General features: G+C 61.4%; 31 protein-coding genes and 2 rRNA genes (2 of these 33 running past the window's edge). 14 read left to right on the top strand and 19 right to left on the bottom strand.

From position 1 onward, the window contains the following. The 3 genes from pvdO to ACA060_RS19585 form a co-directional block, all read left to right on the top strand. A protein-coding gene (gene pvdO, locus ACA060_RS19575; protein WP_497312625.1) for a dihydropyoverdine dehydrogenase crosses the window boundary here: on the top strand, positions 1-105 show its 3' portion. Its footprint begins 774 nt before the window's first position; 105 of the gene's 879 nt are visible here — the last part of the coding sequence; the start codon falls outside the window, past its left edge; the stop codon is at positions 103-105. Positions 106-320: 215 nt separating this feature from the next. Further along, positions 321-1,970, top strand: a complete 1,650-nt coding sequence (locus tag ACA060_RS19580) for a cyclic peptide export ABC transporter (RefSeq protein WP_109633416.1) — start codon at positions 321-323, stop codon at positions 1,968-1,970. 232 nt (positions 1,971-2,202) lie between these two features. After that, positions 2,203-4,668, top strand: a complete 2,466-nt coding sequence (locus tag ACA060_RS19585; protein ID WP_497312627.1) for a TonB-dependent siderophore receptor — start codon at positions 2,203-2,205, stop codon at positions 4,666-4,668. Positions 4,669-4,917: 249 nt separating this feature from the next. Here ACA060_RS19585 and ACA060_RS19590 read toward each other — a convergent pair whose 3' ends face one another. The 4 genes from ACA060_RS19590 to ACA060_RS19605 form a co-directional block, all read right to left on the bottom strand. After that, positions 4,918-5,874, bottom strand: a complete 957-nt coding sequence (locus ACA060_RS19590) for an alpha/beta hydrolase (protein ID WP_497312629.1) — start codon at positions 5,872-5,874, stop codon at positions 4,918-4,920. A 171-nt stretch (positions 5,875-6,045) separates the two neighbouring features. After that, entirely contained in the window at positions 6,046-17,805 is an 11,760-nt protein-coding gene (locus ACA060_RS19595) for a non-ribosomal peptide synthase/polyketide synthase (RefSeq protein ID WP_497312631.1), read from the bottom strand. Beyond that, positions 17,805-28,778: an amino acid adenylation domain-containing protein gene (locus ACA060_RS19600; RefSeq protein ID WP_497312633.1), complete on the bottom strand. Its 10,974-nt coding sequence runs from the start codon at positions 28,776-28,778 to the stop codon at positions 17,805-17,807. The genes ACA060_RS19595 and ACA060_RS19600 overlap by 1 nt, the downstream gene beginning before the upstream one ends. A 254-nt stretch (positions 28,779-29,032) precedes the next feature. Beyond that, complete coding sequence (locus tag ACA060_RS19605; RefSeq protein WP_497312635.1) at positions 29,033-29,767, bottom strand: thioesterase II family protein; 735 nt, start codon at positions 29,765-29,767, stop codon at positions 29,033-29,035. Between the two features lie 321 nt (positions 29,768-30,088). On the opposite strand from ACA060_RS19605, the gene idi reads away from it, so the two are divergent. The 6 genes from idi to ACA060_RS19635 all read left to right on the top strand — a co-directional run bounded on the left by idi (position 30,089) and on the right by ACA060_RS19635 (position 35,938). Beyond that, positions 30,089-30,649, top strand: coding sequence for an isopentenyl-diphosphate Delta-isomerase (gene idi, locus ACA060_RS19610; protein ID WP_497312637.1), 561 nt, complete (start codon positions 30,089-30,091; stop codon positions 30,647-30,649). Between the two features lie 72 nt (positions 30,650-30,721). Continuing rightward, positions 30,722-31,639 carry a terpene synthase family protein gene (locus tag ACA060_RS19615; protein WP_497312639.1) on the top strand — a complete coding sequence of 306 codons (918 nt, stop codon included), beginning with the start codon at positions 30,722-30,724 and terminating at the stop codon, positions 31,637-31,639. 157 nt (positions 31,640-31,796) lie between these two features. After that, entirely contained in the window at positions 31,797-32,585 is a 789-nt protein-coding gene (locus tag ACA060_RS19620; protein ID WP_497312641.1) for an SDR family oxidoreductase, read from the top strand. Beyond that, on the top strand, positions 32,578-34,404 hold the full coding sequence (locus ACA060_RS19625) for a glycoside hydrolase family 15 protein (RefSeq protein WP_497312643.1): 1,827 nt from the start codon (positions 32,578-32,580) through the stop codon (positions 34,402-34,404). The genes ACA060_RS19620 and ACA060_RS19625 overlap by 8 nt, the downstream gene beginning before the upstream one ends. Before the next feature lie 181 nt (positions 34,405-34,585). Continuing rightward, entirely contained in the window at positions 34,586-34,975 is a 390-nt protein-coding gene (locus ACA060_RS19630) for a hypothetical protein (protein WP_497312645.1), read from the top strand. A 60-nt stretch (positions 34,976-35,035) separates the two neighbouring features. Beyond that, positions 35,036-35,938, top strand: coding sequence for an alpha/beta fold hydrolase (locus ACA060_RS19635; protein WP_497312647.1), 903 nt, complete (start codon positions 35,036-35,038; stop codon positions 35,936-35,938). On the opposite strand, the gene ACA060_RS19640 is transcribed toward ACA060_RS19635, so the two are convergent. After that, the gene (locus ACA060_RS19640; protein WP_109633435.1) at positions 35,907-36,890 is read right to left on the bottom strand and encodes a GlxA family transcriptional regulator; all 984 of its coding nucleotides are present in this window, start codon (positions 36,888-36,890) and stop codon (positions 35,907-35,909) included. The genes ACA060_RS19635 and ACA060_RS19640 overlap by 32 nt on opposite strands. A gap of 89 nt (positions 36,891-36,979) precedes the next feature. Here ACA060_RS19640 and inhA point away from each other — a divergent pair, with 89 nt between their 5' ends. Continuing rightward, positions 36,980-37,657: an isonitrile hydratase gene (gene inhA / locus ACA060_RS19645; protein ID WP_497312649.1), complete on the top strand. Its 678-nt coding sequence runs from the start codon at positions 36,980-36,982 to the stop codon at positions 37,655-37,657. 469 nt (positions 37,658-38,126) lie between these two features. Here the strand turns inward: inhA and ACA060_RS19650 are convergent, their stop codons facing one another. Together ACA060_RS19650 and ACA060_RS19655 are read right to left on the bottom strand one after the other, a co-directional pair. Further along, the gene (locus tag ACA060_RS19650; protein WP_497312651.1) at positions 38,127-38,927 is read right to left on the bottom strand and encodes an aminoglycoside phosphotransferase family protein; all 801 of its coding nucleotides are present in this window, start codon (positions 38,925-38,927) and stop codon (positions 38,127-38,129) included. A 7-nt stretch (positions 38,928-38,934) separates the two neighbouring features. Next, complete coding sequence (locus ACA060_RS19655) at positions 38,935-39,423, bottom strand: SRPBCC family protein (protein WP_497312653.1); 489 nt, start codon at positions 39,421-39,423, stop codon at positions 38,935-38,937. A 272-nt stretch (positions 39,424-39,695) separates the two neighbouring features. On the opposite strand from ACA060_RS19655, the gene ACA060_RS19660 reads away from it, so the two are divergent. Beyond that, positions 39,696-40,097, top strand: a complete 402-nt coding sequence (locus ACA060_RS19660; RefSeq protein WP_497312655.1) for a lysozyme inhibitor LprI family protein — start codon at positions 39,696-39,698, stop codon at positions 40,095-40,097. Between the two features lie 139 nt (positions 40,098-40,236). Here ACA060_RS19660 and peaD read toward each other — a convergent pair whose 3' ends face one another. From peaD to peaA, 4 genes are all read right to left on the bottom strand, one after another. Further along, positions 40,237-41,355, bottom strand: a complete 1,119-nt coding sequence (peaD, locus tag ACA060_RS19665) for a quinohemoprotein amine dehydrogenase subunit beta (protein WP_497312657.1) — start codon at positions 41,353-41,355, stop codon at positions 40,237-40,239. A gap of 25 nt (positions 41,356-41,380) precedes the next feature. Next, positions 41,381-41,704 carry a quinohemoprotein amine dehydrogenase subunit gamma gene (gene qhpC / locus ACA060_RS19670; RefSeq protein ID WP_008027961.1) on the bottom strand — a complete coding sequence of 108 codons (324 nt, stop codon included), beginning with the start codon at positions 41,702-41,704 and terminating at the stop codon, positions 41,381-41,383. Between the two features lies 1 nt (position 41,705). Then, a complete protein-coding gene (gene peaB, locus ACA060_RS19675; protein WP_497312659.1) occupies positions 41,706-43,136 on the bottom strand; it encodes a quinohemoprotein amine dehydrogenase maturation protein in 1,431 nt (476 codons plus the stop codon). A gap of 81 nt (positions 43,137-43,217) precedes the next feature. Then, positions 43,218-44,798 carry a quinohemoprotein amine dehydrogenase subunit alpha gene (peaA, locus tag ACA060_RS19680; RefSeq protein WP_497312661.1) on the bottom strand — a complete coding sequence of 527 codons (1,581 nt, stop codon included), beginning with the start codon at positions 44,796-44,798 and terminating at the stop codon, positions 43,218-43,220. Positions 44,799-45,143: 345 nt separating this feature from the next. On the opposite strand from peaA, the gene ACA060_RS19685 reads away from it, so the two are divergent. Then, entirely contained in the window at positions 45,144-45,500 is a 357-nt protein-coding gene (locus ACA060_RS19685; RefSeq protein ID WP_497312663.1) for a hypothetical protein, read from the top strand. A gap of 45 nt (positions 45,501-45,545) precedes the next feature. Here ACA060_RS19685 and ACA060_RS19690 read toward each other — a convergent pair whose 3' ends face one another. Continuing rightward, positions 45,546-45,800 (bottom strand): DUF1652 domain-containing protein, encoded by a 255-nt coding sequence (locus ACA060_RS19690; RefSeq protein WP_109633453.1) that lies wholly within the window; start codon positions 45,798-45,800, stop codon positions 45,546-45,548. Positions 45,801-46,073: 273 nt separating this feature from the next. Between ACA060_RS19690 and ACA060_RS19695 the strand changes: the two genes are divergently transcribed. Continuing rightward, positions 46,074-47,564, top strand: a complete 1,491-nt coding sequence (locus tag ACA060_RS19695) for an aldehyde dehydrogenase family protein (protein ID WP_497312665.1) — start codon at positions 46,074-46,076, stop codon at positions 47,562-47,564. A gap of 140 nt (positions 47,565-47,704) precedes the next feature. Here the strand turns inward: ACA060_RS19695 and qhpG are convergent, their stop codons facing one another. From qhpG to mrdA, 5 genes are all read right to left on the bottom strand, one after another. Continuing rightward, complete coding sequence (qhpG, locus tag ACA060_RS19700; RefSeq protein ID WP_497312667.1) at positions 47,705-48,994, bottom strand: flavin-dependent monooxygenase QhpG; 1,290 nt, start codon at positions 48,992-48,994, stop codon at positions 47,705-47,707. Next, a complete protein-coding gene (gene qhpE / locus ACA060_RS19705) occupies positions 48,991-49,668 on the bottom strand; it encodes a subtilisin-like serine protease QhpE (RefSeq protein ID WP_497312669.1) in 678 nt (225 codons plus the stop codon). The genes qhpG and qhpE overlap by 4 nt, the downstream gene beginning before the upstream one ends. Then, positions 49,658-51,376 carry an ABC transporter ATP-binding protein gene (locus tag ACA060_RS19710; protein WP_497312671.1) on the bottom strand — a complete coding sequence of 573 codons (1,719 nt, stop codon included), beginning with the start codon at positions 51,374-51,376 and terminating at the stop codon, positions 49,658-49,660. Before ACA060_RS19710 ends, qhpE begins: the two co-directional genes overlap by 11 nt. Next, positions 51,376-53,280, bottom strand: a complete 1,905-nt coding sequence (locus ACA060_RS19715; RefSeq protein WP_497312673.1) for a sigma-54-dependent Fis family transcriptional regulator — start codon at positions 53,278-53,280, stop codon at positions 51,376-51,378. Before ACA060_RS19715 ends, ACA060_RS19710 begins: the two co-directional genes overlap by 1 nt. 248 nt (positions 53,281-53,528) lie before the next feature. After that, the gene (gene mrdA / locus ACA060_RS19720) at positions 53,529-55,421 is read right to left on the bottom strand and encodes a penicillin-binding protein 2 (protein WP_497312675.1); all 1,893 of its coding nucleotides are present in this window, start codon (positions 55,419-55,421) and stop codon (positions 53,529-53,531) included. A 275-nt stretch (positions 55,422-55,696) separates the two neighbouring features. Here mrdA and ACA060_RS19725 point away from each other — a divergent pair, with 275 nt between their 5' ends. Beyond that, positions 55,697-56,620, top strand: a complete 924-nt coding sequence (locus ACA060_RS19725) for a TIGR03571 family LLM class oxidoreductase (RefSeq protein WP_497312677.1) — start codon at positions 55,697-55,699, stop codon at positions 56,618-56,620. Positions 56,621-56,731: 111 nt separating this feature from the next. Here ACA060_RS19725 and rrf read toward each other — a convergent pair. Continuing rightward, positions 56,732-56,847 (bottom strand): 5S ribosomal RNA (rrf, locus tag ACA060_RS19730). A gap of 173 nt (positions 56,848-57,020) precedes the next feature. Then, positions 57,021-57,671, bottom strand: a 23S ribosomal RNA gene (locus tag ACA060_RS19735); it runs 2,241 nt beyond the window's last position.

The following is a 57,671-nucleotide window of genomic DNA, read 5'->3' on the forward strand; positions in this document are numbered from 1 at the left end:
GACTGGGGCGAAGCGCCGGTGTTCTCCCGCTCGGGCAACCGTAACAGCCAGTACCCGCAAGAGCGTGGCGACTGGATGGGGTTCCGTATTGTGCGCGACCTGTAAGCCATAACCCCAATCCTGTGGGAGCTAGCCTGCTCGCGATAGCGGACTGACAGTCGACATATCTATCGACTGTGATGCAGTCATCGCTAGCAGGCTAGCTCCCACAGGGTCATGTGTTTGAGTCGCGATCACCGCCAGTCGGCAACCTTGTAAATTAACCCCTCGATCAGACGTTCTACTGGGTATCTGCCTTTATACCCAAGGAACTGTCTTCCATGACCCAGCCTCCCCGTGGCGCCATCGGCGAGTTGTTCGCCCTGTTGAAACCGTTTCGACTCATCGTCGCCGCGTCCATTTTCCTGGGCATGGTCGGCGGCTTGAGCGTCACGGTACTGCTGGCGACCATCAACAACGCCCTGCATTCGGACACCGGCCTGACCCAGGGCGTTGTTGCCTTGTTCGCCGGCTTGTGCCTGCTGGCGCTGCTGAGTTCGATCTGCTCGGACATCGGCACCAACTACGTCGGCCAGCACATCATCGCCAAACTGCGTAAACAGCTCGGTGAAAAAGTCCTCTCGGCACCGATCGAACAGATCGAACGCTATCGCAGCCACCGCCTGATTCCGGTGCTGACCCACGACGTCGACACCATCAGCGACTTCGCCTTCGCCTTCGCGCCGCTGGCGATTTCCGTGACCGTGACCCTGGGTTGCATGGGTTACCTGGCCATTCTTTCATGGCCGATGTTCCTGATCATGGTCGCCGCGATTCTGATCGGCACAGCGATCCAGGCCTACGCCCAGAGCAAAGGTGTGCAGGGCTTCATGGCCGCCCGTGACGCTGAAGACGAACTGCAGAAGCACTACAACGCGATTGCCGAAGGCGCCAAGGAACTGCGGATTCACCGTCCACGTCGCCAGCGCATGTTTGTCTCGGGCATCAAGGCCACGGCCGAATTCATCTGCAACACACAAGTGCGTTCGATCAACACCTTCGTCATCGCCAAGACCTTCGGCTCGATGCTGTTCTTCGTGGTCATTGGTCTGGCCCTGGCGCTGCAAACCTTCTGGCCAAGCGCCGACAAGACTGTGATGAGCGGCTTTGTGCTGGTGCTGCTGTACATGAAAGGCCCGCTGGAACATTTGATCAGCACGCTGCCGATTGTCAGCCGCGCGCAGATTGCCTTCCGCCGGATCGCCGAGTTGTCCGAACAGTTTTCCACCCCTGAACCACACTTGTTGCTCAGCGATCAGGGCAACGTCAAGCAAGCCGTGCACGAACTGAAACTGGCCGATGTGCGTTTCGCCTTCCCGGCTGCCGAAGGTGCCGCGCCGTTCCAGCTCGGCCCGGTCAACCTGACGATCAAGCAAGGCGACATCACCTTTATTGTCGGCGAGAACGGTTGCGGCAAGACCACGCTGATCAAGTTGCTGCTGGGCTTGTACACGCCGCAGCAGGGTGAGATCCGGGTCAACGGCGAGGCGATTGATGCGAAGAACCGTGATGACTACCGCCAATTGTTCACCACGATCTTCGCTGACTATTACCTCTTTGATGACGTGATCCAGGGCGACACGCACATCCCCGAAGACGCCAACAAATACCTGCAACGCCTGGAAATCGCGCACAAGGTCAGCGTCAAGGACGGCAATTTCACCACCACCGATCTTTCCACCGGCCAGCGCAAACGCCTGGCACTGGTCAATGCCTGGCTCGAGGAGCGCCCGGTGCTGGTGTTCGATGAATGGGCGGCCGACCAGGACCCGACCTTCCGCCGGATTTTCTATACCGAGCTGCTGCCGGACCTCAAGCGCCTGGGCAAAACCATCATCGTGATCTCCCACGATGACCGCTATTTCGACGTGGCCGACCAGTTGGTGCGCATGGAAAGCGGCCGGGTCGTCACCGAGCTGGCACCGGCCTAAACACCTTTGACTTGTGGGAGCGGGCTTGCTCGCGAAGACGGCGTGTCAGTCGCTGGCGATGTTGCCTGACACACCGCTTTCGCGAGCAAGCCCGCTCCCACAGGTTTTACTTTTTTGCCCTGTGAAAATTTATTTGACGGGTTTCTTTCCGGTTTTTGGTTTGTGCCGCGTCTAATAATAATTCTTATTAACAAAAACTCTGCACAATACTTTTCAGGAGCACAGGTAAGTAATGCGACCTCAACCACGCCGCACACCTATCGCGCTGGCCGTACAGCGCCCGACATTGCATCGCACCCTGTTCACCAGCGTACTGCTGACCGCCACCTTGCTGGGGAGCTCGATGGCCAATGCTGCACCTGTAAAAGTGAATATCGCCGTGCAGCCGCTTTCCAACGCGCTGACCGAGCTGGGCATGCAGACCAACCTGCAGATCCTCTACAGCCCGGATCAGGTGGCGGGCATCAAGTCCCGTGCGGTGTCCGGTTCGCTGGAGCCGTCCGAGGCCCTGAGCGCCCTGCTCAAAGGCACCGGCATTTCGTTCCAGATCAACGGCAACAGCGTCACCCTGGTCTCCGGCGGCGGTTCGGGCCTGCAACTGGGCGCGACCACGATTTCCGGCCAGGCCCTGGGCCTGACCACTGAAGACACCAACTCCTACACCACCGGCGCCACCACCACCGCGACCAAGCTGCCGCTGACCCTGCGCGAAACACCGCAATCGGTGACCGTGGTGACCCGTCAGCAAATGGACGATCGCGGCGTACAGAGCGTCGGCGATGCACTGCGCAACACCCCCGGCATCACGTCGCAGAAATACGACAGTGACCGTACCGAATTTTCCGCCCGGGGCCAGGCCATCACCAACTTTCAGTACGATGGCGTCAACACCATCTACGACGGTGTCTACGGTGAAAACCCGAACAACAGCGACGACTCGGCCAGCCTCGACCACATCGAAGTCATCAAGGGCGCTACCGGCCTGATGACCGGCACGGGCGATCCGTCCGCCACGGTCAACCTGATCCGCAAGAAGCCGACCAAGGACTTCAAGGCCTCGGTCAGCGCCACCGCCGGCCGCTGGGACAAATACCGCGCTGAGGGCGACATTTCCGGTTCACTGACCGATTCCGGCAACGTCCGCGGTCGCTTCGTGACCACGTATCAGGATGCCAACTCGTACCTGGATCACTACAGCCAGAAGAAAGACCTGTTCTACGGCGTCCTCGAAGCCGACCTGACCGACGACACCCTGCTGACCTTCGGCATCGACAAGTCCAGCGCCACCCCGCGCGGTTCGTCGTGGACCGGTAACCCGACCTACTTCGCCGATGGCGGCCGTACCGAGTTCCCGCGTCACTTCAACCCGGCTGCCGACTGGAGCCGTCGAGACTTCGACAGCACCACCTACTTCGCCTCGCTGGAACAAGCGCTGGCCAATGACTGGAAACTCAAAGTCAGCCTGGACCAGAAAACCACCGATCACGACACCCAACTGGCCTCGGCCAGCGGCGGCAACCCGGACCGCGCCACCGGTGAAGGCATGTTCCTTTACTGGGGTCGCTGGGAAGGCCATCGCGTGCAGAACACCGCTGACGTGAACGTCTCCGGCCCGTTCAGCCTGGGCGGTCGCGAGCACGAACTGGTCGCCGGTGTCATGACGTCCCACTCGCGCCAGACCGGCGCGACTTACGACACCAGCGCGTTCTCCCAAGTTCCAGGCAGCATCTATGACTGGAACGGCGAACTGCCGAAACAGGAATTCCCGAAGAACGGCAAATACGAGCGCACCCAGAGCCAGAACGGCGTTTACCTGGCCACGCGCCTGCGCCCCACCGACGACCTGTCGTTCATCCTCGGCACCCGCCTGAGCACCTTCAAGTACAACGAAGACTACAGCTACAACCCGGGCGCCGGTCAGACCGACACCCACGCCAGCTACAAGGAACACGGCGTCGTCACGCCGTACGCCGGTGTGGTGTACGACCTGAACGACACGTACTCCGCATACGCCAGCTACACCAATATCTACCAACCGCAAATCTACAAGGACGCCAACGGTTCGACGCTGCAGCCGGTTGAAGGCAACGCTTACGAGACCGGTCTGAAAGCGGCCTACTTCGAAGGCAAGCTGAACGCCAGCCTGGCCTTCTTCCGCATCGAGCAGGACAACGTCGCTGAATCGATCGGCACCAACCCGGTCACCAACGAAGGCATCTACAAAGCCATCGACGGCGCGACCACCAAGGGCGTGGAACTGGAACTGGCCGGTGAACTGGCCGAGGGCTGGAACCTGTCCGCCGGCTACACCTACGCCCGGACCCGTGACCAGGACGAGCAACGGATCTTCGGCTACCCGCTGTCCACCACCCGTCCTGAACACGTCGTTCGTACCTTCACCACCTACCGTCTGCCGGGCGTGATGAACAAGTTCACCGTCGGTGGCGGCGTGAGCTGGCAGAGCGCGTTCTACGGCAAGATCTACAGCGCCAGCGCGGGCGACTACACCCAGATCAAGCAAGGTGGCTACACCCTCGTGGACCTGATGACCCGTTACCAGTTCGACGACCACCTGAGCTTCACCGTCAATGCCAACAACGTCTTCGACAAGAACTACCTGACGGGCCTGGGCAACTTCGATACCACGTTCTACGGCGAGCCGCGTAACGTGCAGGTCACCGCGAAGTATGATTTCTGAGTCGTGAGCTGAAATGAAAAATGCCCGTGTCGTGAGATGCGGGCATTTTTTTTGGGCCAGGGATTTGTGGTGAATGTGGGTCCGCCATCGCGGGCAAGCCCGCTCCCACAGTTTTTTGCGGCGTTCACAAATCCCTGTGGGAGCGGGCTTGCCCGCGATGGCAATTGCCGGAACAACAAACTGCCCTGAGCCGGACACAAAAAAACCACCACCCCTGATCCAGGCATGGCGGTTTTTTTTCACTTCAACTCAAACCCGCGAACGCACCCACCCCGCCACTTCTGCATGAATCCCTTCCACTTCGCTCAACAACCCCGCCATGCGCATGAAGTCATGGGTCATCCCCGGCTGCTCCAGCAACGTCACCTCATTGCCCGCCGCTCGCAACAGCTCGGCATACGCCAGCCCTTCGTCACGCAGCGGATCATGCCCGGCCAGGTACACCAGCGCCGGCGCCACGCCCGAAAGATCTGCCGCCAGCAATGGCGAGCAACGCCAATCCGCCAGGTCCTCTGACGTACGCCCGTAATGCGCGTAGAACCAGTCCAGCGTCGGCGTCTCCAGCAAATACCCTTCGGCGAAATCACGATGGGAGGCACGCTTGGTGGTCGCGTCGGTCACGGGGTACAACAGCACTTGCGCCTTGGGTTTGAGCGCCAGTTCCTGAGGCTCACGCACCGCCATGATCGACAGCACCGTGGCCAGTGTCGCGCCCACGCTGTCGCCGACCAGCGCGACCCGATTCGCATCCAGCCCCCGCACCGCGCTTTCGCGCACCAGCCAGTTGCCGGCATCGCAGGCGTCTTGCACCGGAGTCGGGAAACGCCACTCCGGGGCCAGTCGATAATCCACGGTCAGTAACGCAAACCCGCCCTGCGAGGCCAGTCGCCGGCACAGTGCATCATGGGAATCGAGGCTGCCGACCACATAGCCGCCGCCATGGAAATACAACACCACCGGCTGCAAGCCGTCGACAGTTTGCCCCGCGCGATAAAGCCGCGCCGACAGGCTGTGGCCGTCCCTTGCGGCGATGGTGAAATCCTCGCAGGCCACGTTGTCCAGTGGCACGTCGAGAAACCCGGAGGAGGCTTCAAAATCGATCCGCGCCTGTTGGGGCGACTGTTCATGCATCGCACGACTTTTGCCGGTCATCCGGCCGAACTCGGCGAGTTCGAGAAATGCTTCAAGTTCTGGCAACACGGCCATGGGACGAATCCTTCTACACAAATAGGTCAATACAGAATCTTGAAACCAGCGAAAAACCCTGTGGCGAGGGAGCTTGCTCCCGTTGGACTGCGCAGCAGTCCCCTTCTTATTAGGGATAAGGGGGGCCGCTTCGCAGCCCAGCGGGAGCAAGCTCCCTCGCCACAATTGTTTCTATGCTGTGACCATGCGGTGTTCCAGCAAGTCTTCAAGCTCATCAAGCAACTCATCCCCGCGCAGCAGCTCGTAATGCCCCCCGGCCAACAAACGATCAACGCCATGCCTGCCGACCTGAGCCTCGAACACCCGACGTTCATCCTCGCGCTCGGCCACCCACCAGCGATAGGCCGAAGCCTGGATTGCCGGCAGTTGTCGATGCGCCAGCGCCAGTTGCTTGAGGCGTGAGCCGGTGGCGAAGATCTGCGTGAGTTCCCCCGCGCCCAATGCGGCTTGTTCATTGGAACCGTGCAACGCCGCTTCGATGACGGCGGTGGAACCCTCGCGCTCGTCCAGTCCAGCGGCTTTCAGCGCGATCAATGCCTGAGCCTCATCCGCTGGCAAACCGAGCACAAACTTCAGGAAATCACCGAGGTCCTCGCGCCAGTCCCCAGCTTCCGCGGTGCCGGCCACATAGCTGTCGACCAACCCGGCAAACGCCACGGTTTCACCCTGGGTTTCCAGTTCATGGGCGACCAATTGCGTCAACGCACCGCCCAACGACCAACCCAGCAAGTAATACGGTCCCTTGACCTGCTGACTGCGAATCCGTGCCGCATAGGCTTGGGCCATGGCCAGCAGCGATTCGTCCTGCCAGTGCGGGTCAAGCAACATGCGGCATTGCACGCCATACACCGTGCGCCGGCCTTCCAGTCGGCGAGCCAGCGGTTCGTAGTCGAATACTGTGCCGAAACCGGCGTGCAGGCAGAACAGCGCCGGCACATTCGGGATCCGCGCATTCAGCGCCAGCAGCGGATCCGGCGCAGACGTCGGCTCGGCCGCTTGATAACCACTCAGTTCGGCAATGCACGGCTTCTGCATCAGATCCCGCAGCTTCAATTCAAAGCCCAGTTGCGGCTGGCTGCGCACCCGCGAGATGACTTTCAGCACCTGCAACGAGTCGCCGCCCAGCTCGAAGAAGTTGTCGTCGATGCCGACTTGCGGCACGCCCAGCACTTCTTGCCAGATCGACGTCAGCGCGGTTTCCAGATCGTTGCGCGGCGCACGATAACCGCCCAGCGCCCATTCAGGCGCCGGCAATGCGCGACGATCGAGCTTGCCGTTGGCCGACAGCGGGAAACGCTCCAGCACCAGGATCCGTGCCGGCACCATGTAGTCCGGCAGTTGCGCTTGCAGTTCAGACTTCAAACGCCGATCCAGCCCAACAGCAGCGGCCACCACGTAACCGACCAATTGCTTGCCGGTCGGCGTGTCGTGCACCACCACGGCAGCATCCTGCACGCCGGCGCACTCACGCAGACGCGCTTCGATTTCGCCCAGTTCGATGCGGAAACCACGGATCTTCACTTGCTGGTCGAGACGCCCCAGGTAGTCGATCAACCCGCACTCGCGCTGGCGCACCAGGTCGCCGGTGCGGTACATGCGGCCGCCGGCCTCGAACGGATCCGGGATGAACCGCTCGGCGCTCATGCCGGGACGCTGGTGGTAACCGCGCGCCAGGCATTCGCCGCCCAAATACAGTTCGCCACTGACACCGACCGGCAACGGATTGAGGTCGGCATCCAACACATACAAGCCACGCCCAGCCACACCGCGCCCAATCGGCGCATACGCCGCGTCGCAGGTTTCGCTGACCTCGGCACGCCACAGCAGCGGCGTGACCACGGTTTCGGTCGGGCCGTAACCGTTGACCAGACGCTGCGGACGCAAGGCGCGTTTGACCTGTTCGAAGCTGGCCTCCGGGACCGCATCGCCGCCAAAGCAATACACCTCGACCGCCGGCGGATTGCCCAAGCGTTCGGCCACTTCGGCCATCTGTTGCAAGTACGCCGGCGGGAAGCAGGCGACGGTGACGCCATGACGCTGCATCACTTCCAGGGTTTGTTCCGGGGTCCACAGGCTGTCATCGCGGATCACCAGGCTGCCACCGGCCAACATCACACTCAGCCAGCGCTCCTGCGCACCGTCGAAGGCGAACGACATGAAGTGCAATTCGCGGCTGCGCGGTGCCAGTTCGTAAAGCTCGATGATGCCGCGGCAATGCCGGGCAATCGGCCCCCGCGCCACTGCTACGCCTTTCGGTTGGCCGGTGGAACCAGAGGTGTAAATCAGGTACGCCAGGTGCCCCGGCAACGGATGGGAAACCGGGCACGCCACGTTGTCGGCAACGCTCAATTGATCCAGCAACAGGCGTGGCGGGCTGTCGGCCAAGGTCAGTCGATCACCCAGATTGCTATCGCAGAGCAACAGGCTGGCCGCCGAATCGCTCAACATGTAGGCCAGTCGCTCGGCCGGGTACGCCAGGTCCAATGGCAGATAAGCCGCCCCCGCCTTGAGCACCGCGAGGAACGCCACGATGGTGCGTTCGGAGCGCGGCAACGCCACCGCCACCAGGCTTTCCGGGCCGATACCGCGACCGATCAACTGCTGCGCCAGCCCATTGGCCTGCGCCTCAAGCTCGGCATAACTGACTTGCCGATCCTCACAGATCAAAGCGATTTTCTGCGGCTGCGTTTGCACATGCCGATTGAAGGCGTGCAGCAAATCGGTGTCGTCTTCAGAAGCGTGCGGCAGGCTGATAAGCGCCTCAGGCAAACCAATGTTGCCGAGCAAACACGCAGCATCCTCCGGCAACGCACGCAACAACCCTTCCAGCTGCGCACGAATCCGCTCGACTTCTACGTCACTGAAGCGATCACGCAGGAACAGGTATTCGACCTCCAGGCCTTCTTCGTTGGCGCTGACCATCAAGTCCATCGGGAAGTTGGTGACACCGCCACTGCCGACTTCGGCAAAGCGCAGTTCACCTTCCTCGCCCCCTTTCAAGGCACGGTCCACCGGATGGTTTTCGAACACGATGATGCTGTCGAACAAGCCCTGGCCACCCTGCCCGGCCCAGCGCTGGATGTCCGACAACGGCGTGTGTTCGTAGTCGCGGACCATCAGGTTGTAATCCTGCAAGTCGCGCAGCCATTCGCCCAACGGCTGCTGCGGATCGAGGGTCTGGATCACCGGCAAAGTGTTGATGAACAGGCCGAGCATGTCCTGAGCACCCGCCAAACCGGTCGGACGCCCCGCCACCGTCGCGCCGAACGCAACGCTGCGCTGGCCGCTGTGACGTTGCAGCAACAACAGCCACGCGCCTTGCACCAGCGTGTTGAGGGTTACGCGCTGACGCTTGGCGAAGGTGTGCAATTTGCGCGTCGCTTCGGCGTCGAGGTTGCTGTACATCACGCCGTGGCCGGAACCTGTCGCACCGGAAGCCTTGGCCAGAATGGTCGGTTCTTCGAGCAGCGCCAGGCGCTCACGCCAGAAGCCTTCGGCTTGCGCACCGTCCTGGCGTTGCAGCCAGGCGATGTAGTCGGCGTAGCGACCGGTCAGGGTCGGCAGGCTGTCGTTGTGGTACAGGCGCAGCATGTCGCCGAGCAGACGCGAAGCGCTCCAGCCGTCGAGCAACAGGTGATGGTAAATCCAGATCATCTGGTAGCGGTCATCACCCAGGCGTACCAGAATGAAACGCATCAACGGCGGGCAACTCAGATCAAAGCCCTTGGCCTGTTCCGCAGCCGCCAGTTCGCTCAGCGCCTGCTCGGTGTCGGAGCGATCGCGCCAGTCGAGTTCTTCGATCGGCAGCTCGACGTCGGCGAACACCGCTTGCAGCGGATCGGCCAAGCCATCGCGCCAGCGGAATGCAGCGCGCAGCACTTCATGACGCTCTACCAAGGTCTGCCAAGCGGCGCGGAAACGCGGCACCTGCAAACCGTCCACCGCCACGCTCAACTGGTTGACGTAGGGGTTGAGCTCCGGTGAATCAAGGCAGTGGAACAACATGCCTTGCTGCATCGGCGACAGCGGATACAAGTCTTGCAGCCCCTCGCGGGCAGCGATGTCGATGTGCGGCACCAGCGAGAACGCCTCGACTTTTGGCGCTTCGATCAATGTTGCTTCACGGCTGCCGGCCACGGCGGCGAGTGCCCGAATGGTCTGCTGTTCAAACAGTTGCTTCGGACTGAACACCAGCCCGCGCTGCCCGGCACGGCTGACCGCTTGCAGCGAGATGATCGAATCACCGCCCAGCTCGAAGAAATTCTCGGTGACACCCACCGATTCCAGCCCCAGCAGCTCTTGCCAGATCTCCACCAGCAAGGCTTCGGCCGGTATTGCAGCGGCCACGTGATCGTGGTTCTGCCGCGTGGCTTCCGGTGCTGGCAGGCCTTGGCGATCAAGCTTGCCGTTCGGCGTCAGCGGCAGCGCGGCCAGGCACATCAAGTGTGCCGGCAGCATGTGCGCCGGCAAACGGCTGCGCAGGTGGGCCGTCAGCGCTTCACGCAAATCCTGTTCATCGGCGAGCGGATCTCGCGGCACCACGTAGCCGACCAACTGCCGGCTCACCGGGCCTTCGCGGTCGATCACAAAGGCTTCACGCACGCCTTCGTGTTCGAGCAGGCAGGCTTCGATTTCGCCGAGTTCGATACGGAACCCGCGAATCTTCACTTGCTGGTCGATACGGCCGAGGTATTCGACAACACCGTCGGCACGGAACCGCGCGAGGTCGCCACTGCGGTACAGACGCGCACCCGGCACGAACGGATCAGGCACAAAGCGTTCAGCGGTCAGGTCTGGACGTTGGTGATAACCCCGGGCGACGCCCTCGCCGCCCAGGTACAACTCACCCGCCACGCCCACCGGCAACGGCTGCAAGCCGCCATCCAGAATATAGGCACTGCGGTTGCCCACCGGCCGGCCAATCGGCATGAACGCCGAATCGAACTCGGTATCCGGATAGGCCAGCCAGATCAGCGGCGTGATCACCGTTTCGGTCGGGCCATAGCCGTTGATCAGGCGCTTGGGTTGCAGCACCTGCTGGACTTCATCGAACGCGTGCTTGGCCATGCCTTCACCGCACGGGGTGTAGGAACGGATCGGCAAATCACGCCCCGCTTCGCCCATGAATTCGGCGATCTGCCCCAGATAGGTCGGGGTGAAGCAGGCGATGGTGATGCCGTGCTTTTCGATCTCGGCGCAGGTGCGCTCCACGCTCCACAACTCGTCGTCGCGCGGCATCACCGCCGAACCGAACACCAGCGGCGTCAGCCAGCGCTCGTGGGCGCCGTCGAAGCTGATCGAGGCGAATTGCAGCTCGCGATCATCCGGGGTCATGCCGTACAACTCGCCGATCGACAGGCAATGCATGGCCAGCGGACCGTGGGCCACGCTGACGCCTTTCGGCCGGCCGGTGGAGCCCGAGGTGTAAATCAGGTACGCGAGGTTTTCGCCGCAAGTCAGGTTGACCGGGTTGGTTTGCGCCATGAACTCCAGCGGCTCGCGGTCGATTTCCAGCACCGGCAGGCCTTGCGGCAACGGCAGTTTTTCCCGCAGCCATGATTGGCTGATCATCAGCGAAATGCCGCTGTCTTCCATCAGGTAACGCAGGCGTTCCGTCGGGTACGCCGGGTCCAGTGGCACGTAAGCGCCGCCGGCCTTGAGGATCGCCAGCAAGCCGACGATCATTTCCGGCGAACGCTGCATGGCCAGGCCGACCCGCACTTCCGGACCGATGCCGAGTGCGCGAAGACGATGGGCCAATTGGTTGGCGCGACGGTTGAGCTGGTCGAAGCTCAACTCCAGATCGTTGAAGATCAGCGCGGTGGCGTCCGGGCGGATGTCCGCTTGGACCTCGATCAACTGATGCACGCAGAGCGGGTTTTGCGCTGCCATGAACGCCGGGTTCCACTCCACCAACTGTTGTGCGCGTTCCGGCGCGGTCAGCAGGTCCAGCTCACTCAATGCCGTCTGTGGCGCGGCAACCATCGCCGCCAGCAACGCGGCCAGATGCTCGCTCATGCGAACAATCGCCTCGTTGCTGAAATGCGCGCACTGGTAGCTCCAGTTCAGGCTCAACTGACTTTCGGCGGTGGCCGCCAGGGTCAGCGGGAAGTTGGTGCGTTCGTGGTTCTGCGGAATCGAGAAGCTCAACCCGGCTGGCGCGCCCTGTTGCAGCGCTTCGGCCACCGGGAAGTTTTCGAACACCAGCAGGCTGTCGAACAGCGGTTCACCGGCACGCCCGGCCCAGCGCTGAATGTCACCCAATGCGGTGAATTCATGTTCACGCAGTTCCAGGTTCTGTGCCTGCAAACGGCTCAGCCATTGACCGACGCTTTCAACCGCGTCCGGGCTGCTGATCACCGGCAAGGTGTTGATGAACAGGCCGAGCTGGCTTTCAGCCCCCGGCAAATCCACCGGACGCCCCGCCACGGTCGCGCCGAACGCGACGCTGCGTTGACCGCTGTAGCGTTGCAACAGCAGTGCCCAGGCCCCTTGCACCAAGGTGTTGAGGGTGACTTTTTGCTGACGGGCAAACTCGCTGAAGCGCTGGCTGGTGGCAACGTCGAAGGTCTGCCGATGGTCGGCAAATTCCGCCGTCGACAGGTGTTTACTGTCGCCATGGGCCAGGCTCTGCGCCAGCAGGGTCGGGTTGTCGAGGGCCGCCAGTTGCTCGCGCCAGAAGATCTCGTCTGCGTGGGCATCCTGACGTTGCAGCCAGCCGATGTAATCGGTAAAACGTCCGGTCGGTGCCTGCACGTCCTGCCCGGCATAACGCTGCAAGACTTCGCTCAACAGCAGCGAGTTACTCCAGCCATCGAGCAGCAAGTGATGGTGGGTGTAGATCAGTTGCTGACGATCATCGTCGAGTCGCACCAGCGTCAAACGCATCAACGGCGCGCGAGTCGAATCGAGTTGCAGACGTTCGCTGTCGATCAACTGCACCAACGCTTCGGCCTGATCGCTGCGGCTGCGCCAGTCGAGGCAGGTCATCGGCAATTGCAGATGACGGTGGACCAACTGCACCGGCGCTTCGAACCCATCAGGGAAGTGGAAGCTGCTGCGCAGGATCGGATGGGTGTCGAGCACCGCTTGCCAGGCGCGGCCCAGACGCTCTGCATCGAGGCCACGGGCTTCGACGCTGAGCTGGTTCACATACGCGCCGGACTCGGATTCGTACAAGCTGTGGAACAGCAACCCGGCCTGCATTGGCGACAGCGGATACAGATCCTCGATCTGCGCCGGCGGCACCGGCAGGCCATCGAGTTGCGCCTGGGTCAGGCGCGCCAACGGGAAGTCCGCCGGGGTCACGCCACCCGCGCTATCGCTCAGGCAATGGGCGATCAGCGCCAGCAACTCGCGTTGGTAATCGGCGGCCAGCGCTTCGATTTCACGCGGGTCAAAACATTCGCGGCTGAAGGTCCAGTCGAGCTTCAGTTCACCGCCATACACCTGGCCGTCCACCGACAGCCAGTTCGGCAACGGTGCGTCGGCCGATTGCGCGGCGCCGCTGGACTCCGTGGCCGGTTTGAACAGGGCGTCTTCGGCGAAGCTCTGGTCGAACTGCCCGAGGTAGTTGAAGGTCACCCGCGCTTGCGGCAACGCGGCCAGCGCCGCTTGGGTCGAGGCATCGCCCATGTAGCGCAGCAGGCCATAACCCATGCCTTTGCCGGGGATCTCGCGCAGTTGCTGCTTGATCGCCTTGATCGAGCCGGCAAGGTCGGCGGTCGGCGTAAGGCGCACCGGGAACAGACTGGAGAACCAGCCGACGGTGCGGGTCAGGTCGATGTCGTCGAACAGCTCTTCGCGGCCGTGGCCTTCGAGCTGAATCAGCGCCGAGGCGTCGCCGGTCCAGTGGCTGAGAGTGCGGGCCAGTGCGGTCAGCAGCAGATCGTTGACCTGCGTGCGGTAGATCGCCGGCGCCTGTTGCAGCAACTGGCGGGTCTGTTCGCGGTCGAGGCCGATGCTGACGCCCTGGCGCAAATGCCCGGCCTGACTGGCTTGGGCGTTGGCGGCTGGCAACGAATCATTGGCGACGCTCAGTTGCGCTTGCCACCAGTTCAGTTCGTCGGCAGCGGCTTCGGAGCGTGCATAAGCGTCGAGCTTGTCGGCCCAGGCCTGGAAAGAGCTGGTCTTCGGTGGCAGCTCTTGCCCTTGGTAAGCGGCCTGTAAATCTTCCAGCAACACCCGCCAGGACACACCGTCGACAGCCAAATGGTGGATCACTAACAGCAAGCGCTGGGAACCATCAGCCTGGGCGATCAACGCTACGCGCAGCAGCGGACCGTCTTGCAGGCTGAGGCTGCGCTGCGCTTCGTCGCACACCGATTCCAGCGACTCACTACTGGCAACGCGAGCGGTCCAGAGCATGTCGATCACGTCGGCGCTGTCGGCACCGACATAACGCGCCGACCATTGGCCGTCGACCTGACTGAAGCGCAAACGCAGCGCATCGTGTTGCTTGAGCAGGCGTTGCAGGGCGGCTTGCAGGCGCGGCAATTCGAGGGTTTCGCGCGGTGTCAGCAACACCGCCTGGTTCCAGTGCGCCCGTTGCGGAATCGGCTCGTCGAAGAACCAGCGCTGGATCGGCGTGAGTGTTTGCACGCCGTCAACCGGCCCTTGTTGGGCCAACGGCGCCGCCTGTTCTTTGACCACCGCCGCCAGTGCTTGCAAAGTTTGCTGCTGGAACAGATCACGGGGCTGCAGGCTCAGCCCGGCACGACGGGCACGGCTGACCACCTGAATCGAAATGATCGAGTCGCCGCCCAGTTCAAAGAAGTTGTCCTGACGCCCGACCTGCTCCACGCCCAACACGTCCTGCCAGATCTGCGCCAGCACCTGCTCATGTTCGCTGCGTGGCGCTTCGAAGGCGCGCTGGCTGACTTGTGCGGTCGGCGCCGGCAGGCGTTTGCGGTCGAGTTTGCCGTTGGGGCTCAAAGGCATTTGCTCGATCAGCACGGTCTGCGCCGGCACCATGTAATCCGGCAGGCTCGCCAGCAGATGGCTTTTCAGGGTTTCACGCCATGCACCTTGTTGCTCGGCATCGGCGCCGACCAACCCTCGGTCCTGCGGCACGATGTATGCGACCAATTGCTTGCCGCTCGGGCCATCGAGGGCCAGCACCACGGCTTCCTGTACGTCAGCATGTTCTTGCAGGCGCGCTTCGATTTCACCCAGTTCGATGCGCAAACCGCGAATCTTCACTTGATGGTCGATTCGTCCGCAATAGTCGATGGCGCCGTCAGCGCGATAACGCGCCAGGTCACCAGTGCGGTACAGCCGCTCGCCACTGCCGAACGGATCGACCACGAAACGCTCGGCGGTCAGCGCGCCACGACGGTGGTAACCGCGCGCCAGACCAACACCACCCAAATACAACTCACCCACCGCTCCCAGCGGCAAGGGTTGCAGCTCGCTGTCGAGGATGCAGGTGCGCAGGTTGGCGATCGGACGGCCGATCGGCACGCTGTCGCGCCCCTCTTCGACGCAGGTCCAGTGGGTCACGTCGATGGCCGCTTCGGTCGGGCCATACAGGTTGTAGAGATTGGCTTGCGGCAGGCTGCGCAGCGTCTGGCGTTGCAGCTCCATCGGCAGCGCTTCACCGCTGCAAATGATCCGCTGCAGCGACGTGCAGGCCAGCGCCTCGTCGGCACTGATGAACGCCGAGAGCATCGACGGCACGAAGTGCAGCGTGGTGATCGCCTGCTCGACGATCAACGCGGCAAGGCGTTGCGGATCGCGGTGCTCGCCCGGCGCGGCGATCACCAACGTGGCGCCCTTCATCAGCGGCCAGAAAAACTCCCACACCGACACGTCAAAACTGAACGGCGTCTTTTGCAGCACGCGGTCGCTCGGCAGCAATTGGTAGGCTTGCTGCATCCACTCCAGACGGTTATGCAGCGCCACATGGCGGTTGCCCGCGCCTTTCGGTTTGCCGGTGGAACCGGAGGTGTAAATCACATACGCAAGGTTTTCTGCGATGGCCAGGTTCGGCAGATCAGTGCCCGGTAGATCGCTCAGCCAATCGGCGTCGGCGTGCAGGCACAAGGTGCGCACGTTGTCCGGGGTCGGCAGTTGTGCCAGCAGATGTTCCTGAGTCAGCAGCAGCGAAATGCCGCTGTCTTCGATCATGTAGCTCAGGCGATCAAGCGGGTATTCCGGGTCCAGCGGCACATACGCGCCGCCAGCCTTGAGAATCGCCAGCAGGCCGACGACCATTTCAAACGAACGGTCGCAGGCAATCCCCACCAGCACTTCCGGGCCTACACCCTGGGCGCGCAAGTGATGGGCCAGACGGTTGGCGCGCAGGTTCAGCTTGGCGTAACTCAGGGACTGGCCCTGGAACACCAGCGCCGTCGCTTCACCGTTTTCAACCACGCGCTCCTCGAAATGCCGCTGCACGCAGACTTCGCCCGGATAGGCCCGGGCGGTGTCGTTGAGGTCATCGAGAATACGCAGACGCTCGTCGGCCTCCAGCAACGGCAACTCGGCGAGCGGGCATTGCGGGTTCGCCAACACCCCAGCCAACAGGTTTCGCCAGTGACGCGCGAGGTGCTCGATGCGTTCAGCGTCGAACAAATCGGTGGCATAGGTCAGGCTGGCGAACAGCTTGTCGCCCTCTTCCTGGGTGTCCAGTTGCAGGTCGAATTGCGTGGTGTGCGCCGTGGCGTTCAGCGCCTCGACGCGCAGACCGGCGAGCAAACCGCTGACCGCCGCCGGTTTGGCTTGCTGGTGGTTGAACATCACCTGGAACAACGGGCTGTGGCTGAGGCTGCGTTCACCTTGCAGCGCCTGCACCAGACGCTCGAACGGCAAATCCTGATAATCCTGGGCATCCAGCGACGCGGCGCGGGTCTGGTCGAGCAATTGGCTGAACGGCAGACGTCCATCGAGCTCGGCACGCATCACCTGGGTGTTGACGAAAAAGCCGATCAGGCCACGGGTTTCCGTGCGATTACGGTTGGCAATCGGCACACCAACACGCACGTCGGCCTGACCGCTGTAGCGATAAAGCAGCGCCTGGAAGCTCGCCAGCAACAGCATGAACGGCGTGACGCCGCGCTGTTTGGCCAGGCTCATCAGGCCGCTGGCCAAGGTCGCATCGAGGGCGAAATCCAGACGCGCACCGCGCTGGCTCGGTTGCGCCGGACGCGGACGGTCAGTCGGCAATTCGAGCAGCGGTTGTTCGCTGCCCAGCGTGTCACTCCACCAGTTGAGTTGACGCTCCAGCTCGCCCGCTTCCATCCAGCGGCGTTGCCACATTGCGTAGTCGGAATACTGGATCGGCAATGCCTCCAGCGCAGCGTTCTGGCCTTGGCAATGCGCGGCGTAGAGCCGGGAAAACTCTTCAACCAGCACGCCCATCGACCAGCCATCGGTGACGATGTGGTGCAGGGTCAACAACAGCACGTGGTCTTCGGCGTCGAGCTGCAACAAGGTGACCCGCAACAGCGGACCATGCTGAAGATCGAACGGCCGGGCGATGTCCTGTTCGACGCTATTCATCGCCTGATCGAAGCGCTGATCCTGAGGTTCGCCGCGCAGGTCGATCTGCTCGATTGGCAGCGAAGTGAATTCGGCCAATGTCTGAACGACTTGCCCGTCGTCCTCGACAAAACGGCTGCGCAGGCTCTGATGCCGCTCCAGCAGCACGTCGAAACTCTGCTGCAACGCAGCAACATTCAACGACCCGTGCAAGCGCAAGGCAGCCGGAATGTTGTACGCCGAACTCTGCGGATCAAGCTGCCAGAGGAACCATTGGCGCTGTTGCGCATACGACAATTCAAAGGTTGGTTGCGGCTCGGCGGCAGGCGGAATCGGCAGCTGGCCGAAGCTCACGCCCTGCTCTTGCATGCGGGCCAAAAATTCGCGGCGCTTTTCGGCAGGCAGTCCGGCGAAGCGGCTGGCGATGCGCTGGGCAGTGGTGTGTTCCATCAGTTGATCTCCATCTCGTCGAGAAGCGACTCAAGCGCATCAAGACGTGCATCGTTGTCAGCCGGGGCGTGTTGCCCGGCCATGGCGGCATAAGCCTGAAGGTCGGTGGATTCGAACAGCGCGCGCAGCGGCAGCTCGATGCCCAGTTCCAGTTCCACGCGGGCACTGGCCTGGGCGGCGAGCAGCGAATGCCCGCCCAATTCAAAGAAGTTGTCGCGTCGGCCGATCTGCGCCACGCCCAGCACGTCGGCCCAGATCGCGGCCAGTTGCTGTTCGAGGTCGCCCTCGGGGGCTTCGAAAGGGCGTTGCCATTCCTGAGCGTCGGGCACCGGCAGGGCCTTGCGGTCGAGCTTGCCGTTGCCGGTCAGTGGCAAGGCGTCCAGCAGCAACCAGTGGCTCGGCACCATGTAATCCGGCAGATCGACCTTGAGCGAGGAGCGCAGGTTGTCGCGCCAGGCAATCGGGTCAGTCGGGGTCTGCTCGGCGACGACGTAGGCGCACAGCTGCGGCCCGCCGTCGCCGGCATGCACGCTCAACACCGCTTGGCGCACGCCCGGTTGGGCCAGCAACGCGGCTTCGATTTCGCCGAGCTCGATGCGGAACCCACGGATCTTCACTTGCTGGTCGATGCGGCCGAGGTAATCGATGCTGCCATCGGCACGCTGCCGCGCCAGGTCGCCGCTGCGATAGAGCCGTTGCGAGGCCTCGAACGGGCTCGGCACAAAGCGCTCGGCGGTCAGGCCGAAACGGCCGTGATACCCCCGCGCCAGACCGGCGCCCGCGATGTACAGCTCGCCCGCCACACCCACCGGCACCGGTTGCAACTGGCTGTCGAGCAAGTACCAGCGCAGGTCGCGGATCGGCAAGCCGATCGGACTCTGGGCCTTGCCGTCGAGATCCGCCAGGCGGATCGCGCGATAGGTCACGTGCACCGTGGTTTCGGTGATGCCGTACATGTTGACCAGGGTTGGCTGTTGGTCGCCGAAGCGTTCGAACCAGGGACGCAGGCTCGCGACTTCGAGGGCTTCGCCGCCGAAAATCACCTGACGCAGCGCCATGCTTCGCGGGCTGGCGCAGGCAATCGGCAACAACTGGCGGAACGCGGTCGGGGTCTGGTTTAACACCGTCACGCCTTCATCACAGAGCAAGCGATGGAACTCTTGCGGCTCTCGGCTGATGTAATACGGCGCGATCACCAGACGCCCGCCGGTGCACAGCGAACCGAACAGCTCCCACACCGAGAAATCGAACGCGTAGGAATGGAACAGCGTCCAGACATCGTCCGGCCCGAAGTTGAACTCGCCAGCGGTGGCCGTGAGCAGACGCCCGACGTTGCCATGACTGAGCAATGCGCCCTTCGGCCGACCGGTGGAGCCGGAGGTATAGATCACGTAGGCGAGGTTATCCGGCGTCGCCAACGCCGACAGGTTGTCGTCGCTGAACGCGTCCAGTTGCAACAATTCCAGGCTCAAAACCTGCAGACCGTCGAGAGCCGGCAGGCCGTCGATCAAGTGTTGTTGGGTCAGCAGCAGCGTGATGCCGCTGTCTTCGATCATGTAGCTCAGGCGCTCGGCCGGGTATTGCGGATCGAGCGGCACGTAGGCGCCGCCGGCCTTGAGAATCGCCAGCAAGCCGATCACCAGCGGTATCGCTCGCTCGGTGGCGATGCCCACTCGCACCTCGGGGCCGACGCCCTGTTCACGCAGTTTGCGCGCCAGTCGGTTGGCCTGGGCGTTGAGCGCGGCGTAGGTCAGTTGCTCGCCTTCGTAAGTCAGTGCGATGGCGTCCGGCCGTTGTGCGGCTTGCGCTTCGAACAACTGGTGCAAGGTCGGCGACGTCGGTTGTGCCAGGAACGCAGGGTTCCAGTGCTGCACCAAGGCCTCTTGCTGCGACCCGTCAATCAGTGGCAGTTCGGCAACCCGTTGCTGCGGATCGCTGACCACCGCGCGCAGCAGGCTCAACCACTGCTCGGCGAGGCGCTGCATCGACGCCTCGTCGTACAGGTCCGTGGCGTAGGTCAGGCTGGCATCGAGTGCTTCGCCCTGCTCCTGAGTGTCGAGCACCAGATCGAATTGCGTGGTGTGTTGCTGCCAGTGCAGACGCTCGACCTTCAGGTCGGCAACCGTGCGCTCGACACTCGCGCCCAACTGCTGCTGATGGTTGTAGAGCACCTGAAACAACGGGCTGTGATTCAGGCTGCGATCCGGTTGCAAGGCGTCGACCAACTGCTCGAACGGCAAGTCCTGATGCGCTTGAGCGCCCAATGCAGTTTGCTTGACCTGTTGCAGCAAGGTGCTGAACGGCTGCTGCCCGTCGATCTCGGCTCGCAGCACTTGGGTGTTGATGAAGAAGCCGATCAGGCCTTCAGTTTCGATACGCGAACGCCCGGCGCTCGGAACACCGACGCTGATGCTCGACTGCCCGCTCTGGCGATGCAGTAAGGTCTGGAAACTCGCCAGCAACAGCATGAACAAGGTCACTTGCTGTTCCTGGGCGCGTTGACGCAAACCGGCGAGCAGGTCGCGATCCACGTTGAGCATCAGGCTGGCACCGCACTCGGTGCGACGGGCTGGGCGGGTCAGTTCACTCGGCAATTCAAGCGGCGTTTGGTTGCCCGCCAGTTGCTCGCGCCACCAGGTCAGTTGGCGTGCGCCCTCGCCTGCTTCCAGCCAGTCACGCTGCCAACGGGCGTAGTCGCTGTAGTTCACCGGCAAGCCATTCAGATCGGCCGCGCGATCTTCTACGGCCGCCTGATACAGCGCGCTGAACTCATCGACCATGACTTGCATCGACCAGCCATCGGCCGCGATGTGGTGCACGGTCAGCACCAGAACGTGTTCGTCGGTGTTCACGTGCAGCAGCAACACCCGCCACAGCGGACCGTTGCGCAAGTCGAACGGACGGGCGATCTCTTCGGCCACGGCTGTGTCGACTGACAGCTGATCGAGCGTGCGCTGTTCCAGTTGCAGCGCCAGAGTGTCATGCAGCACCGGACGCGCCTGCAGGCCATCCTGTTCGAAGGTGGTGCGCAGGGTCTGGTGACGGACCTGCAACTGTGTGAAGGCTTCACGCAAGGCGTCGCGGTTCAGCGGGCCTTTGAGGCGCAACGCGGCGGGAATGTTGTAGGCCGGGCTTTGCGGGTCCAGCTGCCAGAGAATCCATTGGCGCTGTTGGGCGTAAGAGAGGATCGGCGGCTGATCGACCGCAGCGTGTTGCAGCAAAGGTTGCCCGCAGGGATTCGCCAGTGCAGCCCGCCCTGCAAATTCCGCCAGATTCGCGGCGGAGAACAGGCTGCTCACCGACAGTTCGAGCTGCAACTGCTGACGCACGCGAGAGATCACTTGCAGCACCAGCAACGAGTGCCCGCCCAACCCGAAGAAGTTGTCGTCGCGGCCGACTTGCCCGACCTGCAACACGTCCTGCCAGATCAGCGCCAGTTGCGTTTCCAGACCTACCGCCGGGGCGACGAAATCACGTTGGCCATCGCTACCCTCGGCACGCGGCAAGGCCCGACGATCCAGTTTGCCGTTGTTGTTGAGCGGCAGTTTGGCCAGCAAGATCAGGTGATTCGGCACCATGTATTCCGGCAGCGACTGGCGCAGGACGGTTTTGAGGCTTTCCAGATATTCAGCTTCAGCAGCCACCGCGCCGTTGGCTACGATATACGCCACCAGTTGTGTGCCGTCCTGAGCGATGACCGCCGCTTCGCGCACGTCTTCACGGGCTTGCAGGCAGGCTTCGATTTCACCCATTTCAATGCGGAAACCGCGGATCTTCACTTGATGGTCGATGCGGCCGACGTATTCCAGATTTCCTTCGGCGTGGTAGCGCGCCAGATCGCCGCTGCGGTACAGACGCGCGCCCGGCTCACGGGCAAACGGGTCCGGCAGAAAACGTTCGGCGGTCAGCGCCGGACGATCGAAGTAGCTTTGAGCGAGGCAGGCCGGCGCGCCGATGCACAGTTCGCCGACGCCGCCGCTTGGCAGCAATTGACCCGCCGCGTCCAGCACATACAGCGCGCGACCGGCGATGGCACGACCAATCGGAATGCCGAACGCATCGCTGGCGTCTTCGAGACGGCATTCATGCACGCTGGACACCACGGTCGCCTCGGTCGGGCCATAGGTGTTGAGCAATCGCACAGGGCTCAGACCAGCCTGATGCCACAGGCGCAAGCCTTCGACCGACATCGCTTCACCACCGACGTGAACCTGGCGCAAAACACCAAGGTTGCTGACCACGCCGCTCGCGCATTCGCGGGCCAGCAAATGCCAGTAAGCAGCCGGCAAGTCCGCCACGGTCACGCCGTGCTGGACGATTTCGGCGACGAGACGCCCGGCGTCCCAAACGTCATCACCGCGCATGATCAACGCCGCGCCGACGCACAGCGCCGGGAAGCATTGCTCGACGAACCCGTCGAAGCTGAAGGTGGCGAACTGCAACACGCGGTCCGACGCCGACAGCAGCGAATAGTCGGCGGCGCTCTGGCAAAACTCGCGCAACGCGGCGTGGGCGATGGCCACGCCTTTGGGTTGGCCGGTGGAGCCGGAGGTGTAGATGATGTAGGCCAGGTCTTCAGTAACCGCATGGTTGTGCGGATCGCTTTCCGGGTAGCCGGCGTTGTCGTCGAGGGTCAGACGTGGCACGCCTCGTACATCTTCCAGCAGACCGGATTCGCACAGCAGCACGTCGAGACGGCTGTCGCCGATCATGTAGGCCAGGCGTTCGTTCGGGTATTTCGGATCGAGCGGCACGTACGCGGCGCCACTTTTCAGCACAGCCAACAGGCTGACAATCAATTGCGGACCACGGTGCAGCGCCAGACCGACGCGCTTGCCCGGACCGGCACCGTTTTCAATCAGACAATGAGCCAAGCGGTTGGCCTGGGTGTTCAATTGCGCGTAGCTCAGGGACTGGCCGCCAACCTGCAACGCCAACGCATCCGGGGTCGCGGCAGCTTGAGCGGCGATTTGCTCGTGGACCAAAAGCGTTGTGGATAACCCGATAGTCGCCGGTTGGCTGATCGCGAGCAGCGCAGTTTTTCCGGCGACATCGAGCAGTTCCAGCGCGCCCAGTGCCGCGTCCGGCTGCGAAACCAATTGCGCCAACAGATGCTGCAAATTGGCCGACAACTCAGCGACCTGAGCCGCACTGAACCGCGCCGCGTCGTAGCTGAAGTCCAGGCTCAAGCCTTCGCCCAGTTCGATGCCCAGGGTCAGCGGGTAATGCGTGCGCTCGTGATTGTGCAGGTTGCCGAACGACAACCCGGCCGGCGCGCCCTGTTTCAACGCTTCGGCCACCGGGAAGTTCTCGAACACCAGCAGGCTGTCGAACAGCGCCGAACCCTGCTGCCCCGCCCACCCCTGAATGTCGTAAAGCGGCACATGCTCGAATTCGCGCATGGCCAGGTTCAGCCCTTGCAACTCGCCCAGCCATTGGTTGACGGTGCAATCGGGCTTCATCGCGCAGACCAGCGGCAGCGTGTTGATGAACAGCCCGAGCTGTTCTTCGATGCCTGGCAACGGTGCCGAACGACCGGCGACCGTAGCCCCGAACACCACGCAATCCTGGCCGGTGTAGCGATGCAGCAACAGACTCCAGGCGGCTTGCAGCAAAGTGTTGAGGGTGACTTTCTGCTGGCGGGCGAACTCGGCCAGACGCTGGGTTGCGCGGCGGTCGAGGGCGACGCGGTATTCCTCGCTGCCTTCGGCGCCCACCGGCGGTCGTAGTGCTTCGGCCAGCAACGTCGGCGCTTCCAGCGGTGCCAATGCCGCTTTCCAGAACTGCTCGCCAGCGGCAGCCGATTGCTGCTGCAACCAGCCCAGATAATCGCGGTATTGCCCGGTCGGCGCCGGCAACGACTGGCCAGCGGCGTAATGCTGGATCACTTCGGCGAGCAACTGCGCGTTGCTCCAGCCGTCCATCAAAATGTGGTGGCTGGTGTAGATCAGGTGCCAGTCATTGACGCCCATGCGCACGAGTTTCAAGCGGAACAGCGGCGCGCGGCCCAATTCAAAACCTTGCGCACGTTCAGCGTCGGCCAGCGCATCGGTGTCGGTGGCGTCCAGCACCTCAAGCGGCAACGCGACCTGACGGACAATCGCCTGGTGCGCGGTGTCGAGGCCTTGCCAGTGGAAGCTGCTGCGCAGGATGTCGTGACGCTCCAGCGCAGTTTGCCAGGCGTGGGCAAAACGTTGCGGATCGAGGCCTTGAATGTCCAGGCGCAGCTGGCTGATGTAGGCGCCGACTTCGGGCTCGTACAGGGTGTGGAACAGCATGCCTTGCTGCATCGGCGACAGTGGATAAAGGTCTTCGAGGGTCAAAACAGCAACCGGCAATGCGTCGAGCTGTGCCTGACGGATGCGCGCCAGCGGGAAGTCCGACGGCGTGGCCTGCGGTACTTCAACGCCGCAGCAATGATCGATCAGCGCGTTGAGTTCCTGCGCGTAATCGTCCGCCAGACGCTGGACGGTCGCGGTGTCGAACATCTCGCGGCTGAAACCCCAGCTCAGCGCCAGTTCGCCGCCGTAGACCTGGCCTTCGACCGTCAGCCAGTTGCCCAGCGGCGCCGATGGATCTTGCGCGATGCCGTTACCTTCGGTGGACGGCACAAACATCGCGGCGTCGTCGAACTGACGGTCAAACTGGCCCAAGTAGTTGAAGGTGATGCGCGGTTGCGGAAACGCAGCCAGTTCGGCGCGGATCGCCGGGGCGCCGAGGTAACGCAGCGCGCCGTAACCGAGGCCTTTGTCCGGCACCGCGCGCAGTTGTTCCTTGATGGTCTTGATCGACGCGCCGAGCTCACTCGATGGCATCAGATTGACCGGGAACAGGCTGGTGAACCAGCCGACGGTGCGGGTCAGGTCGATGTCGTCGAACAGGTCTTCGCGGCCATGGCCTTCGAGCTGGATCAGCGTGCTGCCCTGCCCGCTCCAGCGGCAAACCGACCGTGCCAGCGCGGTCAGCAGCAGGTCGTTGACCTGGGTGCGATACGCCGCTGGGGCGTGTTGCAGCAGTTTGCGGGTTTGTTCGGCGTCGAGCTTGATTTCAAGTTTGTGCTCGAAACGGTTTTGCAGCGCGCCGTTCGGGCGGTCGCATGGCAAATCGTTTGGAGCGTCGCGCAGTTGGGATTGCCAGTGACCGAGGCTGTTTTCAAAGACTGGCAGATGATCTTGCAGACGAGCGACCCAGCGCTGATAAGCACTGGTTTTCGTCAACTTCACATTGCTGCCGCTGTAGAACTGCTGAAGGTCTTCCAGCACCACGCGCCAGGAAACACCGTCCACCGCCAAGTGATGGATGACCAGCAGCAAACGCTGAGAACCATCCGCCATCGCCACCAGCAGCGCGCGCAGCAACGGGCCATTTTGCAGATCGAGGCTGCGTTGAGCTTCGTCGCACAAGGCGTTGAGGTCTTTCACCGATTGCGCCTGACGCTGCCACAGCACCGACTCCGTGGTCGGCGCGGCGTAGGCTTGCTGCCAACCGTCGGCGTTTTGTTCGTAGCGCAGGCGCAGGCTGTCGTGATGGGTCAGCAATTGTTCAAGTGCGCGGTCCAGTGCCTCGACGTTCAACGCCTCGCGCGGCACCAGCAGCAGCGACTGGTTCCAGTGCTGACGCTCAGGGATCGCTTGTTCGAAGAACCACTGTTGCACCGGCGCCAACGCCGCCGCGCCACTCGCCGGGCCTTGGTCGATCAGCGGTTGCTCGCCTGAGCGGGCGGCCTGAGCCAGGCTGCGAATGGTCTGGTGCTGGAACAAATCCTTGGGACTCAACACGATCCCGGCCTGACGCGCGCGGCTGACTACTTGCATCGAGACGATGGAGTCGCCGCCCAGTTCGAAGAAGTTGTCTTCAAGGCCGACGTTGTCGATGGCCAGCACATCCTGCCAGATCGCGGCGAGGGCTTTTTCCATCGCCGTGCGCGGCGCGACGTGTTCGCGCTGTTGTTGCGAGCCATCGATTGCCGGCAAGGCCTTGCGGTCGAGTTTGCCGTTGGGGGTCAGTGGCAACTGCGTGAGGAACAGCAGGAACGCCGGGACCATGTAGTCCGGCAGATGCTGATGTAGTGCGGCTTTCAGGGATTCACGCAGAGTCGCTTGCGCATCGGCGTCGTCCATCAACGCCGGATCGCTCGGCACGATGTACGCCACCAGTTGCTGCCCGTTGACGCCGTCCTGCGCCAACACCGCCAATTCGCGCACGGCCGCTTGCTGCAACAGCCGCGCTTCGATTTCACCCAGCTCGATACGGAAGCCACGGACCTTGACCTGATGGTCGATGCGCCCGACGTATTGCAGCGAGCCGTCGGCCTGATAACGGGTCAGGTCGCCGGTGCGGTACAGGCGTTCGCCGTTGCTGGCGAAAGGGTTCGGCACGTACTTCTCGGCGGTCATGCCCGGGCGTGCAAGGTAACCGCGGGTGATGCCTGCGCCCGACAGGTACAGCTCGGCGGACACGCCTTGGGGCACCGGTTGCAGGTCGGCGTCCAACACATAGCTGGCGGTGTGCTTGAGCGGTCGGCCGATGTTCGCGCGGCCACCGGCCTCACGGCGAGTCCAGGTGGAATAGGTGGTGTCTTCCGACGGCCCATACAAATCGTAGACGTGCTCGACGGTCGGTTGCTGATACAGCGCCTCCACAAGGCTTTGCTTCAGCGGCTCGCCGGCGAGGTTGATGATGCGCACGCTCGGCGGGATCTGCCCGTCGCGCTGCAAGGCAGCGATTGCCGACGGCACGGTGTTGATCAGGCGCACCTGATCCCGGGCCGGTAGTTGCGGCAATTCCAGGGCATTGCGGGCGATGATCACCGAGCCGCCGTTGGCCAGGGTCACAAACAACTCCCACACCGACAGGTCGAAGCACACCGAGGTCGAGGCCAGCACACCCTGGATGTCTTCGCGGCTGTAGACCGATTTCGACCAGTCGATCAGCGCCAGCACGTTGCGATGGGCGATGGCCACGCCTTTGGGTTTGCCGGTCGAACCGGAGGTGTAGATCACGTAGGCCAGATTGTCCGGCGCGACGCGGGTGACCGGCGCGCTGGTTGGGTAAGCGGCCCACGTCATGTCGTCCATGAGCAGCACTTGCGTTTCGGCTGCCACGGTCAAGGTCGCGGCGACCGATTGCTCGGTCAGCAGCACCAGGGCGCGGCTGTCTTCGAGCATGTAGGCAACGCGTTCGGCCGGATAATCCGGGTCCAGCGGCACGTAGGCGCCACCAGCCTTGAGCACGGCGAGCAATGCGACCAGCAAGTTGTCGGAACGCTGCATGGCCACGCCGACGCGGACTTCCGGGCCGACGCCCAGTTCGATCAGTTTGTGGGCCAGGCGATTAGCCTGACCGTCGAGTTCGGCGTAGGTCAGTTGCTGGGTGGCAAAAGTCACCGCCAACGCGTCCGGGCTGGCCGTGACTTGCTGGCTGATCAGTTGATGAATGCACAGGTCCTGCGGGAAGCTTTCGTCGGCGCGATTCCAGTCATGCACGATGCGCTGGTATTCGCCGCTTTCCAGCAGCGGCAAATCGCTGATGCGCTGCTGCGAATCGCTGACCATGCCTTGCAGCACATGCGTCCAGTGCTGCGCCATGCGCGCGATGGTTGCGGCGTCGAACAGGTCGTTGGCGTAGGTCAGCGCGGCGTGCAGCTTGCCACCTTTTTCGTAAGTATCGAGGGTCAGGTCGAACTGCGTGGTGCGCCCTTCCCACTCAATCACGCCCAGCGCCAGGCCGGACGCCGTGCTGACCGTGGAAATGTCCGCGACCTGCGGCTGGTGGTTGTACATCACCTGGAACAGCGGCGTGTGGCTGAGGCTGCGTTCCAGTTTCAGCGCTTCGACCAGACGCTCGAACGGCAAATCCTGATGGGCCTGGGCACCGAGGGCGGTTTCCTTGATGGCGCGCAGCAACTCGTCGACGCGGGTCTGGCCGTCGAGCTTCGTGCGCAACACCTGGGTGTTGACGAAGAAGCCGATCAAGCCTTCGATTTCGGCGCGGTTGCGGTTGGCAATCGGCACGCCGACGCGGATGTCGGTCTGCCCGGTGTAGCGATGCAGCAGCGCATTGAAGGCGCCGAGCAACAGCATGAACAGGGTGATGTTGTGTTTCTGCGCCGTGGCCCGCAGTTGCTCGGCCAGTTGCGCATCCACCGCGAATTCGTAACGGGTGCCGCGATAGCTAGGCATCGCCGGGCGCGGGTGATCGGTGGGCAGTTCCAGCACCGGGTGCTCGTCGCCCAGTTGCGCCTGCCAGTAATCGAGCTGGAGCGCCTGTTCGCCCGCCTCCAGCCAGCGGCGCTGCCACAAGGCGTAGTCGCTGTACTGGATCGGCAACGCCGCGAGTTGCGGTTGCGTGCCGGCCTCGAAGGCGTCGTAGCAGCGGATGAATTCGTCGATCAGCACGTTCATCGACCAGCCGTCGGAAACGATGTGGTGCAGGGTCAGCAGCAGGACGTGTTCTTCGTCGGCGAGCTTGAGCAAGGTGACGCGTAGCAGCGGGCCGACGGACAGATCAAACGGCAACACTGATTGCTGCTCGGCCGCTTGAGCGACTGCCACTTCGCGCTCAGCGGCCGATAGCGCGCTGAAATCCACCTGATCGATGACCAACGGCGCGCTGGCCGGCACTTGCAGCAAGGTGTCGTCGGCCTGGCGCTGGAACACCGTGCGCAGGGTTTCGTGACGCGCCACCAGGCTGGCGAAGGCTTGCTCCAGCGCCGGCAGGTTCAACCGCCCGGTCAGACGCACCGCGCCGGGCAGGTTATAGGCGCCGCTTTGCGGGTCGAGCTGCCAGAGAAACCACATGCGTTGCTGGGCGTGCGACAGCGCCTGGCAGTCTTCGGCTTCGACACCGGCAGGAATGGGAAACCGGGCGAAATCAACGCCTTCCTTTTGCAAGGCCGCAAGGAACATCTGGCGCTTTTCCAGGGGCAACCCGATAAACCGGCGAGCAAGTTTCAAGGAGTCTTCAGCATTCATTTCTAAGCATCCGGATCAGTGGCGGGAAGCACAAAGGCACGTCGTCCCTATAAAACGAATGCAGACCGGAAAAATTAGCGAATGAGAACAAGTATCAGGAAGGGGGATGGAACGAGGAAATATAGGGCGATGAAAAAACCTGTGGGAGCGGGCTTGCCCGCGATAGGGTCGGCACATTCAACTGCTATGTGACTGACAGACCGCTATCGCGGGCAAGCCCGCTCCCACAGGTATTAAGTGAAGCTTGAGATCTGTCAGCTGACGGCCATCAAGCCATGCCGGCGATGGTGCACATCGAGCTGATCCTTGATCACCCGCAGCACCTTGGCCTCGTGCTCATGGATGAAGAAATGCCCGCCGGCCAGCATGTCCACGGAAAAGCTGCCGTGGGTTTCCTTGCTCCAGCCGATCAACTGCTCGGTGGTGGCGCGGTCGGCCTTGCCGCCGAGCACGTGCACCGGGCACTTGAGCAACGGACGCTGCTGCGGTTCGAAACGCCCGCACAGCAGGAAATCCGCACGCAGCACCGGCAGCGTCAGGCTCATCAGTTCTTCGTTGGCCAGCACTTCTTCGCTGGTGCCATTGAGGGTGCGCAGCTGATCGATCAACTCGGCATCAGTTTTGGGCTCAGCGAAACCGCGATCGTAGTCGGCCCGCATCGTCGGCGCCGCCGTGCCGGAAGCGAACAGCGCCACCGGCTCCGGGCAACCCAGTGAGCGAAACGCATGGGCCATTTCACAGGCCAGCAAAGCGCCCAGGCTATGGCCGAACAACGCGTACGGTGCCCTGAGCGTGGCTTTTTGTTCCTGCGCCAGTTGCAGCGCCAGGCGCCGCATGTCGGTGTGCAACGGCTCGCCATACCGCGCGCCTCGGCCCGGCAACTCTACCGGTTGCAGCTTGAGCCATTCCGGTAGCTTGCGCCGCCAGCGGCTATAGACCATGGCGCTCGCGCCTGAATAGGGCAGGCACAGCAATGTCAGCTGGGTCACCGGGCTTACCTCGAAAAGTTGTCTACCAAGGGAACGGATGAGCGCAGCGGGGAATTAGTCTCAACGTTGTAGAGGTGCCGGACATTGATAGTGTGGCGAGGGGAAGAGTTCTGGAGAGTATCGCCGCTCAAACGTGTACAAAACACTTAGGTCGGCACACCCTTTGGCACTTTAACAAGACAATTAAAACGGTCTAACGGAAATTTGCAGAGGGCAAAAGCCTTGACTAGATTTCGATTAATACAGGTACACGTCTGAATTTCCCTACGTCGTCTGGTCAGCAGTAAAGGTCCGGTAGCGAAGACACCATGGAGTCTGGCTATGGACGAATTTCTTATCCTGGTTGACCGACAGGATCGTAAAAAAGGTATCGCCGAGAAGTTGCAAGCCCATCAACAGGGCCTCTTGCACCGCGCTTTCTCAATCTTCATTTTTAACAGCGAAGGCCTCCTGCTGCTGCAACAGCGCGCGTTCGGCAAATACCATTCCCAGGGTTTGTGGAGCAATACCTGCTGCGGTCATCCCCGCCCGGGCGAACGGACCGCTGCCGCAGCAAAACGCCGCTTGTTTGAAGAAATGGGCATCACGTGTCAATTGCGTAAAGTCTTTACCCTTCTCTACCGTGAGCCGGTTTCAAACCAGCTCATCGAGCACGAGTACGGCCACATATTCGTCGGGACCAGCGATTGCACGCCCGTCGCCAATCCCGAAGAGGCCAATGACTGGCAATGGCAAACACTGTCCGAGCTTACTCTGCGTATTGCCGCCGAACCCAAGACCTTCACTATCTGGTTCCGCCGGCTGCTCGAAACCGTAGGCCCCGCCGGGCTAAGCGCCTGGAGAGATCTCGCAGAAGCGAGTCCCCAGACGGCTCCTGAATAGAGAGCCCTTCCATGAACAGTCGCCCTCGAGACGATCATGTCGACCACTAGCGCCCCTGAAGAGCTTGATGAGTTGCACATCCCGGTCTTCGAATTCCCATGGACGGGTAACTGCTCCCCCATTGCGGCCAGCATTGAACAGCAAACTAATGCCTGGCTACGCAAGCACGGGGTCACTGCGCACGAACACTGCGCCGCCAAGGTTGCCAAAGCCCGATTTGGCTGGCTGGCGGCGCGCTGCTACCCGCACGCCGAGCCGACGCTGCTACAAACCATCGCTGATTTCATTGCCTGGTTTTTCCTCTTCGATGACCTCATTGATCGCGTCAGAACCTTTTCACCGACAACGATCACTCACTTGACCGCCATCATCGACGTACTCGATCTGGATCAACCGAGTCCGGTCCCCATTGCACAGGAAGTCGCCTGGCTGGATATCTGTCAACGGCTGAAACAGCAACTGACCGAAGAACAGTTCCAACGATTCGCCCAATCAATGCGAATGTGGACGAGCACCTGCGGCCTGTTGCTTCTCAATCAGATACATCACCAACCGGTGGACACTCGCCAACACAAGACCCTGCGTCGCCATACAAGCGGCATGGATGCCTGCATGGTGCTGGCTGACATTGCCAGCCATAGCCCCCTGTCACCCGAGGAATACTATCGAGCCGACCTGCAACAACTGCGGTTACATGCCAACAACATTGCCAGCTGGAGTAACGACATCCAAAGCCTGGTCAAAGAGCTTCAGGAACCGGGCCCGCACGGGAACCTAGTGACCAGTCACGCAGCTCTTGGCCATACATTGCAGGAAAGTGTCGACTTTGTCGCTCAGCGGGTACGGGATGAAATCAGCCTCTTTTCCCGCCTCGCTCAATCCGTAAGCAGCCAGAAGGCACCCGGCATTTGCCACTACATCAAGGCCACACAGGATTGGCTACGCGGGTATCAGGACTGGATCGAAAACGACACTCAGCGTTATGCATAAATGTTCACCGCTGAAGATCAATGGGCGTGAACGCAAAGAAGCATGGCTCACCCGACCGGCACCTGCTCGCCGGGTAGCGGCCCTGGAACCCCAAGTGAACTCTGCGTCCTGCAAACCAGTCAGCTAATTAGGCCCTCACTTTAAGGCGCTAACGTTCATGCTGATATCTCTCGACCAACAAGTCGCCCTCATCACCGGCGCCAGTTCCGGCATCGGCGCAGGCGCCGCCAAGGCATTGGCCGCCGCTGGGGCCGCGGTGGTGATCAACTACCATTCCCAGGCTGAACCTGCCGAAGCACTGGCCCGGCAGATCAACGCTGAAGGCGGTCGCGCCCTCGCCCTCGGTGCCGATGTCTCCAACGAAGCCGATGTCGAACGGCTGTTCGCGCAAACCCTCGACGCGTTCGGCTCGCTGGACATTCTGGTGGCCAATTCGGGCATGCAGAAAGACGCGCCAGCAGTAGACATGACCCTCGCCGACTGGAACCAGGTGATCGGCGTCAACCTCACCGGCCAGTTCCTTTGCGCCCGGGCCGCCCTGCGCATTTTCAACCGGCAAGGTGTTCGCGAAGGCGTGTCCCGGGCCGCCGGCAAGATTATTCATATGAGCTCGGTGCACCAGCGGATTCCCTGGGCCGGCCACGTCAACTACGCCGCGTCCAAGGGTGGCGTGGACATGCTGATGCAAACCCTCGCCCAGGAAGTCAGCCACCAGCGCATCCGCATTAATGGCATCGCGCCGGGGGCGATTCGCACGGCGATCAACCACGATGCCAACGAGGAACAGTTGCTCAAACTCATTCCTTACGGCCGGGTCGGTGAAGTCGAGGACGTCGCCAACGCGGTGGTCTTCCTCGTCTCGGATGCCTCCGACTACATCGTCGGCACCACCCTGTTCATCGACGGCGGCATGAGCCTCTATCCGGAGTTTCGCGGCAATGGCTGATCATCATCCCGAACGACAAAGCAACATTGACGCCCACGGCATCATCGGCGACATGCGCAGCGCGGCACTGGTCAATGACAAGGGCAGCGTGGACTTTTTCTGCTGGCCGGAATTCGACAGTCCGTCAATCTTCTGCTCGCTGCTGGACACCCCCGAGGCCGGGATTTTCCAACTGTCGCCGGACTTGCCCGATGCGCGCCGAGAGCAGATTTACCTGCCCGACACCAACGTGCTGCAAACCCGCTGGCTCAGCGATCGCGCCGTGGTTGAAGTCACCGACCTGCTGCCGATCGGCGACAGCGAAGATGATTTGCCGGTGCTGATGCGCCGGGTTCGCGTGGTCAGCGGCCAGGCGACGTTTTACATGCGCTGCGCGGTGCGCCATGACTACGCGCGCGCCAAAACTCGCGCGCGCATGGATGAAAAAGATGTGGCGTTCGAGGCTAATGATCAGCCCTCTCTGCGCCTGTCTTCAGACCAGGTGTTGAGCCTTGATGGCAACGCGGCAGTCGCCGTATTCACCCTCAAACAAGACCAGAGCGCCGAGTTTCTGCTCGGTGGTATCGACGACCCGCGCTTCAACGAAGGCGCCGCCGACTTGTGCCTGGAACGCACGCTGAAGTTCTGGCGCGACTGGAGCGGGCAGTCCAATTACCGCGGCCGCTGGCGGGAAATGGTCAACCGCTCGGCCCTGGCCCTGAAGCTGCTGACCTCACGCAAACACGGGGCGATACTCGCCGCGGCCACGTTCGGCCTGCCGGAAACGCCCGGCGGCGAACGCAACTGGGACTACCGCTACACCTGGATCCGCGACGCCTCATTCACCGTCTACGCCTTCATGCGCCTGGGCTTCGTTCACGAGGCCAACGATTACATGCGCTGGCTGCGTGGGCGGGTCAGCGATTGCCATGGCAAACCGATGAAACTCAATATCCTCTACGCCATTGACGGTCGCCAGGAACTGCCGGAAACCGAACTCCCGCACCTGTCAGGCCACGGCGGCGCGACGCCGGTACGGATCGGCAATCAGGCTTACGATCAGGTCCAGCTCGACATCTTCGGCGAGTTGATGGACGCGGTGTACCTGGTCAACAAATACGGCGACGCCATCTCCCATGAGGGCTGGAAACACGCGGTGGAAGTGGTGGATCAGGTCTGTGAAACCTGGCAGCAAAAAGATGTGGGCATCTGGGAAATGCGTGGCGAGCAGCATCACTTCCTGCACTCGCGGCTGATGTGCTGGGTCGCACTGGACCGGGCCATTCGCCTCGCCTCCAAACGCTCCCTGCCCGCCCCGTTCGCTCGCTGGGACCAGACCCGTCAAGCGATCTACGCCGACATCTGGGACAATTTCTGGAACGAAGAACGCGGACATTTCGTGCAGCACATTGGCGGCACCGCGCTGGACGGTTCGATGCTGCTGATGCCGCTGGTGCGCTTCGTCAGCGCCAAGGATCCGCGCTGGCTCTCGACCCTCGAAGCGATCCAGAAAACCCTGGTCCGCGACGGCATGGTCTACCGCTATCGCAACGAAGACAGCCAGATCGACGGCCTCGCCGGCACCGAAGGCGCCTTTGCCGCATGTTCGTTCTGGTACGTCGAATGCCTGGCCCGGGCGGGTCAGGTGGAAAAGGCGCATCTGGAATTTGAGCAGTTGCTCAGGTACGCCAACCCGCTGGGTTTGTACGCCGAAGAATTCGACAGCCATGCGCGGCATCTGGGCAACACGCCGCAAGCCCTGACGCACCTGGCGCTGATCAGCGCGGCGAGTTTTCTGGATCGCAAATTGAGTGGGGAGAAGAATTACTGGCAGCCTTGAGACCGCGTCACCGATACAGGGCTATCACCTACAACCATTAAACAAACCTGCCCAATCACCCGAAACCGCTCATTCCAACCGCTCGAAAACGTTTGTTGCCAGCCGTTACATCCACCCCTAACATCCACGCTCAACGGGTGCAGCGGAGCTGCCCAATAAAACCCGAATTCAAGGAACCAGAATGAGCCACCGCATCCACCGCACCATCGACGCCCCGTTCCGTTCAGGCCTGAACCGCAACGAATTGTGGGAAGCCCACGACAAAGGGCTGATCAAATGCTGGGAAATCGGCCGCCAACGCGCCATCCGTTTCCCCGAGCTCGCCCAACGCTGCCTTGCCGGCGAACTGCCGGTGCTGGGCTGGAAAGGTGGCGTCAGCCGCAGCCTGAAAAAACTCGAAAAATACGGATCGCTCAAATACCTCGCCCAGTGGCAGGGTTTGCGCGGGGAAGATCTGGATGTGGGTCTTGATGAAGAGCGGGCGTTGACGTGTTCGCGGACCAGGATGGTGGTGACGTTTACGCCGGACCGATCGAAGTACTTCAACCAGGTGGCGGAAGTGGAAGCCTGAGACGGCGGCCCTCTGGTCGATGTGCTTCATTCGTTTGAAAAAACACCTCCGGAGTGTCCGATGAACCATGAAGCCTCGATCCAATACGCCAAAACCCCGGTTTTGACGGTCGCCTACGAGGAACACGGCCCAACCACCGGCGACCCCGTCATCCTCCTCCACGGATTTCCCTACTCCCCCCGCGGCTACGACGAAATCGCCCCGACTCTTGCGGCAAAAGGCTACCGCGTCGTCGTCCCGTACCTTCGCGGCTACGGTCTGACGGTTTTCAACAACCCCGATACCCTGCGCTCGGGCCAACAAGCCGCCCTCGCCCAGGACCTGTTGGACTTGATGGACGTGCTGGCCATCCCGAAAGCCGCCCTCTGCGGCTACGACTGGGGCGGTCGGGCGGCGTGCATCGTGGCGGCGCTTTGGCCGGAGCGGGTTCGTTGCCTGGTGACGGGTGATGGCTACAACCTGCAGAATATTCCCGGCTCCACCCAGCCGCAGGGCCCGGAAACCGAACATCGCCTCTGGTATCAGTATTACTTTCACACCCCGCGCGGCGTCGAAGGTCTGACGAAAAATCGCCGGGACTTGTGCGAATTGCTCTGGACGTTGTGGTCACCTACTTGGGCCCAAGGCCCTGAGCGTTATCCGCTGAGCGCACCGGTCTTCGACAACCCGGATTTCGTCGAGGTGGTGATTCACTCGTATCGGCACCGATTCATGTACACGCCAGGCGATCCTGCACTGGAGTGGATGGAAGAAGTGCTGACCCGGCAACCGCCGATCAGCGTCCCGACGATTTCCCTGTGCGGGGCCGACGATGGCGTCGGACCGGCAGAGGAGATCGATGACGACATCGAGCATTTCACGGGGTTTTATGAGCGTCGAGTGCTGGCCGGCGTCGGTCACAACATCCCCGAAGAAGCGCCCGAAGCGACCCTCAAGGCATTACTGGATCTGCTTCAGCGCTGACGGAAAACCGCTCGCGATAGGCTTGCGGCGTCACGCCCATGGCCCGCAGAAAACTGCGTCGAAGCGTCTCTTCACTGCCGAACCCACACTGCACCGCCACCCGTTTGATCGGCAAACCTGTGTCGCTGAGTAAACGACGCGCGGTCTCGACCCGGATCAGCTCAATGGCCCGCGCCGGCGTCTGGCCGGTGTCGGCGCGGTAATGGCGAACGAAGCTGCGCTCGCTCATGCCGGCTTGCAAGGCGAGGGTCGGAATGCCCAGATCCATGGTGAGATGTTCGCTGATCCAGGCATGAAGTTCGTCGAACCGGCTGCCTTCCTTTTGCAGCGACAAGGTCACGCTGAACTGCGACTGGCCGCCCGGGCGTTTGAGGAACACCACCAGTTGCCGGGCGACCTCCAAGGCCATCGTGCGCCCCAGATCCTCTTCGACCATCGCCAACGAAAGGTCGATGCCCGCCGTGACCCCGGCCGAGGTCCAGACCGGGCCGTCGTTGATGAATATCGGATTGGGTTCGACCCGCAATCGGGGATACTGTTGCGCCAGTTGCTCGCAACGGGTCCAGTGAGTCACCACCCGCCGACCATCGAGCCAGCCACTGGCCGCCAGTAAAAACGCTCCGGTGCATACCGATGACACCCGCCGACACGCCGTCGCATGTTCACGCACCCATGCCACCAGCGGCTCGTCTTCGGCCGCGGCATAAACACCCCAGCCCCCGGCGATGATTAGGGTGTCGCTGCCTTGCTCGGGCAACGGCTCGGCCAACAGCGCCAGCCCCGCCGACGACATCACCGCCCCGCCGCCGCTGGCAATCACCGTTGGTGCGTAGGGCGGCGGCAAGCCGTGTTGACGGGCGATGTCGTTCGCCGAGGCGAACACCTGCAACGGCCCGGTGACATCGAGCAGTTGCACATTGGCGAACGCAAGCACATGAATGGTTTTCGGCATGTTGGCGTAATTCGTGGGGTGATTGGCGTATGCGCCAGATCCTACGAGCCTAGAGTGAAGCCGTCCACCCACTCCATGAGAAAAACACCATGACGCTGCAGATCGGTTTTCTGTTGTTTCCACAGGTTCAACAACTGGACCTCACCGGCCCTTACGACGTACTGGCTTCGCTGCCGGACGTGAAGGTGCACCTGATCTGGAAGGACCTGGTGCCGGTGACTTCGAGCACTGGACTGGTGCTGAAGCCGACCACGACTTTCGACGATTGCCCGGCGCTGGATGTGATCTGCATTCCCGGGGGCAGCGGTGTCGGGCCGTTGATGGAGGACGAGCAGACATTAGCCTTCATCAAGGCTCAGGCGGCCAACGCGCGTTATGTCACGTCAGTGTGCACCGGGGCGCTGGTGCTCGGCGCGGCCGGTCTGCTGAAGGGCAAGCGTGCGACCACGCACTGGGCTTATCACGAACTGCTGGCACCTTTGGGCGCGATACCGGTAAAGGATCGCGTGGTGCGCGACGGCAATCTGCTGACGGGTGGCGGGATTACCGCCGGAATCGATTTTGCTCTGACCCTGGCCGCCGAGTTGTTCGATAAAGACACGGCTGAACTGGTGCAGTTGCAACTGGAATACGCCCCGGCACCGCCGTTCCATTCCGGCAGCCCGGAAACGGCGCCGCAAAGCGTATTGGCAGAAGCTCATCGGCGTTCAGCGCAATCATTGCAGCAACGGGCGCAGATCACTGAGCGGGCAGCGGCCAGGCTGTAGGAGCACTTTTCGACAGGCGAAAAAAAACCCGCCTCGGCGGGTTTCTCAAGACCATTTTCGACATCCTGTCGGCAGCCATCCTGGCCAATGGTCGATCATCCGTGATCCTGAGGCACTCCCTGTGCTTCAGTTGATGGATCCAGAATAAGCGCATCGATGAAGCATCAAAAGACGACATACCCGTTAAGCCGTGTAAGCCTTTGACCATTCGAGCCATAAAGCACCACCGAGTGGCAGTTTTCAGCAGACGAAAAAAAACCCGCCGAAGCGGGTTTTCCCAAGACCATATCGACTCCCTGTCGGTAGCGAATCCTTGCTAATGGTCGATCATCCATGATCCTGGAGCACTTCCTGTGCTTCAGTTGATGAGGCTAGATTACGCTTCGGATCCAATGTGCAACAGACGACATAGCTACCATCGCGTGTAAGACATTCGCTATACCCGCCCTTCCGAAAACCCTTAGACGCGTCAGGCATCCAGCATGGAAGCCGCGAGTTCAGCGGCCTGCAGCTGACCTTGTGCTGCAACGTCATCGTTATCCTCAAGAAACCATGCCGCCGACAATCCCGCAAACGCCAACATCCATTGCAGCAGCCGGCGACGTTCAAGCCCCGCGGCTTCGGCTACGACCTCGATTTGTCTTTGGAAGCGTTGTGGATCAGTCGCCGTCGGCAATTCGGGATTGCAGATCAGGTTGGCGTAGTCGAACCCGCGCTCGCCCATCACCCGCTTTGGATCGATGGCCAGCCAGCCTCGCGGGCCGAAATCCAGAACGTTGTCGTGGTGCATATCACCGTGCAAAACCACCACGTCCTGCGGTGCGGCGAGCAACGCTTCGGCGGTTATCAGGCTGAACAAATAAGTGCCGCCCTGCTGCTCGGCCGCCAGGCGCAATGAAGCGAACCATGAAGACAAGGGAATCAGCGGCGGTGGTGGTGATGGACGCGGAGCATGCAAACGAGCCAATGCCGCACACAGGATCCGGCTGGCTTCGTCATCCTGGCCGTTGAGCGCCATGCGCATCAGCGATCGCTCACCCTCGGCACGTTCAAGCACCAAGGCTTCGCTGTGATGGGCGTAAACCCGCGCGGCACCCTCGCCGCCCCACCAGCTCATCAGCAGATTGCCGAACTTTTCCTCGGCATCGATGGCGACTTTCAACATGGCCGGTGAATCACCCATCCGTACCGGCAGCAAACGACTGCCGGGCGTGATGATCGGTTCGCCGTCCGGCACCAGGGCCCAGCGTTTCAACCAAGGTTCAAACATGCAACGTTTACTCTGACTGACGCTCGCGAGCCTTGGCGCTGGTTTTCAGAAACTCTTCGATATTGTTCATCTGCTCATCCCAGCCACGGCTGTCCATGCGGAATGCCTTGAGCCTGCGCGCTTGCGGGATGTGATCAAAACCGGACTCGGTGACCTTCAACAAGGTGCCTTCATCCATGTCTTCGAGCTCGAATTTCACCAGCGTGGTGGGCTCCTGGGAGTAATCGATATCGGGCTCAATCGCATACGGGTGCCAGCGAAACGAAAACACCCGCTCCGGCTCGACCCGCTCTACCAACACATTCCACAGCAAGTGCTCATAACCTGGGTAAGTAATCTGCCCTTGCGTCCATTCACCGGCGACAAAGCGCTTGCCTTCCAGCGCCACGCCAAACCACTGCCCGAAGGCTTCGGCATTGGCCACCACACGCCAGACGTGCGAGCGCGGCACTCTGAGCAGGATTTTCCTTTCGATGCGATCTGATGCTGGGTTCATAAGTCACCTCCTGTACTGAACAGTAGGCCTGTAAGACCACAAGACCAACCCTAAAGTTGTATCAATGGGGAGTTGTTATCAAGTATGTCTGAAATATTCGGCTGCATTTGCAGTGGTAAGTTCTGGCTCGCAGATGAATGCCAGGCAAAGTATGGGACCGTTAACGCAGGCAAGCCCCTTGGCTAAAGAGGTGGCGCCTGACTTCGTTATTGGTTGACCACCCTCTTCGCTACACTGCATTTCAACTTTTACCCATCACAGCGAGAATAACTATGCATCCACGCGTCCTTCTGGCGCTGACGCCGTTGTTGCTCACCACCGTTGCCCACGCCGCGGACTGCGACAACGCCACCGACCAGGCCACGATGAACCAGTGCGCAGCGCAGCAGCACAAGACGGCGGATAAGGAGTTGAATGCGCTTTACCAGCAGATCACCAATCGCTTGAAGAGCAACCCGGACAGCAAAAAGCTGCTACTCGGGGCGCAGCGTTCGTGGATTGCGTTTCGGGATGCCGAGTGCAAGTTCTCGGCGTCTGCGGTGGAAGGCGGGAGTGTTTATCCGCTGATCTACAGCAACTGCGTAACGGAGTTGACCAAGGCGCGGGTGGAGACTTTCAAGAATTATCTGAAGTGTCAGGAAGGGGATATGAGTTGCCCGGTGCCGGGGGCATAGTTCTTTAGTGACTATCAGGGCCTCATCGCGAGCAGGCTCGCTCCCACAGGGTTCAGGGTTGTTCACACAATAGTGATCACACTGAAGTTCCACTGTGGGAGCGAGCCTGCTCGCGATGGCGGCCGATCAGGCGCCGCAATTACCGGACAAATATCTGCGCAGTGGTGATCGCCATATCCCCACCCGGCAATTTGATGTTGCCAATCTGCTTCATGCTCTCCGGATCAAAAATCGCCACATCATTGAACGTCCCGGCCAGATAGATCTTGCTGCCGTCCTTGTTGAAGGAAATGCAGTAGTAAGAATGATCCAGCGTCGCCGCCTGCAGCATTTTCTTCTCCTTGATGTCGTACTTGGCCAAGCGGTTGAGCACGCCAAACATCAGGTTCGGATCCTTGGGCGAGCGCATGCCACTGAAGTAGATTTCCGTCAGCGGACCAAAGTCGGTGGTTTCGGTCTTGCCGGTTTTCAGGTCGATGCTGAACAGTCCGTACAGGTATTCGGCCGTTGCGGGGTCCTGCTTCTTGTCCTTGAATTTCGCCGTGGTGTAAAGCAGCGAGAAGTCGTGGCGATAGGTCTGCTGGTTCCACACGTAAAGCACGTCCGGCGCACTGTAGTTCGGTCGTTTCCAGTGGCGACTGGGGATCAGCACGTCGAACTTGCCGGTCTTCACATCGACCTTGTAGACATCCGCCCCCGCCACATACAGCGTGCCGTCGTCACCGCTCTGCATGATGGTCAGCTGCCGTGGTGCCGGGAAACTGCGCACGGGTTTGGCGTCCAGGCCGGCGTCGGTGGCGTAGACATCGAGCCGAGGCTGTTGCACTTCGTAGCGGTCATTGAGCATCAATGTCGGGTTGGCGATGGCGAACAGTTCCTTGCCATCGTGGCTGAGGGTGAAGGCGAACATCGACTTGGCTTTCTCCCCCGGTTTCTGGGTGATGCTGGCGTGGAACACCTGCTTGCAGCTGTCGAGTTCAACGCCGTAGACATCGGCGTAGTGATTGTTCAGCACGTAAGCGGTCTTGCGATCCGGCGACAGCTGAACGGTGCCAGGGCCGAAAGCGTCCGGCATCTTGCAGGTCTTGAGCACCGTGTCGGTGGCCAGGTCGATGACGTGCAGGTTGTTCGGATAATTGGTGGTCACCATGTACTCGTGACCTGCTTGTAATGCGGTGTTTTCATCGGCCAGAACAGTGAGCGGAGAGGTGCTCAGGACGGCGAATGCGGCCAGGCCGCAGGCTTTGATGCTTTGCATGCTGGAATCCTTCTTCTCTGTCCGATCACTTGTCTTTAGGGAAGACAGTGCCAAGGTTGCGCCAGTTGTCGTTGGACGCCTGGGCATCCTTGTTCCAGTCCGGGTAGGTGCTCATCATGTCGGGCACCTGGGCCGGCCACCAGCAAGGGTCGGAGCAGCCATAAAGGTCGGCTTCCATCGGCTGGCACAGCGACGACACCCCGCCAAACGCATCGATCTCCCAACCCGGGTCGGTGGTCGAGGCGCAGCCCGCAACAGAGCTCATCGCCACCACTTCTTCGATACGGTTTTCGGCCGCGGCCTCATCGAGTTTCAACGCTTTATTATTGATTGCCTTGAGATGTTTCATATCAGTGAGCCTTGCGCGGAGTGATGTAGCTGCTGATAAACGCAGGGTTGTGGGCCATGATCCGGGTGTAGACCTCGATGCCGAAGTCGACCCAGTCACGCATCAGTTCGCAGTAGTGATAGGTCGGGTGGGTCGGGTCGCCGTAACGGGCGTAGCTCTCGTGGTAGCAGCCGCCGGAGCAGAGGTTGCGGATCTGGCAGTCTTCGCAGCCGGTGTTGGTGCGGTCCAGGCGCTGGGACAGGAAGTCGTTCAATTCCACCTGTTTCACACCGCTGTGGACGTTGCCGAAGGTCGGCAGTGATGAACCGGTAAAGCGATGGCACAGGTTCAGCTCACCCTTGTGATCCACCGCCAGCATCTTCAGGCCCGCGCCGCAAGGCAGGGCTTTTTTGTGGCCTTCGTGGATGTCGGTGATCAACTGGTGCAGGTTGGAAAAACCGATGTTGCGGTGCTCCAGCGCGGCTTCCAGATAACGACGACCCAGCCTCTTCATGCTGGCGAAGACTTCGATCAGTTCGTCGCTGGACAGGTTGAAGGTGCTGATGTCGCCGGAGGTCACCGGGGCAAAGCCGACTTCGGCAAAACCCAGTTCGTTGAACAAGTGATCCCAGATGGTTTCCACATCGGTCACGCCGGTGGTCAACGTGACCCGCGCGCCCACCGGACGGCTGTTGTAGCGCGACAACAGCATCTCGGCCTTGCGCCGCACCACGTCATACGTGCCCTGCCCGCCCACCGTGATGCGATTGCGGTCGTGCACGGTTTTAGGTCCGTCGATACTCACCGAGAGCCCGAAACGGTGGGCATTCAGGTAGTCCACGGTCTCTTCGGTGAGCAGCGTGGCATTGGTGGTCATGACGAACTCGACGAACTTGCCGGCCTCGCGGAAACGCTTCTCGCAATAATCGACCATGTACTCGATCAGCTTGCGATTGCTCAGCGGCTCGCCACCGAAAAACACCACGGTGAAACGCTCTTCGTCCGGGGATTCACGCAGCAGCATTTCCACCGAGGCAATCGCCGTTTCGACATCCATCTTCTTGCCCGCCGAGGGCTTGTCGAGGTCTTCCTTGTAGCAGTAGGTGCAGCTCAGATTGCAGCCGGTGTTGACGTTGAGCACCACGGTGTTGATCGCAGTGCGCTCAACCCGCTTGGTGCCGATGTCTGGGGTCAGCGGCGAGCCGTCGCTGACCAGTTCCAGGGACATCAACTCGCGCAAGGTCTCAGTGATTTCCTCGCCGTTGAAACGCGAAGCCAAACGCTGGATCAGGTCATCCGACGAACAGCCGGGACCGCGCAAGGTATCGATGATGGTGCCCGTCAGTTCATCGCTGGCGAACAGCGAACTGCTAGGGATGTGAAACAGCATGCGGTCGGCATCGACGTGCACTTCGTGCAGGTTCCGCTCAACCAGATTCAAAATAGCGCCCATTGCAACCTCCTGTGCAAACCCCGTTTGACGGGGCCTGCGGTCATTCCGAAAAAGTGTCCGAAGCCTGTGGTTTCAGCCAACTCATGGAATAGGTGGATTGTTCCAGCGTTGCACGGTGACGATCATGTGGCCCTCGCCGGTCAGGGATTTCCCTGCATCGTCGACGGCGGCAATCACCTTGAGGTTGCCGGCATTGTTGGTGGACATCTTGCGTTGCGGGTTCGGCCCGGCATCGCCCGGTGTGAACACGCCACTGTCGGCCTGCATGGTGCCGGCGAACTTGACGTCTTCGTCTTCCTTGGCGCGATCGTCAAAGGCTTCGACCGACCACTGCGCCGGGAACACACCGATGCGATACGGCTTGCCATCAGCCCCCTTGCCCCAGGCTTCGGCATCGAAACGGCCCTGGACTTTCGGCGTCGAACCACCGCCATCGCCGATCCGCGCCACCGAGAATTCGGGCACGACTTTGACTTGGTTGATCTTGCTGTAGACCGACAGGGTCGGGCCTTTCAACGTGCCGACGGTGACGTTGCGCAGACCCGGTTGGGCGTTGGCGGCGGCCTTGAGCTTGACGCGCATACGCTCAGGGCTTTGCTCGATGACGTCGACCACTTCCACGCCTTTGCCGAAATTCGGCTTACCGGTGAGACCACTGCCGATCAAGGTGATTTCCGTCTCGGCACCCGCCTTCAGATAACCCGGCTGCACCGCCAGCAAACGGCTGCTGCCCTGCTTGGCGGCGACGAAGTCCAGACCACGTTCGTCATGCTCGGCCTCGAACATCCTGCCCTGCATCGCGTTGCCTTGGGCGGCGAACACCTGGCGCATGGTCACGCCATCAATGGTCACGTTGCCGCGCCATTCGTAACCGGTATAGAGAATCGCGCTGCCGTCGCCATTGAACGGGCTGCCGTCGGCGTATTGGCCTTTGACGCTGACCTTGAACGTGTCACTGCCATCGGCCGTGACGCTCATCATGCCGGCCAATTCACCCTTGCCCGGCAAGTGGCCGCTGAAGCTCCAGTCACCCACCAGCGCTTCGGCTTTCGGCGCGGTGCTCAGCCATTTTTTCCAGGCCGGGTTGTCCAGCGGATAACGCTTGGCCAACAGCGGCACCATGTCTTTTCGGGCCAGGTCGAACCAGTCACGGTCGCGGGACAGGGCCTGGTATTCCAAGGACGGCCATTGGCCGAGGTGGAAGTTCACCAGGCGTTCCCATTCCTGGGCCGGACGCCGTTGCAGGGCGACCCGCGCACCGGAGTGGCAGCGGCCGCACATCTGGCTGGTCTGATCGTCGAACTTCTCGACAGTATTAAGTCGGCGCTCCAGCGCATAGCGAACGCCGTCGGTTTCGCTCGGCGCCAGGCCTTGAGTGTCGGCCAGGTATTTGACCAGGGTGCGGCGGTCGTCATCGCTGATCTGCAAACCGTGCATGACCTGCATCCGGGCGATGCTCATCAGCCAGCCTTCCGGGGTTTTGCGCTGGTGGCTGATGCGGCTCAGGGCATTGTCGGCTTCGGGGGTGTGACAGCCCTGGCAGGTTTCCTTGAGGATGGTCTGGGCGTCGCGGGCTGCCAGGCTGTCGGGCGAATGCAGCGCCACACATGCGGCCACGGCCAGCAGACTGGCGCTCAGGCCTGATCGGAGTCTTCTCTTCATCAACGTCGAACCTCGCACGGTGCTTTCTTATTTTTGTGGCTTATCGTTTTTATGGTTTCTGCCGCCGGCGGCGCACCGCTGACGGAGGCAAGAGAAACGTCTGGGATGAGCAATACACGGAGCGTGCCAGCTTGCCGATAGCCTTTTTTATCAATCAGTTACGTGAAGACAAGACCTTCGAATCGCGCCTGTACGAGTCCGTCGGCGTCTAATATCGCGACAGGTGTTGCAACCTGAGACAAGCATAGATGGCCCGACCGGCACAGTTCATCGCCCGACGATTGACGGCCTCCGTCAGCGGGTGCGAAATGATGGATCACCGATTGCCAGTCAGGGGATAACACAATGGCAAGCATCACTGTCCTGGCGGGGGACTTTCTGCAGGGTGATGGAGAGTACAGAGACGGCGTTTTTACCCTTAGAACGTCGCTTCACCCGTGGCCCGGCATCACGCTCCCGCTCTCATCGTTCAAGCGCGTGGAAGTCGCTAACCAGGAATCGATCAACAACATCAAGGACGCCATCGGCTTCGGCGTGGCGGGCGCGATGTTCCTGGGGCCTATCGGCGCGATTGCGGGTTTCATGTTGGCCGGCAAGGAAACCGAAGTGACCTTTCTGGCGACGCTCAATGATGACAAAAAGCTGTTGGCTGCCGTAGATGGCGACACGTTTGATGAGATTTCGCGGAAGATTCATTCCTGATCCGCCATTTCCCCGCAGCACTTGCGTGTTGCGGGGGACGCCGGCTCAACTGGCCAATGTCGAGGAAATGCGTTTATGAGCCTCGATTTTTTGCTGAATATCCGCCACAAGTACAGCAATGTCATGGGGACTGTTCAAGTTCCATACGGGGACGTTAGTGGCGATCAGATCCACTTTTCCTGTCATGCAGTCACAGACCCGGATCGTCAGGGATTGGTCTGCCTCCATGATGCACGTGCAGACCGCGGGCAGCATTTTGTGTTCAATGATGCTTTGAATTTCCAGGGTTGAAAGGAACATCGTTACCTCCCTTACGCCAGATGGTTGGCCGGATGAACGGACCATCGCTTCATCCACCGAGCCAGAAAATTCTAGTCCCCTAAAGTGGGTGTCTCAAGGTCGCAACAGGTCGCTCGTCGTCTCATAGTTGTCGCAATTTGCAACAGCCCCCTCTGTGTCCGCTGCTCCCATGAGCCCCCAAAACCCCGCCGACCAAGGGCGTCCCTGCCTTTCCTGGCACTTGGCACAGCCATTGCGAAAGCCTCGTTCTCACGAACAACAAGAGGTCTCGCCATGCCCCTCCCTTATTTGCTTCCCGCCACCTCCGCCTTCATCCAGCGCGCCCCGCGCATGCTCATCGGTGGTGACTGGGTCGAGGCCGCCGACGGCCAGACCATGTCCCTGCACAATCCTGCCACCGGCGAAGTGCTGTGCGTGGTGCCAAGGGCCACGCCCGAGGATGTCGACCGCGCCGTGCTCGCTGCACGTCAGGCATTCGATGATTCCGCCTGGACCCGCACCCGCCCACGGGAGCGGCAGAATCTGTTGTGGAAACTCGCCGACCTGATGCAACGCGACGCCGAACTGCTGGCGCAACTGGAATGCCTGAACAACGGCAAAAGCGCGGCAGTAGCGCAGGTGATGGACGTGCAGCTGTCCATCGATTTTCTGCGCTACATGGCCGGTTGGGCGACCAAGATTGAAGGCTCCAGCGTTGAAGTGTCGTTGCCGCTGATGCCCAACGATCAATTCCACAGCTTCATTCGCCGCGAAGCGGTGGGCGTGGTCGGCGCCATCGTCGCCTGGAACTTCCCGTTGCTGCTGGCCTGCTGGAAACTCGGCCCGGCCCTGGCCACCGGCTGCACCGTGGTGCTCAAACCCGCCGACGAAACCCCGCTGACCGCCCTGAAACTCGCCGAGCTGGTGCTGGAAGCCGGCTATCCCGAGGGTGTGTTCAACGTGGTCACCGGCACCGGCATCACCGCTGGCTCCGCGCTAACTCACAATCCGCTGGTGGACAAGCTGACCTTCACCGGCTCCACCGCCGTGGGCAAGCAGATCGGCAAGATCGCCATGGAGTCCATGACCCGGGTCACCCTTGAATTGGGCGGCAAATCGCCGACCATCGTCATGGCCGACGCCGACCTGAAATCCGCCGCAGCCGGGGCCGCCAGCGCGATTTTCTTCAATCAGGGTCAAGTGTGCTGCGCAGGTTCCAGGCTGTATGTACAGCGCAAACATTTCGACAATGTGGTGGCGGACATCGCCGACATCGCCAACGCCATGAAGCTCGGCAACGGGCTGGACCCGAGTGTCGAGATGGGGCCGCTGATCTCGGCGCGGCAACAGGAACGGGTTTACGGTTACATCGAGAAGGGTCGGGAAAGTGGCGCGACCATCGCCTGCGGCGGTGAGCAATTCGGGCCGGGGTTCTTCGTCAAGCCGACGGTGATTGTCGATGTCGACCAGAAGCACTCGCTGGTGCAGGAAGAGATCTTCGGCCCGGTGCTGGTGGCGATTCCATTCGATGATGAAGCCGATGCGTTGCGCATGGCCAATGACAGTCCTTACGGGCTGGGGGCGAGTATCTGGTCGAACGACCTGGCGGCGGTGCACCGGATGATTCCGCGGATCAAGTCGGGGTCGGTGTGGGTCAACTGCCACAGCGCGCTCGATCCGGCGCTGCCGTTTGGCGGGTACAAGATGTCCGGGGTCGGGCGTGAGATGGGGTATGCGGCGATTGAGCATTACACCGAGTTAAAGTCGGTGTTGATTAAGTTGTAATTGCGGCGTCCTCACGGGCCCTATCGCGGGCAAGCCCGCTCCCACAGTGATTTGTGTGATGCCAGAGATTGCAGCTTCACCACAAAACCCTGTGGGAGCGGGCTTGCCCGCGATAGGGGCCAGTCCATGCAACCTAAATCTCAGGGCTTGAAGCCCTGGGACAACAACCAACTGCGAACCACTCGCCCCTGCTGCTCCGTCAACCCCGCCAACGCCTGCTCGGCCGGTTCGGACCGCAATCGCCGCACCAACGGCGCCAGCTCCACCCCTTGCACATGCCAGATCCCCAGCGGCTGATCCGCCGTGATCACCACCTCGGCCTCATCCACAAACCCATCTTTCAACACCGGCGCCCGCTCAATCCTCAACGCCGCAAAATCCGCCTCGGCATGGGCCACTTCAGCATCCGGCCACTGCCGCCGCGCCTGCCAGAACGGCTGCGCCAACCACCGCTGCTCATCGGCATAAAAATCCCGGCCAATCCGCGCAAAGCGCAAAAACAGCTGCTCCACCCGCTGCTGATGAAACCGTTGTGCCAGCGCCGCCCGTTCTGGCTTACGCAACAACGTGTTGATCACCGTGGGCGCCTGCAACGCTGAAGACAGCGACTGAAAAATGCCATTGCCCGACAGCGGATCCACCGCCATCGCGGCATCGCCCACCCGAATCCAGTGATCGCCGCACACCTGTGGACTCAAAATCGCCGTGCTGCTGCGCGCATGCAGCTGAAGATCGAGCTCAGGCCCCGCACCGAAAAATTCACGCGCCAACGCCGAGCCCTGACGTCGCGCGCGACAGTAATCCAGCAACTGCGCCTTGCCCGGCAATTCGGCGCTGGCTACGTCCACCGTCCATTGCCAGTAGCACTGGCCGTCGGCCCGTCGCGCCATCCAGGCCCAACCGTCCTCAAGGCTTTCCACCGCGCTGGCGGTGCTGCCCGGCGTGCCTTGCCAGCGATTGAGCAGGCTGACCGTCTCCGGCCCGCGCAGGCCTTTGCCGAGCGCGGGGGCCTGACGTCCACGGGCCTCCACCAGAAAATCCGCATGCAGCGCCTCGCGCCCTTCAATCTCGACCCGATGTCCGGTCGCCGAGGTCTGAACGCTCAGCACCCGACCTTCGACCAACTCGACGCCCGCCAGTCGCAGGTCCTCGCGCAAGCCTCGGTCGAAGCTCGGACGGTCCAACAGAAATTCGATGTTTTGTGCATGTTGCTGACCGTTCCACGACACCTGCCGCTGGGAAGGCAACGCCGCATCCGCCAACGCCTGATGCAGGCCCGCACCGCGCAATGCCTCCAACACCCGAAGCGAAACGCCTTCCAGCGCCGCAAACCGGCGCCACTCGCTGACCAGGGTCACGGCATAACCGAGCCGCCGCAAACCCAGGGCGACCGCCGCCCCGGCGGGACCGGCGCCAAGAACCAGAATCATGCGCCGAAGCGCCGTTCAGGGCCGCGATACCGGGCATTCTCGCGCAGCCATTCGATGATGTGTTCGTTGCTCGCGTCAGGGTGTGCGACCAGGAAACCCGCAATGTGCCCGCTCAACGCCGCGCACCCGAGACTCGCGCCCGACTGTCCCGGATAGGTCCCATGCACGCACGCCGCAAAATCGGCCTGGGCACTGTTGAGCCACGACCATTCATGCTCGGCGCAACGCGCATCGCCGGTGACGCGCAGCACCTGCGGATAATTCGCCGGAAACACGCCCTCGCCCTGTGCCGGGCTGGAGGCACACAGCAAAATGCCCCGCGCCACCGCTGCCGCGCAGGCTTCGCGCAACAGGCTTCGATCCTGGCGTAATCCAAGGCTCAAATTGATCAGCCGAACGTCCTGCGCCACCAGCCAGTCAATCGCGGTAGCGATCTGCAAGGCGCTGGTGACGCCACGCTGGTCAAACACCTGGCCCACGCAAAACACTGCCGAAGGCGCCCGGCGGCCGATGGCCTCGATCACCGCGCTGCCGTGGCCCAGCGGGTCATCGCGCAAGTCGCTTTCGGCCAGGCCATCCTCCAGCAGCGAGAAGCGTCGTCCCGCAACCACTTGCACCCGTTGCGCCGCCGAATGTCCACTGTCGACCACGCCAATCCGCAACTCAGGCTTCATGCAGCACCGTTTTTGAAGTGAGCACGCCGTCGAGCAATTCAAAGCGCAAATCAGCATCGGCCAGCGTGGAAGGTCGATGGCTGATCAGGATTCGCGTACGCCCGGCAAACAGACGGTCGATGGCTTCGATGACTTCGCGCTCGGTGGCTTCATCCACCGCCGAAGTGGCTTCGTCCAGCACCAGAATCAGCGGATCCTGCAACAGCGCGCGAGCGATGGCGATACGCTGTTTCTGCCCGCCGGACAGCTGCTGGCCGCGCTCGCCCAGCGGGCTGTCGATACCTTCGGGTAACGACTCGATCAGGCTGTCCAGTTGTGCCAGTCGCGCGACCTCGGCAATCGCTTCACTACTGGCGTCCGGCACCGCGTAGGCAAGGTTGTCCGCAAGGCTGCCACGAAACAGCACGATGTCCTGACTGACCACGGCAATCCGCCGACGCAGTTGGAACAGGTCCAGTTCTCGCAGATCCACCTCTCCCAGTAGCACCCGGCCGGATTGTGGATCGTGATGACGTTGCAGAAGATCGACGAGCGTTGATTTACCGACGCCGGAGCCGCCGCTCAGGGCGACTTTCAAACCATAAGGGATTCGCGCTTCGATGCCGCGCAAGGTCGTCGGGCGACCGGGATGGCTGAAGTGCACGTCGTCAAATCGCAACTCGCCGGAGGTCGGCATCGGTTTGGGTTCAACCGGTGTCAGCACCGTCGGTTCTTCACCACGCAATTCCATGACCCGACCGAGGCTGACGGTCATCCGCTGAATCGCGACATAGAGCCCGAGCAGACTCTGAACCGGCCCGACCGCCATCCCCAGATACGTGGAAAACGCAATCAGCGCGCCCAGTTGCCAGGTCCCCTGCACCACCCAATAACCGCCAATCAAAAACGCACAGGCGCGGGACAATGACGTCAGTGTGCCGGGCACTGCCTGGGTGAAAAACTCGGTGACTTGCAGGCGCAGCAACTGGCTCATGTAGCCTTGACCGAGCGACTCCAGCCGACGCGACTCACGTTGTTGCTGGCCGGCCGACTGGATGAATTTCATCACCGGCAAAGTCTCGACCATGAACGAGGACATGTCCGCCGAGCGCTCGCGCAACTGCCGCACATCGCGCTCAACCTTGCGCCGCATCCAGCGCAGCCAGAGCACGTCGAGGGGAATCAGCACCAGCGCCAGCAGTGAAAGTTTCCACGACAGGGTCAGCAGCATCGCCACCGCAACCACCAGGCCAATGACGCTGGATACCGCCGAAAACAGTGAATCCACAGCGAAGCGCTGGATCTCCGCGACGTCGCCATCGAGGCGCGACATCAGATCACCGATGCGCCGCTGCCCGTAAAAACTCGGCGACAGGGTTTGCAGATGCCGATAAAGGTCATCGCGCAGCGAGAACAGAATCCGCCCGGACAGTCGCGTGTGCAGGTAGCGATTGATCCCCGACAGCGCCGTGCCAAGCAGCCCGGCGAGAATCATCAACCCGGCAATTAGCACCAGCATCGGAAAGTTTTTGGCCAGCAAGCCATCGTCGATCAGCAGCTTGGTCAGCCACGGTTGCACCAGCACTAGCGACGAGGCGCAGACCGACAAACCGAGCAGCCCGGCAATCGCCAGTCGATGCGGGCGAACAAAGCTGTAGAGCCAACGCAACGCCGCTTGCAGGGTTTCGGGGTTCTGGCTGTCGATCAGCCGAACGATCAAGCGCTGCATCACGAGCGCAACTGTTTGAGCTTGCGATACAGGGTCGCGCGGCTGATGCCCAAGGCGTCGGCGGCGGCCGAGACGTTGCCGTGATGGCTGTCCAGGGACTGGCGGATCAGCTCCAGTTCGTTTTCGCGAATGCTGCCTGATGCCGGGCGTTCGGTGGCGGTCAGTTCGTCGAGCATGCTGTCGGGCAAGTGGTCGAGGGTGAGCACCGTGTCACCGGGTTCGCGCATGGCCAGCGCGGTACGCAGGACCATTTCCAGTTGGCGGATGTTGCCCGGCCAGTGATAGCCGTCAAGCAAGCGACTCAAGTCGTCATGAAGGACCATCGCCGGGGCATCAAGTTTGGCCAGCAGACGAGCGACCAAACCGCTGAAATCCTCACGCTCGCGCAGGGCCGGGAGCATCACGCTGATGCCGTTGACCCGGTAGAAAAGATCTTCGCGAAAGTGCTTTTCTTCAACCAGGCGTTTGAGGTCGCGGTGGGTGGCGCAGATCAGTGCAACGTCGATGTCTTGTTCCTCGCCGGCACCCAGTGGCGCGACTTTGCGGTCCTGTAATACGCGCAACAAACGCGCCTGCAAGGCCAGTGGCATATCGCCGATTTCATCGAGAAACAAGGTGCCACCGTGGGCCTGTTGCAGGCGACCGATCATGCCGCCACGACGGGAGCCGGTGAAGGCGCCTTCGCGGTAGCCGAACAGTTCCGACTCGATCAGGCCTTCGGGGATCGCCGCGCAATTCACCGCAACGAAGGGCTTGTCACAGCGGGTTCCGGCCATGTGCAGTGCGCGGGCGATGACTTCTTTACCGGTGCCGGTTTCACCGAGCAGCAACACAGGCAATTCATTGGCCAGCCCTTGGCGAGCCATGCGCAAGGCCCGGGCGTAACGGACGTTGCTGCCGGCAAGGGATTCGAGATCCGGCTGTGGTTTGGCGGTTTTGGCGGTGGTGCGCGGCGGCGTGCTGACATTGATCGAACGTTGCGGCGCACGCAGGGTTTTGTAGAAGAATTCGCCTTTGGCGGTCTGCAAACTACCGACGCCACCTTGATGCAGACGCGACAGCAATTGCAGGCCGTCGACACCCAGAAACTCTTCGCAGCGTCGACCGACCAGCGCCGAACGCTCGGCACGCAGCAACTGACAGGCCTGGGCGCTGACCGCGAGGATCTGCCCGCCGAGGCTCACTGCCAGCAGGCCCTGCCAAGGGGATTCGAGGTATTGCCGACGGCTGTGGAAGGCCAGGACGATTTCGTCCGGATAACTGGCGTTGAACACGCGGCTTTCGATCTGGCTGACGGCCATGGCCAGCAACGCGGTGCTGTCATGCACGCGGCCGAGCGGGCCTTCGCGGGTCAGGTCGAGAACGCCGAGAATGTCGCCTTGCGGGCAATGGATCGGCACCGACGTGCAGGAGAAATCGCTGAGACGGTCGAGGTAATGTTCGCCGCAATCGATCATCGTCGGTCGCGCTTCGACGAGTGCGGTGCCCAGTGCGTTGGTGCCGCGAGCGGCTTCGCTCCAGCAGGCGCCGAGGGTGATGTCTTGCAGGCCGCTGCCCTTGAGGCGATCGGCGCGACCTTCGACAGCCAGGATGGTGGCATCGGAGTTGGCGAGGATGATCAGGCCTTCCTTGCCTTGGCGCTCGGCGAGGTAATCGATCGCCGGCAATGCGGCGTCGATCAACAGCCGATTGCTCGCCAACAGCAGGTCGAGGCTGGCACTCGATTCCAGCGCCAGTTCGTGCTTGGCGTTGAAATGCACGCCATGGCTGAGACTGCGCCGCCACGACGCATCGATTTCGGCGCGCAGCACGCCATCGGGGACTTCGCCCTCGAGATGGAGTTTTTCCCGGGCGAGCCGGGCTTCGCGGTGAAGCGTGGGAGGAGTTGTTTTTATTAGCGTCATCAAGCGCTCCGGATCGGTCCGCTTTGCGCTTATTCAAGATCAGCGCCCTGCCGCAATCTTTACGTTAACGTCAGGGCGATGGCAAGTGCCTTATGGCGCTTGTGTTCTGTCAGGTGGACCGCGTTATCGTTCTTCGCGGGCAAGCCCACTCCCACAGATGACCGCACTCCTCTGAAAGAACGCGGTCACCTGTGGGAGCGGGCTTGCTCGCGAAGGCGATCTATCAGACACCATCAATCCTTGATTGCTTAGACGTGTGGATCGCCCGGTGCCTTGCTCGGCGTGGCGTATTGCGGCTTGAGATGGCCGTCCTGATCGAGCAACCAGGCGTCCATGATTTGCCGCACGACCGGGCCGGCGACACGACCACCGGCCTCACCGTTTTCGATCATCACCGAGATGACAATCTTCGGGTGTTCAGCCGGAGCGAAGCCGACGAACAGAGCGTTGTCGCGGTTACGTTCCAGGGTCTTCGCCCGGTTGTAGCGCTCGCCCTGCTTGATCGCGACGACTTGCGCGGTACCACTCTTGCCGGCGATGCGGTACTGAGCACCCTGTGCCGCCGCTCGGGCAATCCCGCGGGCGTCGTGCATCACCATCTGCATGCCATGGTTGACCTGCTCCCAGTCACGCGGGTCCTTGAGCAGGATGTTCGGCATCGGATGCTCGTCCACCGGCGCAACACCGTCCACGGTCTTGGCCAGGTGCGGCCGGTTCCACACGCCTTTGTTGGCGATCAGCGCGGTGGCCTGGGCCAGCTGCAGCGGCGTGACCTGCATGTAACCCTGGCCGATGCCGAGGATGACCGTCTCGCCCGGGAACCAGGCCTGACGGCGCGTGGCACGCTTCCAGGCCTGGGAGGGCATCAGCCCGGCTGACTCCTCGAACATATCCAGCGAGACTTTTTCGCCGAGCCCGAACATCGCCATGTAGTCGTGCAGGCGATCGATGCCCAGCTTGTGGGCAAGGTCATAGAAGTAGGTGTCGTTGGAGCGCATGATCGCCGCGTCCATGTCCACCCAGCCGTCGCCGCTGTGGTTCCAGTTGCGGTATTTGTGATCGAAGTCCGGGAGTTGGTAGTAGCCGGGATCGAAGACGCGAGTCTGAGGGGTGACAACGCCGGCATCGAGACCGGCAATGGCCACCTCGGGCTTGATGGTCGAACCCGGCGCGTAAAGGCCGCGCAGGACGCGGTTGAACAGCGGCCGATCAATGGAGTCGTGCAGCGCCGCGTATTCCTTGAAGCTGATGCCGGTGACGAACAGGTTCGGGTCGAAGCTGGGCTTGCTAACCATCGCGAGCACTTCACCGGTCGACGGGTCGAGCGCCACCACTGAACCACGACGATCGCCCAAGGCTTCCTCGGCCGCTTCCTGAAGTTTGACGTCCAGGCTCAGGACTATGTTTTTGCCGGGGATCGGATCGGTGTGCTTGAGCACTCGCAGTACGCGACCCTGAGCGTTGGTTTCGACTTCTTCGTAACCCACTTGGCCATGCAACTGCGACTCGTAGAATTTTTCGATGCCCGTCTTGCCGATGGACTGGGTGCCGCGATATTCCACCGTATCGAGGGCTTTGGATTCTTTTTCGTTGATGCGACCGACGTAGCCGATCGAGTGCGCGAAGTGCGCGCCCAACGGGTAGTGACGAACGAATTGGGGCTCGACATCGATCCCTGGCAGACGGAACTCGTTGACCGCGAGTACCGCGATTTGCTGTTCACTGAGCTCGTAGAGCAGGGTGACCGGCACAAACGGGTGGCGCGCCTGCTTCATGGCCTTGTCGAACAGTGTCCGATCCTCGGCGGGCAAATGCAGGAGATTGACCACCTCATCCAGTTCTTCTTTGACGTCGGAGGCGCGTTCGCGGGTGATGGTCAGGTTGAAGCTGGGCCGGTTGTCTGCAAGGACTACACCGTTGCGGTCGTAGATCAGCCCTCTCGCGGGGGTGATTGGCAGGACATGTACGCGGTTGTTTTCGGAGATTGTGGAGTGATAGTCGAATTCAACCACTTGCAGGACATACATGCGCACCACTAGTGCGCAGGTAATAGCGACGACAAACAGGGCGCAAGCCATCAGTCTCTTGTTGACCAGGCGCGTCTCTTTTTCGTGGTCCTTGATGGGTATCGGTTGGGGCATTTCTGCAGCAGCTCTTTGACTAAAAAAGGGGGCACCGATCCGTAGGCTTTTCATCAGTCCGTTAAAAAACGAGCTGCACCATACCAAAAACCAAGCGGTCACTTTAGCCCGATTTTCTCGAACGGTTGTCCTTGAGGGCCAAAACGACAGTCGGTTTTTTCTGTAACTCGTGCGTTTTGTTCAAGATTGATATTCCGATTCATGCATTTTTCTTGCAGGCGGGCCTGTAGATACTGGGTGCATGTCATTCCATTTCGTTTTCTGGGAGTCTTTTCATGCATCCGCGATTTCAACGATTAGTCGGTTCGAATGGGTTTTCCATCGGACTGGAACTGCCACTGGATAACGATTGGTCCAGCGATGGACAGCGGCTGCGGATTGCTGAAGATCGGCCGTTCGGAGTTCCGGATTTGAAGCAGCACGCGGCGATGGCGCGTTTGGCTGACAATGCCGGTTTTCGCGCCCTTTGGGTACGTGATGTGCCGGTTTACGACCCCAACTTTGGCGATGCGGCACAGGTCTTCGAAACCTTTTCCTACCTTGGGTATCTGGCCGGGATCACCGACAACATCATGCTCGGCACGGCGGCAGTTGTGTTGCCGTTGCGTCAGCCTTGGTTAACGCTCAAGGCAGCGAACAGTGTTGATGAACTGAGTGATGGGCGTTTGTTGCTTGGGGTGGCCAGTGGTGACCGGCCGATGGAATATCCGTTGTTTGGGGTGGATTACGATCAGCGCGGGGAGACTTTTCGCGACACGGTTGAGTTGATACGCAGTCAGGGTGAAGGTCGATTGCCTGAGGGGGCTCGATTGCTTCCGGAGCGCGATCACTCTGCGCCGTTACTGGTGGCAGGTCTGGGCCAGCAATCACCAGCATGGATTGGTGAACACATGGATGGCTGGCTCGCCTACCCTGGAGCGCCGGATGAGCATCGGCGTCGAGTGGAACTGTGGCGGGAAGTAGGAGGTGATAAACCTTATATCAGCTTTGTACACCTGGATCTGGCAGCTAATCCTCATACCCCCATGCGACGTGTGCGCTTCGGTGGGAGTTGTGGACGGCTGGCCTTGATTGATGAGCTTCAGGCGTTACGTGAGGCAGGTGTGCAGCATGTCGGCTTGCACGTGCGTCGTAGCGAACGCCCTGTGGCGGAGGTTATTGAAGAAATAGCAGAACACGTACTGCCGAAGTTTCACTAACGACGCAGACGGATCCTGGGGCAGTTATCAGGCTGCCCTTTTCTTTGCGCCACTTTCCTGCGGGCAAAACAAAACCCCAACTGCTTTCGCAATTGGGGTTTCGGAATTTAATCTTGACGATGACCTACTCTCACATGGGGAAACCCCACACTACCATCGGCGATGCATCGTTTCACTGCTGAGTTCGGGATGGGATCAGGTGGTTCCAATGCTCTATGGTCGTCAAGAAATTCGGTAGCCAGGTCGTGGGCCCTTGCGGGTTCACGCTCCAGCGAATGGGTATGTGACAGCTTGGTGTTTTGTGAGTATCTCGAACTTTCGGTTCGTTTCGTCTTCACACACCGCAATCTGGTGCTCTTTCGCCTTTGGGCTCGAAGCAAGCAAATTGCTTGGGTGTTATATGGTCAAGCCTCACGGGCAATTAGTATTGGTTAGCTCAACGCCTCACAGCGCTTACACACCCAACCTATCAACGTCGTAGTCTTCGACGGCCCTTCAGGGGACTCAAGGTCCCAGTGAGATCTCATCTTGAGGCTAGTTTCCCGCTTAGATGCTTTCAGCGGTTATCTATTCCGAACATAGCTACCCGGCAATGCCACTGGCGTGACAACCGGAACACCAGAGGTTCGTCCACTCCGGTCCTCTCGTACTAGGAGCAGCCCCTCTCAAATCTCAAACGTCCACGGCAGATAGGGACCGAACTGTCTCACGACGTTCTAAACCCAGCTCGCGTACCACTTTAAATGGCGAACAGCCATACCCTTGGGACCGGCTTCAGCCCCAGGATGTGATGAGCCGACATCGAGGTGCCAAACACCGCCGTCGATATGAACTCTTGGGCGGTATCAGCCTGTTATCCCCGGAGTACCTTTTATCCGTTGAGCGATGGCCCTTCCATACAGAACCACCGGATCACTAAGACCTACTTTCGTACCTGCTCGACGTGTCTGTCTCGCAGTCAAGCGCGCTTTTGCCTTTATACTCTACGACCGATTTCCGACCGGTCTGAGCGCACCTTCGTACTCCTCCGTTACTCTTTAGGAGGAGACCG

The sequence above is a fragment of the Pseudomonas sp. LBUM1671 genome (genome assembly GCF_059695685.1).

Bases quoted from the DNA above. Each gene is read 5' to 3' on its own strand.
- ACA060_RS19580 (WP_109633416.1), top strand. From the start codon at position 321: ATGACCCAGCCTCCCCGTGGCGCCATCGGCGAGTTGTTCGCCCTGTTG.
- ACA060_RS19585 (WP_497312627.1), top strand. From the start codon at position 2,203: ATGCGACCTCAACCACGCCGCACACCTATCGCGCTGGCCGTACAGCGC.
- ACA060_RS19590 (WP_497312629.1), bottom strand. From the start codon at position 5,874: ATGGCCGTGTTGCCAGAACTTGAAGCATTTCTCGAACTCGCCGAGTTC.
- ACA060_RS19595 (WP_497312631.1), bottom strand. From the start codon at position 17,805: ATGGAACACACCACTGCCCAGCGCATCGCCAGCCGCTTCGCCGGACTG.
- ACA060_RS19600 (WP_497312633.1), bottom strand. From the start codon at position 28,778: ATGAATGCTGAAGACTCCTTGAAACTTGCTCGCCGGTTTATCGGGTTG.
- idi (WP_497312637.1), top strand. From the start codon at position 30,089: ATGGACGAATTTCTTATCCTGGTTGACCGACAGGATCGTAAAAAAGGT.
- ACA060_RS19620 (WP_497312641.1), top strand. From the start codon at position 31,797: ATGCTGATATCTCTCGACCAACAAGTCGCCCTCATCACCGGCGCCAGT.
- ACA060_RS19625 (WP_497312643.1), top strand. From the start codon at position 32,578: ATGGCTGATCATCATCCCGAACGACAAAGCAACATTGACGCCCACGGC.
- ACA060_RS19630 (WP_497312645.1), top strand. From the start codon at position 34,586: ATGAGCCACCGCATCCACCGCACCATCGACGCCCCGTTCCGTTCAGGC.
- ACA060_RS19635 (WP_497312647.1), top strand. From the start codon at position 35,036: ATGAACCATGAAGCCTCGATCCAATACGCCAAAACCCCGGTTTTGACG.
- ACA060_RS19640 (WP_109633435.1), bottom strand. From the start codon at position 36,890: ATGCCGAAAACCATTCATGTGCTTGCGTTCGCCAATGTGCAACTGCTC.
- inhA (WP_497312649.1), top strand. From the start codon at position 36,980: ATGACGCTGCAGATCGGTTTTCTGTTGTTTCCACAGGTTCAACAACTG.
- ACA060_RS19650 (WP_497312651.1), bottom strand. From the start codon at position 38,927: ATGTTTGAACCTTGGTTGAAACGCTGGGCCCTGGTGCCGGACGGCGAA.
- ACA060_RS19655 (WP_497312653.1), bottom strand. From the start codon at position 39,423: ATGAACCCAGCATCAGATCGCATCGAAAGGAAAATCCTGCTCAGAGTG.
- ACA060_RS19660 (WP_497312655.1), top strand. From the start codon at position 39,696: ATGCATCCACGCGTCCTTCTGGCGCTGACGCCGTTGTTGCTCACCACC.
- peaD (WP_497312657.1), bottom strand. From the start codon at position 41,355: ATGCAAAGCATCAAAGCCTGCGGCCTGGCCGCATTCGCCGTCCTGAGC.
- qhpC (WP_008027961.1), bottom strand. From the start codon at position 41,704: ATGAAACATCTCAAGGCAATCAATAATAAAGCGTTGAAACTCGATGAG.
- peaB (WP_497312659.1), bottom strand. From the start codon at position 43,136: ATGGGCGCTATTTTGAATCTGGTTGAGCGGAACCTGCACGAAGTGCAC.
- peaA (WP_497312661.1), bottom strand. From the start codon at position 44,798: ATGAAGAGAAGACTCCGATCAGGCCTGAGCGCCAGTCTGCTGGCCGTG.
- ACA060_RS19685 (WP_497312663.1), top strand. From the start codon at position 45,144: ATGGCAAGCATCACTGTCCTGGCGGGGGACTTTCTGCAGGGTGATGGA.
- ACA060_RS19690 (WP_109633453.1), bottom strand. From the start codon at position 45,800: ATGTTCCTTTCAACCCTGGAAATTCAAAGCATCATTGAACACAAAATG.
- ACA060_RS19695 (WP_497312665.1), top strand. From the start codon at position 46,074: ATGCCCCTCCCTTATTTGCTTCCCGCCACCTCCGCCTTCATCCAGCGC.
- qhpG (WP_497312667.1), bottom strand. From the start codon at position 48,994: ATGATTCTGGTTCTTGGCGCCGGTCCCGCCGGGGCGGCGGTCGCCCTG.
- qhpE (WP_497312669.1), bottom strand. From the start codon at position 49,668: ATGAAGCCTGAGTTGCGGATTGGCGTGGTCGACAGTGGACATTCGGCG.
- ACA060_RS19710 (WP_497312671.1), bottom strand. From the start codon at position 51,376: ATGCAGCGCTTGATCGTTCGGCTGATCGACAGCCAGAACCCCGAAACC.
- ACA060_RS19715 (WP_497312673.1), bottom strand. From the start codon at position 53,280: ATGACGCTAATAAAAACAACTCCTCCCACGCTTCACCGCGAAGCCCGG.
- mrdA (WP_497312675.1), bottom strand. From the start codon at position 55,421: ATGCCCCAACCGATACCCATCAAGGACCACGAAAAAGAGACGCGCCTG.
- ACA060_RS19725 (WP_497312677.1), top strand. From the start codon at position 55,697: ATGCATCCGCGATTTCAACGATTAGTCGGTTCGAATGGGTTTTCCATC.